This window comes from Serratia sp. CY40230, assembly GCF_052168835.1.
GTDB lineage: Bacteria > Pseudomonadota > Gammaproteobacteria > Enterobacterales > Enterobacteriaceae > Serratia > Serratia nematodiphila.
The window spans coordinates 1-57,671 of sequence record NZ_JBJNLX010000004.1; the positions used below are offsets into that span (position 1 = coordinate 1).

44 protein-coding genes, 1 tRNA gene and 1 rRNA gene (1 of these 46 running past the window's edge) are annotated in these 57,671 nt (G+C 59.7%); 32 read left to right on the plus strand and 14 right to left on the minus strand.

The features are described 5' to 3' along the window. Positions 1-109 (plus strand): 5S ribosomal RNA (rrf, locus tag ACJ8IJ_RS14655); the annotation flags it as partial. Between the two features lie 176 nt (positions 110-285). Here rrf and actP read toward each other — a convergent pair. From actP to acs, 3 genes are all read right to left on the minus strand, one after another. Beyond that, complete coding sequence (gene actP, locus ACJ8IJ_RS14660) at positions 286-1,938, minus strand: cation/acetate symporter ActP (protein WP_025304954.1); 1,653 nt, start codon at positions 1,936-1,938, stop codon at positions 286-288. Next, a complete protein-coding gene (locus ACJ8IJ_RS14665; protein ID WP_004930047.1) occupies positions 1,935-2,246 on the minus strand; it encodes a DUF485 domain-containing protein in 312 nt (103 codons plus the stop codon). Before ACJ8IJ_RS14665 ends, actP begins: the two co-directional genes overlap by 4 nt. A 91-nt stretch (positions 2,247-2,337) precedes the next feature. Beyond that, entirely contained in the window at positions 2,338-4,296 is a 1,959-nt protein-coding gene (acs, locus tag ACJ8IJ_RS14670; RefSeq protein ID WP_004930044.1) for an acetate--CoA ligase, read from the minus strand. A 901-nt stretch (positions 4,297-5,197) separates the two neighbouring features. Here acs and gltP point away from each other — a divergent pair. Together gltP and ACJ8IJ_RS14680 are read left to right on the plus strand one after the other, a co-directional pair. Then, the gene (gene gltP / locus ACJ8IJ_RS14675; protein WP_004930041.1) at positions 5,198-6,514 is read left to right on the plus strand and encodes a glutamate/aspartate:proton symporter GltP; all 1,317 of its coding nucleotides are present in this window, start codon (positions 5,198-5,200) and stop codon (positions 6,512-6,514) included. Between the two features lie 275 nt (positions 6,515-6,789). Beyond that, positions 6,790-8,133 carry a condensation domain-containing protein gene (locus ACJ8IJ_RS14680; RefSeq protein WP_440484735.1) on the plus strand — a complete coding sequence of 448 codons (1,344 nt, stop codon included), beginning with the start codon at positions 6,790-6,792 and terminating at the stop codon, positions 8,131-8,133. A 43-nt stretch (positions 8,134-8,176) separates the two neighbouring features. Here the strand turns inward: ACJ8IJ_RS14680 and ACJ8IJ_RS14685 are convergent, their stop codons facing one another. Together ACJ8IJ_RS14685 and ACJ8IJ_RS14690 are read right to left on the minus strand one after the other, a co-directional pair. Beyond that, entirely contained in the window at positions 8,177-11,272 is a 3,096-nt protein-coding gene (locus ACJ8IJ_RS14685) for an amino acid adenylation domain-containing protein (protein WP_442518747.1), read from the minus strand. A gap of 64 nt (positions 11,273-11,336) precedes the next feature. After that, positions 11,337-12,947 (minus strand): condensation domain-containing protein, encoded by a 1,611-nt coding sequence (locus ACJ8IJ_RS14690; RefSeq protein ID WP_442518748.1) that lies wholly within the window; start codon positions 12,945-12,947, stop codon positions 11,337-11,339. A gap of 534 nt (positions 12,948-13,481) precedes the next feature. Between ACJ8IJ_RS14690 and ACJ8IJ_RS14695 the strand changes: the two genes are divergently transcribed. From ACJ8IJ_RS14695 to ACJ8IJ_RS14705, 3 genes are all read left to right on the plus strand, one after another. Then, positions 13,482-15,575, plus strand: a complete 2,094-nt coding sequence (locus ACJ8IJ_RS14695; protein WP_004930032.1) for a TonB-dependent receptor — start codon at positions 13,482-13,484, stop codon at positions 15,573-15,575. 78 nt (positions 15,576-15,653) lie between these two features. Continuing rightward, entirely contained in the window at positions 15,654-18,563 is a 2,910-nt protein-coding gene (locus tag ACJ8IJ_RS14700) for a condensation domain-containing protein (protein ID WP_442518749.1), read from the plus strand. A 47-nt stretch (positions 18,564-18,610) separates the two neighbouring features. Continuing rightward, positions 18,611-19,843: a YncE family protein gene (locus ACJ8IJ_RS14705; RefSeq protein ID WP_004930028.1), complete on the plus strand. Its 1,233-nt coding sequence runs from the start codon at positions 18,611-18,613 to the stop codon at positions 19,841-19,843. A 59-nt stretch (positions 19,844-19,902) separates the two neighbouring features. Here the strand turns inward: ACJ8IJ_RS14705 and ACJ8IJ_RS14710 are convergent, their stop codons facing one another. Then, positions 19,903-22,185 carry a TonB-dependent siderophore receptor gene (locus ACJ8IJ_RS14710; protein WP_440484730.1) on the minus strand — a complete coding sequence of 761 codons (2,283 nt, stop codon included), beginning with the start codon at positions 22,183-22,185 and terminating at the stop codon, positions 19,903-19,905. A gap of 284 nt (positions 22,186-22,469) precedes the next feature. On the opposite strand from ACJ8IJ_RS14710, the gene fes reads away from it, so the two are divergent. From fes to ACJ8IJ_RS14765, 11 genes are all read left to right on the plus strand, one after another. Then, positions 22,470-23,843 (plus strand): enterochelin esterase, encoded by a 1,374-nt coding sequence (gene fes, locus ACJ8IJ_RS14715; RefSeq protein WP_074469401.1) that lies wholly within the window; start codon positions 22,470-22,472, stop codon positions 23,841-23,843. Beyond that, on the plus strand, positions 23,818-24,024 hold the full coding sequence (locus ACJ8IJ_RS14720) for an MbtH family protein (RefSeq protein ID WP_004930023.1): 207 nt from the start codon (positions 23,818-23,820) through the stop codon (positions 24,022-24,024). Before fes ends, ACJ8IJ_RS14720 begins: the two co-directional genes overlap by 26 nt. Before the next feature lie 32 nt (positions 24,025-24,056). Beyond that, positions 24,057-28,001 carry an enterobactin synthase subunit F gene (locus ACJ8IJ_RS14725; protein ID WP_442518750.1) on the plus strand — a complete coding sequence of 1,315 codons (3,945 nt, stop codon included), beginning with the start codon at positions 24,057-24,059 and terminating at the stop codon, positions 27,999-28,001. A gap of 175 nt (positions 28,002-28,176) precedes the next feature. Beyond that, positions 28,177-29,433 carry an enterobactin transporter EntS gene (gene entS, locus ACJ8IJ_RS14730; RefSeq protein ID WP_049186372.1) on the plus strand — a complete coding sequence of 419 codons (1,257 nt, stop codon included), beginning with the start codon at positions 28,177-28,179 and terminating at the stop codon, positions 29,431-29,433. A gap of 212 nt (positions 29,434-29,645) precedes the next feature. Beyond that, the gene (locus tag ACJ8IJ_RS14735) at positions 29,646-30,851 is read left to right on the plus strand and encodes an isochorismate synthase (RefSeq protein WP_442518751.1); all 1,206 of its coding nucleotides are present in this window, start codon (positions 29,646-29,648) and stop codon (positions 30,849-30,851) included. A gap of 7 nt (positions 30,852-30,858) precedes the next feature. Then, complete coding sequence (locus tag ACJ8IJ_RS14740) at positions 30,859-32,487, plus strand: (2,3-dihydroxybenzoyl)adenylate synthase (RefSeq protein ID WP_442518752.1); 1,629 nt, start codon at positions 30,859-30,861, stop codon at positions 32,485-32,487. A 3-nt stretch (positions 32,488-32,490) separates the two neighbouring features. After that, positions 32,491-33,351, plus strand: coding sequence for an isochorismatase (locus tag ACJ8IJ_RS14745; RefSeq protein WP_004930014.1), 861 nt, complete (start codon positions 32,491-32,493; stop codon positions 33,349-33,351). 106 nt (positions 33,352-33,457) lie between these two features. Next, positions 33,458-34,477 carry a 7-bladed beta-propeller protein YncE gene (yncE, locus tag ACJ8IJ_RS14750; protein ID WP_370456249.1) on the plus strand — a complete coding sequence of 340 codons (1,020 nt, stop codon included), beginning with the start codon at positions 33,458-33,460 and terminating at the stop codon, positions 34,475-34,477. A 121-nt stretch (positions 34,478-34,598) separates the two neighbouring features. Continuing rightward, the gene (locus ACJ8IJ_RS14755; RefSeq protein WP_049186365.1) at positions 34,599-35,216 is read left to right on the plus strand and encodes a DUF2238 domain-containing protein; all 618 of its coding nucleotides are present in this window, start codon (positions 34,599-34,601) and stop codon (positions 35,214-35,216) included. A gap of 265 nt (positions 35,217-35,481) precedes the next feature. Then, complete coding sequence (locus tag ACJ8IJ_RS14760; RefSeq protein ID WP_004929616.1) at positions 35,482-36,294, plus strand: winged helix-turn-helix domain-containing protein; 813 nt, start codon at positions 35,482-35,484, stop codon at positions 36,292-36,294. Between the two features lie 31 nt (positions 36,295-36,325). Further along, the gene (locus ACJ8IJ_RS14765; protein WP_049186362.1) at positions 36,326-36,766 is read left to right on the plus strand and encodes a hypothetical protein; all 441 of its coding nucleotides are present in this window, start codon (positions 36,326-36,328) and stop codon (positions 36,764-36,766) included. A 76-nt stretch (positions 36,767-36,842) separates the two neighbouring features. Here ACJ8IJ_RS14765 and ACJ8IJ_RS14770 read toward each other — a convergent pair whose 3' ends face one another. Further along, a complete protein-coding gene (locus ACJ8IJ_RS14770; RefSeq protein ID WP_442518753.1) occupies positions 36,843-37,592 on the minus strand; it encodes a winged helix-turn-helix domain-containing protein in 750 nt (249 codons plus the stop codon). Positions 37,593-38,062: 470 nt separating this feature from the next. Here ACJ8IJ_RS14770 and ACJ8IJ_RS14775 point away from each other — a divergent pair, with 470 nt between their 5' ends. The 10 genes from ACJ8IJ_RS14775 (at position 38,063) to ACJ8IJ_RS14820 (ending at position 46,845) form a co-directional block, all read left to right on the plus strand. After that, a complete protein-coding gene (locus ACJ8IJ_RS14775; RefSeq protein ID WP_442518754.1) occupies positions 38,063-38,620 on the plus strand; it encodes a fimbrial protein in 558 nt (185 codons plus the stop codon). Positions 38,621-38,706: 86 nt separating this feature from the next. Then, on the plus strand, positions 38,707-39,252 hold the full coding sequence (locus tag ACJ8IJ_RS14780; protein ID WP_442518755.1) for a fimbrial protein: 546 nt from the start codon (positions 38,707-38,709) through the stop codon (positions 39,250-39,252). Positions 39,253-39,281: 29 nt separating this feature from the next. Continuing rightward, complete coding sequence (locus tag ACJ8IJ_RS14785) at positions 39,282-41,813, plus strand: outer membrane usher protein (protein WP_442518756.1); 2,532 nt, start codon at positions 39,282-39,284, stop codon at positions 41,811-41,813. A 53-nt stretch (positions 41,814-41,866) separates the two neighbouring features. Continuing rightward, positions 41,867-42,616, plus strand: a complete 750-nt coding sequence (locus ACJ8IJ_RS14790) for a fimbria/pilus periplasmic chaperone (protein ID WP_049186355.1) — start codon at positions 41,867-41,869, stop codon at positions 42,614-42,616. A 49-nt stretch (positions 42,617-42,665) separates the two neighbouring features. Then, a complete protein-coding gene (locus ACJ8IJ_RS14795) occupies positions 42,666-43,280 on the plus strand; it encodes a fimbrial protein (RefSeq protein WP_131164183.1) in 615 nt (204 codons plus the stop codon). Further along, on the plus strand, positions 43,273-43,860 hold the full coding sequence (locus tag ACJ8IJ_RS14800) for a fimbrial protein (RefSeq protein WP_442518757.1): 588 nt from the start codon (positions 43,273-43,275) through the stop codon (positions 43,858-43,860). Before ACJ8IJ_RS14795 ends, ACJ8IJ_RS14800 begins: the two co-directional genes overlap by 8 nt. A 10-nt stretch (positions 43,861-43,870) precedes the next feature. Then, positions 43,871-44,368, plus strand: coding sequence for a fimbrial protein (locus tag ACJ8IJ_RS14805; protein WP_049186348.1), 498 nt, complete (start codon positions 43,871-43,873; stop codon positions 44,366-44,368). A 693-nt stretch (positions 44,369-45,061) separates the two neighbouring features. Continuing rightward, positions 45,062-45,415: an MrpH family fimbial adhesin gene (locus tag ACJ8IJ_RS14810; RefSeq protein WP_152733925.1), complete on the plus strand. Its 354-nt coding sequence runs from the start codon at positions 45,062-45,064 to the stop codon at positions 45,413-45,415. 94 nt (positions 45,416-45,509) lie between these two features. Further along, positions 45,510-46,055: a helix-turn-helix transcriptional regulator gene (locus tag ACJ8IJ_RS14815; protein WP_049186387.1), complete on the plus strand. Its 546-nt coding sequence runs from the start codon at positions 45,510-45,512 to the stop codon at positions 46,053-46,055. A 502-nt stretch (positions 46,056-46,557) separates the two neighbouring features. Then, positions 46,558-46,845 carry a hypothetical protein gene (locus ACJ8IJ_RS14820; RefSeq protein ID WP_004929587.1) on the plus strand — a complete coding sequence of 96 codons (288 nt, stop codon included), beginning with the start codon at positions 46,558-46,560 and terminating at the stop codon, positions 46,843-46,845. Between the two features lie 84 nt (positions 46,846-46,929). Here the strand turns inward: ACJ8IJ_RS14820 and ACJ8IJ_RS14825 are convergent, their stop codons facing one another. Further along, positions 46,930-47,556: a helix-turn-helix transcriptional regulator gene (locus ACJ8IJ_RS14825; RefSeq protein ID WP_004929586.1), complete on the minus strand. Its 627-nt coding sequence runs from the start codon at positions 47,554-47,556 to the stop codon at positions 46,930-46,932. A gap of 310 nt (positions 47,557-47,866) precedes the next feature. On the opposite strand from ACJ8IJ_RS14825, the gene ACJ8IJ_RS14830 reads away from it, so the two are divergent. From ACJ8IJ_RS14830 to ACJ8IJ_RS14850, 5 genes are all read left to right on the plus strand, one after another. Then, positions 47,867-49,141, plus strand: a complete 1,275-nt coding sequence (locus ACJ8IJ_RS14830) for a cation:dicarboxylate symporter family transporter (RefSeq protein WP_033645584.1) — start codon at positions 47,867-47,869, stop codon at positions 49,139-49,141. Positions 49,142-49,195: 54 nt separating this feature from the next. Further along, entirely contained in the window at positions 49,196-49,585 is a 390-nt protein-coding gene (locus tag ACJ8IJ_RS14835; RefSeq protein ID WP_004929579.1) for a RidA family protein, read from the plus strand. Between the two features lie 21 nt (positions 49,586-49,606). Next, a complete protein-coding gene (locus tag ACJ8IJ_RS14840; protein WP_442518758.1) occupies positions 49,607-50,575 on the plus strand; it encodes a threo-3-hydroxy-L-aspartate ammonia-lyase in 969 nt (322 codons plus the stop codon). Positions 50,576-50,601: 26 nt separating this feature from the next. Further along, positions 50,602-51,108: a YbaK/prolyl-tRNA synthetase associated domain-containing protein gene (locus tag ACJ8IJ_RS14845; RefSeq protein WP_004929574.1), complete on the plus strand. Its 507-nt coding sequence runs from the start codon at positions 50,602-50,604 to the stop codon at positions 51,106-51,108. 119 nt (positions 51,109-51,227) lie between these two features. Further along, a complete protein-coding gene (locus tag ACJ8IJ_RS14850) occupies positions 51,228-51,650 on the plus strand; it encodes a hypothetical protein (protein ID WP_325962613.1) in 423 nt (140 codons plus the stop codon). Positions 51,651-51,882: 232 nt separating this feature from the next. Here ACJ8IJ_RS14850 and ACJ8IJ_RS14855 read toward each other — a convergent pair. The 6 genes from ACJ8IJ_RS14855 to aspA all read right to left on the minus strand — a co-directional run. Next, positions 51,883-51,958, minus strand: a tRNA-Phe gene (locus ACJ8IJ_RS14855). A 160-nt stretch (positions 51,959-52,118) separates the two neighbouring features. After that, complete coding sequence (dicD, locus tag ACJ8IJ_RS14860) at positions 52,119-52,694, minus strand: division control transcriptional repressor DicD (protein ID WP_015376374.1); 576 nt, start codon at positions 52,692-52,694, stop codon at positions 52,119-52,121. 39 nt (positions 52,695-52,733) lie between these two features. Continuing rightward, complete coding sequence (locus tag ACJ8IJ_RS14865) at positions 52,734-54,452, minus strand: protein-disulfide reductase DsbD (protein WP_442518759.1); 1,719 nt, start codon at positions 54,450-54,452, stop codon at positions 52,734-52,736. Beyond that, entirely contained in the window at positions 54,428-54,751 is a 324-nt protein-coding gene (cutA, locus tag ACJ8IJ_RS14870; protein ID WP_131164174.1) for a divalent cation tolerance protein CutA, read from the minus strand. Before cutA ends, ACJ8IJ_RS14865 begins: the two co-directional genes overlap by 25 nt. A gap of 109 nt (positions 54,752-54,860) precedes the next feature. Further along, positions 54,861-56,162 carry an anaerobic C4-dicarboxylate transporter gene (locus ACJ8IJ_RS14875; RefSeq protein WP_004929658.1) on the minus strand — a complete coding sequence of 434 codons (1,302 nt, stop codon included), beginning with the start codon at positions 56,160-56,162 and terminating at the stop codon, positions 54,861-54,863. A 125-nt stretch (positions 56,163-56,287) separates the two neighbouring features. Then, a protein-coding gene (gene aspA / locus ACJ8IJ_RS14880; RefSeq protein WP_004929659.1) for an aspartate ammonia-lyase crosses the window boundary here: on the minus strand, positions 56,288-57,671 show its 3' portion. It continues 53 nt past the right edge of the window; 1,384 of the gene's 1,437 nt are visible here — the last part of the coding sequence; its start codon lies beyond the right edge, outside the window; the stop codon is at positions 56,288-56,290.

Below are 57,671 nucleotides of genomic sequence, written 5' to 3' on the forward strand. Positions count from 1 at the left end.
GCAATAGCGCGGTGGTCCCACCTGACCCCATGCCGAACTCAGAAGTGAAACGCCGTAGCGCCGATGGTAGTGTGGGGTCTCCCCATGCGAGAGTAGGACACTGCCAGGCATCAAATAAAGCCGAAAGCCCTGAACTGACGTTCAGGGCTTTTTGCTATGCGTAAAACACAAAAAGCGCAGCTAGGCTGCGCTGCTTTCCCCAGCTTCTCTCCGATAAACAGCCAGAGAAAAGGCCCCGAAGGGCCTTTGATTAGGGTGTGTTTGCTTTTTTCACTTATTATTCGATCAATGCGAGCTGCCCTGGGAGATGCCCAGCCCGGTTTGCGAACGGACAAACTGGGCCCGGAAGCGTTCCCGCTCCTGCTGCCCGGCCAGCGAGCTGTCGGTGATCGAGAACAGCCAGGTGCCGACAAAGGCCACGATCATCGAGAACAGCGCCGGGTATTCGTACGGATAAATCGGTTTCTCATGGCCGAGGATCTGCACCCAGATCGTCGGGCCGAGGATCATCAGAATCACCGCCGTTAACAGACCCAGCCAGCCGCCAATCATCGCGCCGCGGGTCGTCAAACGCGACCAGTACATCGACAGGATGATGATAGGGAAGTTACAGCTGGCGGCGATGGAGAACGCCAGCCCGACCATAAAGGCGATATTCTGCTTCTCGAACAAAATCCCCAGGGCAATGGCGACCAGACCTAATACCACGACAGTGATCTTGGAGACCTTCAGCTCATCGCGCTCGGTCGCCTTGCCGTTTTTCATCACGCTGGCGTACAGGTCATGGGACACGGCCGAGGCGCCGGCCAGCGTCAGGCCCGCAACCACCGCCAGAATGGTGGCGAACGCCACCGCCGAGATAAAGCCGAGGAAGAAGTTGCCGCCAACGGCATTGGCCAGGTGCACCGCCGCCATGTTGGTCCCGCCCAGCAGCGCGCCGGTGGCGTCTTTGAACGCCGGATTGGCGCTGACCAGCAAGATGGCGCCGAAGCCGATGATAAAGGTCAGGATATAGAAGTAACCGATAAAGCCGGTGGCGTAGAACACGCTCTTGCGCGCTTCCTTGGCGTCACTCACGGTGAAGAAACGCATCAGGATGTGCGGCAGGCCGGCGGTGCCGAACATCAGCGCCAGGCCAAGCGACAGCGCGGAAATCGGATCGGACACCAGCCCGCCGGGGCTCATGATGGCGATGCCTTTCGGGTGCACCTTCACCGCTTCGGCGAACAGGGTATTGAAGTCGAAGTTGACCGACTTCATCACCATCAGCGCCATAAAGCTGGCGCCGGCCAGCAGCAGCACCGCTTTGATGATCTGCACCCAGGTGGTGGCCAGCATGCCGCCGAACAGCACGTACAGCACCATCAGAATGCCGACCAGGATCACCGCTACGTGGTAGTTGAGCCCGAACAGCAGCTGGATCAGTTTGCCAGCGCCGACCATCTGCGCGATCAGATATAGCGCCACCACCACCAACGAGCCGCAGGCCGAGAGGGTGCGGATCGGTTTCTGCTGCAGACGGTAAGAGGCGACATCGGCGAAGGTATAGCGGCCGAGATTGCGCAGGCGTTCCGCGATCAGGAACAGAATGATCGGCCAGCCGATGAGGAAGCCGATGGAGTAGATCAGCCCGTCATAGCCCGAGGTGTAGACCAATGCGGAGATGCCGAGGAACGAGGCGGCGGACATGAAGTCACCGGCGATCGCCAGGCCGTTTTGCAGGCCGGTAATGCGCCCGCCCGCGGTGTAGTAGTCCTGACGGGAACGGGTGCGTTTGGACGCCCAATAGGTGATGTAGAGCGTGGCACCGACAAACAGGATAAACATCACGATCGCCTGGATGTTCAGCGGCTGGCGATGCACCTCGCCGCCAATGGCGTCGGCGCAGGCCAGACCCGGCAGCAACAGCAGTGCAGCGGCGGACAATAAGCGCTTCATTGTTTCACCTCGCGCAGGATCTCTGCGGTGAGGCGATCGAACTCGCCGTTGGCGCGAAACACGTAGATCCCGGTCAAGACGAAAGAGATCACGATCAACCCGACGCCGACCGGGATCCCGCGGGTGATGGTCGATCCGGCGGCGATCGGCGTGCCGAGCCATTGTGGATCGAAGGCGATCAACAAAATAAAGCCGACGTACAGCGCCAGCGTAATCAGCGAAAGCAGCCAGGCGAACCGGCCGCGTTTTCTCACCAGCTCTTTAAAGCGCGGGTTTTCTTCAATCCCTTGATAAATGGTGTCATTCATCAGAGTGTCTCCAGTCGGTATTGAGAGAGTACGCCGCGCCAGGGCCGCTCAACGGCGCGTTATCCGAATGAGCGGCCTGAAGCGGCGTAAATTATGACGGCACTTTCATTGATTGTTTTTCTTCCAACAGCTTGTCGACTACGGCCGGATCCGCCAGCGTGGAGGTATCCCCCAGGTTGCTGGTGTCGCCGGCGGCAATTTTGCGCAGGATGCGCCGCATGATCTTGCCGGAGCGCGTTTTGGGCAGCGAGTCTGTCCAGTGCAGCACATCCGGCGTAGCGATCGGCCCTATCTCTTTGCGCACCCAGTTGCGCACTTCGGTATAGAGCTCCGGCGTCGGTTCTTCGCCGTGGTTCAGCGTGATGTAGGCGTAGATCGCCTGGCCTTTGATGTTGTGAGGAATGCCGACCACCGCCGCTTCGGCGATTTTCGGGTGCGATACCAGCGCGGACTCGATCTCGGCGGTGCCCAGACGGTGGCCGGAGACGTTCAGCACGTCGTCGACGCGGCCGGTGATCCAGTAGTAACCATCCTCGTCGCGGCGGGCGCCGTCACCGCTGAAGTACATGCCTTTGAAGGTCGAGAAGTAAGTTTGCTCGAAGCGATCATGATCGCCGAACAGGGTGCGCGCCTGGCCCGGCCAGGAATCGACGATCACCAGGTTGCCTTCGCAGGCGCCTTCCTGCGGCGTGCCGACGTTATCGACCAGCGCCGGCTGTACGCCAAAGAACGGCCGCGTGGCGGAACCGGCTTTCAGCTCAGTGGCGCCCGGCAGCGGGGTAATCATGAAGCCGCCGGTTTCGGTTTGCCACCATGTGTCGACGATCGGGCATCTCGCGTTGCCGATCTTGTTGTAATACCACTCCCAGGCTTCCGGGTTGATCGGTTCGCCGACCGAGCCCATGATGCGCAGCGAATCGCGTCGGGTGCCTTCGATCGCCTTGTCGCCTTCGGCCATCAACGCGCGAATGGCGGTCGGCGCGGTATACAGAATGTTGACCTGGTGTTTGTCGATCACCTGCGACAGGCGATTGACGCCCGGATAGTTAGGCACGCCTTCGAACATCAGCGTGGTGGCACCGCAGGCCAGCGGGCCGTACAGCAGATAGCTGTGGCCGGTGACCCAGCCCACGTCGGCGGTGCACCAGTAAATGTCGCCGTCGTGGTAGTCGAACACATACTTAAAGGTCATCGCAGCGTAGACCAGGTAGCCGCCAGTGGTGTGCAGCACGCCTTTCGGCTTGCCGGTCGAACCGGAGGTGTACAGGATGAACAGCGGATCTTCGGCGTTCACTTCTTCCGGCGGGCAGTCTGCGGAGACGCCCTGGGTCAGCTCATGCCACCACAGATCGCGCCCTTCCTGCCAGTAGCCCGGTTTACCGGTGCGTTTGAATACCACCACGTTGGCCACGCTGACCACGCCGGGATTTTTCAGCGCATCGTCGACGTTCTTTTTCAGCGGCACGGCGCGGCCGGCGCGCAGGCCTTCATCGGCGGTGATCACCAGTTTGGCGTTGGAGTCGATAATGCGCCCGGCGACGGCTTCCGGCGAGAAGCCGCCGAAGATCACCGAATGTACGGCGCCGATGCGCGCGCAGGCCAGCATGGCGACCGCCGCTTCCGGCACCATCGGCATATAGATGGCCACCACGTCGCCTTTTTTAACGCCGAGCTGTTTCAGCACGTTGGCGAATTGGCAGACATCGTGGTGCAGCTGTTTGTAAGTCACCTTTTTGGATTGGGTCGGGTCATCGCCTTCCCAGATAATGGCGGTTTGGTCACCGCGCTCGGCCAGATGGCGGTCCAGGCAGTTGGCCGCCAGGTTCAAGGTGCCGTCTTCAAACCAGCGAATGCTGACGTGGCCCGGATCGAACGAGGTATTTTTAACTTTGGTATAGGGTTTGATCCAATCCAGGATTTTGCCATGCTCACCCCAGAAAGCCTCTGGGTCTTGAACCGACTGTTGATAATACTGTTGGTATTGTGCCGGATTAATCAGGGCGCGTTCTGCAATTGCAGAAGGAATAGCGTGTTTATGCAGTTGGCTCATAGCTTTTCTCCTTGAAGTTGTTAATGATATGTCAACTGAAGGTTAAGTATAGTTTGCTACGATTCTTTGTTTCTTTTTTGCGCGGCAGATCACGCAACAAAGATATTGATTTGTAATCGTTCTGTCGCATTTGCAGGGCGTATCTATCTCTTTGGCGCTTAAATCCTCATAAACCCACGTTTTTAACCAAAAACACTTATATAAAGAACAAAAAAGAATAAACCAAAACGGACTCAACTGCCGTGAAATTAATAGATACGATCAGGGTCGCCATTATTTCTCGCTATAAATCTTTTTGGGTTGTTTTTCGCTATTAATATTCTAAGTTGGCATTAGCACGATATAACGATGGACTGCACCGCGTGAAATAACGTTTTATTAACGCTTAATTCCTGATGAAAACTCGGGAAATACCCTGTGGCATTCATTCTGCGGTGTCGTTCGATTTTTAATCGAAATATAAAGTGGCGCTGCATTTATGGACGAAAGTGTCACTCGGCAAATTCTCATTTATTTGACTTTTGAGTAACAAAATATAAACATACGATGCGGATTAAATATGCAGAATGAGCGAAAAATAACGCATTTTAATCGCGTTCAAAAAATCGTCGTCGGCGCGGTTATGTACTTCATTATATGAAAAATTATGTTTTTAATAACAAGCAATTATGCCATTTGAAATAGTTACGCGAAATTTTTGTGATTCGATTCAGCGCTCAAGCCTGACAAATCAAGGCTTGCAGAGCATGCCGCCCGGATGATACAGATTTATACTGCGTCGCACCCAGGGCAGGTGAACGCTTCCACTGAATTAACATAAGCCTGTAATAAATGATTAAGTATTCTTTTCGCCGTGTTGCGACTTTGTACGGCGCAAAGAGTCTTTGAGGACTTTTTGGGTATGAAAAGTGTAAAAATTAGCCTGGCTTGGCAAATCCTGATCGCGTTGGTACTGGGTATTATTGTTGGCGCGGTATTGCACAACCAGACCGAATCTCGTGAGTGGCTGGTGAGCAATATTCTCAGCCCGGCGGGTGATATCTTTATTCGTCTGATCAAGATGATTGTGGTGCCGATCGTTATTTCCACGCTGATCGTCGGTATTGCCGGCGTGGGGGATGCGAAAAAGCTGGGCCGCATCGGATTGAAAACCATTATCTACTTCGAAGTGATCACCACCGTCGCCATCGTGGTGGGGCTCACCTTGGCCAACGTCTTCCAACCCGGCCACGGCATCGATATGTCGACGCTGACCACGGTGGACATTTCGCAGTACGAGAAAACCACCGAACAGGTGCAAAGCGGTTCGCACAGTCTGGTGGCGACCATTCTGTCGTTGATCCCGTCGAACGTTTTCTCGTCGATGGCCAAGGGCGACATGCTGCCGATTATCTTCTTCTCGGTGCTGTTCGGTCTGGGGCTGTCGTCGTTGCCGAAAGAGACCAAAGAGCCGTTGCTGAAGGTGTTCAAAGCGGTGTCCGAGAGCATGTTCAAAGTCACCCACATGATCATGCGCTATGCGCCGATCGGGGTGTTTGGCCTGATTGCGGTCACGGTAGCCAACTTCGGTTTCGCCTCGCTGCTGCCGCTGGCCAAGCTGGTGGTGCTGGTGTACTTCGCCATTGCGTTCTTCGCCCTGGTGGTGCTGGGGGCGGTCGCCCGGCTGTGCAACCTGCGCATCTGGACGTTGATCCGCATCCTGAAAGACGAACTGATCCTGGCTTATTCCACCGCCAGCTCGGAAACGGTGCTGCCGCGCATCATCGAAAAGATGGAGGCCTACGGCGCGCCCAAGTCGATCACCAGCTTCGTGGTGCCGACCGGCTACTCCTTTAACCTGGATGGCTCGACGCTGTACCAGAGCATCGCCGCCATCTTTATCGCCCAGCTGTACGGCATCGAGCTGTCGTTGGGGCAGGAGATCGTGCTGGTGCTGACGCTGATGGTCACCTCGAAAGGGATCGCCGGCGTGCCGGGCGTCTCGTTTGTGGTGCTGCTGGCCACGCTGGGCAGCGTCGGCATTCCGTTGGAAGGCCTGGCGTTCATCGCCGGCGTGGACCGTATCCTGGATATGGCGCGCACCGCGCTGAACGTCGTGGGTAACGCGCTGGCGGTGCTGGTGATCGCCAAGTGGGAACACCAGTTCGATCGCAAGAAGGCGCTGGCCTACGAAACGGAGTTCCTGGCGCAGAAGGTGAAGCCAGCCAATCAAGGCTAATCACCGGCTAGCGGGATATGAAAATCGCCCCGGGCATCCATGCCCGGGGCGTTTTGTTTTTATGCCCTTTCAGCCTGCCACTTTCTTTTCTCTGCCCCCGCTGCGTCGCTTGCATCCCCGCTTAACAGAATCTAAAGTGTTACCAAATTATTGGAAATGATAATAGATGTTATTATCATTTTCATTTGATGATGTATGGAGACACGCAAAAGCCGTTGAACGGCGGGGCATCGCCCGTTCGGCGCTTTTATTCAGGCTTATCAAAGGTAGGTAACATGTCGGACACCGCTTTGGCCTCTGAATGGTTGCCGCTGGCGCCAGCGCAGCTTGATTTCTGGGAAGAACACACCTTGCATCCCGGGCAGACCCTGTCCACCGTCGCACACTGCACCGAACTGTGCGGCGCGGTAGAGGAAGAGACGCTCTGCCGGGCGATCGCCACCACTCTCGCCGAGACGCAGGCGTTTGCCTTGCGCTTTGGTGAGCGGCATGGCGACGCTCCCCCGTCGTTACGTTACGATCCACAGTGCACACCGCCATTGCAACGCATCGATCTGCAAACGCACGGCGATCCCTGGCAGGCGGCGCAAAACCTGATGCGCGAAGATATCGCGCAGCGCCGGGCGTTGCATAGCGAGCCGCTAGCCGCAGCCTGGCTGCTCAAACTGGGGCCGGAGCGCTACCTCTGGTACGTGCGTGCGCACCATATTCTGATTGATGGCTTCGGTATGGCCCTGATCGAACACCGCTGCGCCGCGTTATATGCGCACTACCTCGGCCAGGGCAACGCGGGTATCCCTCTGGGCGCATTTGGACCCTTTCAACAGGCCGAGCTGGCCTACGCTGATTCTGAGCGATGCGAGCGCGATCGGCGCTTTTGGCAGACCTATTTGCCGCCGTCACAGGCGCTGCCGACGGTGCGTAAGGGCGGCGGGGAGTATGGCGTGCGACGCCTGAGCGTCAACCGTCGGTTGCCGACAGAAGTCGCGCAACGTCTGGCACAGCAGTCGGAACGCAGCGGCATCAATTGGCCCGACTTGCTGGTGGCGCTGTCGGCGGCCTGGCTGTTTCAGGTGATGCCCCGCGACACCCGGCAGGGCGATACGCTGCCGATGTGGATGCCGGCGATGAATCGCCGCGGGCAGGCCGCCACCAACGTGCCTTCGTTGGCGGTCAACACTCTGCCGCTGCTGGTGTCACCGCCGCAAGCGGAGACGCTGGGGAGCTTTCTCACCACGCTGACGCAGCAGCTGCGGGAGCTGCGCAGCCACGCCGGCTACCGCCTGCGCCAACTGGCCGCCGATCGCGGCGTGGATCCGGACTCGCGCTTCTTTATTTCCCCTTTCATCAACGTGCAACCCTTCGATACGCCCCGTTTTACCGGCTGCAGCGGTACGCGCAGCGTATTGGCCGGCGGCTCGGGCGACGGTTTCAACCTGACTTATCGCGGCCGCACCGACGCCCGCGATCTGCAGGTGGATATCGATATCTATCTGGAGCAGTTTCCGCCGGAGGATGCGCTGGACTATGGCGAGGCGCTGCAAGAATTTCTGTTGCGTGCGCTGCAGCGGGAAGCCTGGGAGCAACCGCTGGCGGCCCTGACGGCGTTGCCCGCCTGAGAAAGTGCGGGCGGGAGGATGCTCCCGCCCGAGTGGCAGGGCTTCAGCTGGCCAGCAACGCCGCCACTTCGCGCGCGTTCTTGCACGGCAAGAGCGAACTGCTTACCAGACGGGTGCCGAAAGCGTCATTGAGGCGTGACGCCACCTGTTTGATATGCGGCAGCTTCAGCCCCATGGCGATAAACGCCGTCTCTTCCCCCCATTCCGGGCGCGGAGTCACGCCGATCGCCTGCCAGTAAATGGTCAGGATCTCGGCGCTGCGCGCCAGCGGCGCGTTCGGCGGCGGGGCCGCGCAGGCGTTCAACGCCGGCGCGGTTTGCTGGTGGCTCAGGTCGGCGCGGATGCGATGGCGGTCGGTTTTACCGTTGGCGGACAACGGCAGCGCCTCGGCATGGATAAAGCGCGTGGGAATATGGGTACAGGGCAGATAGCCGGTGGCGAAGGCGCGGATCTCGGACAGCGGCAGCGGTTTGCCGTCGCGGGTCAGATACAGGGCGCCGAGCGCCGCCTCGTTGTTCTCTCCGCTGGGATAATCCACCACCACCATATCCAGGATCGCCGGATGGCGGCGCAGCACGTCTTCGATTTCCGGCAGCGAGACGCGTACGCCGCGGATCTTCACATAGCCGTTCACTCGGGTGGCGAACATGATGTTGCCGTCCGCACGGTAGTAGCCCTGATCGCCAGTGCGGAAAGCGCGCAGCGGTTGTCCGTCCGGCCCTTCGAGGGTGATGAAATCGTGCTGCCTCAGCTCACCCTGCTCCAGGTAGCCCAACGCCAGGTTGACCCCGGCGGTATGGATGCGGCCGACCACGCCGGCCGGGCAATGGCTGCCGTCGTCATGGCAGATGAAATAACGGTTGGCGGGCAGCGGGCGGCCGTAAGGCACAGTGCCGCTCTCCTGCGGGGTGATAGGATGCCAGATGCTCCAGATGGTGGTTTCGGTCGGCCCGCCAAGCGAGAACAGCGCAAGATCCGGGCGCAGGGTTCGCAGGGTTTGCACCGTCGCCGGCTTGATGTAGTCGCCGCCTTGCGCCACCAGGCGCAGCGAACGCAGGCTGTCGGCCGTTTTGCAGGTGAGTAGCATCTCCAGAATGGCCGGCACCGAACACCACAGGCTGACCCGATGTTTTTCCACCAGCTGGTTCCAGCTGATGGCGTCTTTTTCCTGATGCGGCGCCGGCAGCACCAGCGTAGCGCCGGCGCACAGCGAACCGAACAGATCGAACATCGACATGTCATGGTGCGGCGGCGTGACGGAAATGAACACGTCGTCGGCGGTGACCGTCCAGCGCTGCTGGGTCTGGTGGATAACGTTGGCGGTGGCGCGGTTGTTGAGCACCACGCATTTGGGCTTGCCGGTGGTGCCGGAGGTATACAGGTAGTAGCTTGCGGCCAGGCTGGCGCTGCGTTCCACCAACGTCTGTTCATCCGGCAGCGCAGGCGCGCGATCCGTCGGCGCCAGCAGGATCGCCGGCGTCACGCCGATCGGCGTCTCCAGATCGCCGCCGTGCACCACCAACGTCGGCCGGCAGTTCTCCAGCAGGTAGGCGGTGCGTTCCGGCGGTGAGTTGATATCGATAGGCACCCAGATCACGCCCTGCAGGGCGCAGGCGAGGCTGAAGATGATCTGTTCTGGGCTGCGCGGCAGATACAACGCCACCACGTTGCCCGGCTGCACGCCGCGGCTTTGCAGGTTGGCGATCGCCGTGGCGATCCGCTGGCCCAGTTCGCGGTAGGTCAGCGACTGTTCGCCGCAGATCAGCGCGTTACCGCCGTTTTGTGCGCCAAACAGCCGCTCGGCCAGCTGCGCCAGATAAGGATAAGGCGCGTAATTCGCTTCGCTGTCGTTGTGGCGATAATGCGCCAGATCGATGAAATCTCGCGGCGCGATCGCCAGGTCGGCGCGTTGGCAACTGCGCAGGATGCGTCGCTGCAACGCCGCCAGCATGGCTTCTACCTGTTCGCCGTGCAGCGCCTGTTCGGCGTAGTCCACGCACAGCTGCAGGTTCTTTTCACTGTCCAGCGTCAGGCGAATATCGATGGCGACCTGCGGCGTTTGGGTCAGGCCGTCGTGAAAGCGCACCGGCGCCTCGGCCGGCAGCGTTTCCCAACCCAGACAGTTGGTCAGGATCACCGGCAGCGCCGGGCCGCCCTGGCTTTGGCCGAGCAATTGCCGCGCCAGATCGACGCCGGAAAACGTCAGGTGGTCGAGCGCGCCGAGCACGTCGTCCTGCAGGGCTTGCGCGCGCTGGATAAAATCTTCGCCGTGACGGGAATAGCGTACCGCCACGAAGCTGGAGGCGTTGCCCAGGGCACCATCGGCGGCGGGGAACGCTACCGGCACCCCGACGCACAGCTCACCGTCGGTGGTCCAGTGGGCCAGCGTATCGAGGATCAGCGCCGACAGCAGGCTGTTGCGCAGCAGCGCATGCGGCGATCCCAGGCGGCCAAGCTGTTTGACCGTATCGCGCGGTAGCGTCAAGGTGGCGCGGCGATAGCGTGATGAGGTGAGATTGGCGAGCGGGGCGCGCCACGGCAGTGCCGACGGGGTGGTGACGTCCTGCAGCTTTTCACGCCAGTAGGCGGCATCGGCCTGGCGCTGCGCCGCCGATGCGGCGGGGGGCGGCAGTGCGGCGGCGGTCGACGTCAGAGGGCGATCGTCGAACAGGCGCGCGATCACGGTGGAGATCCCCTGGCCGTCGAGGATCAAGGCATCAAAGCTGGTAAAGATCAGCGTATCGTACGGCGATCCCGTCGGATCCTGCTGTTCGGCAAGTTGGATCACGGCGATGCGCCACAGCGGTTGGCTCGGATCGTGGCGCTGGTGGGAGTAACGCTCGCGCAGTTGTTCGACCTGGCGCTGCGACGCTTCGCCACCCAGGGAGCGAAGATCGTGGCGATCCAGATGCAGCGTGGTTTCCGGGCGTACGTGCTGCGTGCCGCGCTGCACATCGATGCAGGTGCGAAGCGCCGGGTAGTGCTGTACCAGCTCGGTCAGACGCGCTTCAAGGCGCGGTACATCCTTCTGCCGGGCGCGGTATTCGCGAAAGTCGTGCATCGCTACGCCGCCGAGCGGCCATCGATCGCTGCGGCCCAGAAGATAGGCCTGCTGCAGTGCGGTTAATGGTGTCTCCATGGTACTTCCCTATAGTCGCTAACCGATTAAAACGAGCCGGGCGCTGTGCGCCCGGAAACCGATCTCAGTGCTGCGGCGCCAGCGCGGCGAGCAGCGTTTTCGCATGCCTTCCTGCCTCGGGCGACCGTTGGCAGATCAACGCCGCCAGCGCTGCCGGGGAGGGATGCGCCGTCAGATCCTGCGCCGTCAGCGCCGCCGCCAGATACTTGTTGAGCACCGTCAGCAGCGCGTTCACCCCGGCATCCGGCAAGGCCAACCGGCGGATATCGTCGTGGTCGCGCACACTGGCCTCGGGAGCCACCCGCGCCAGCAGCCGGTGCAGCACCTGGCGCACCGGCGCCTGCTGCGCCAGCACATCGGGCGTGCATTGCGCCAGCAGCTGCGACAGCGGGCGATCGAACGCCCCCGCTTGCCGCGCGGCCAGGTGCAGCAGCGCCCGGTAACAGGCCAGCAGGCGCGGTAGCACGTGCTCGGGGAACGCGTCCAGCCGCACGTCCCAGTTGATCAGAATGCCGTCGTCGACGTGGGCGACCTGCGCATCCAGCGCCACCTGCGGCCCCTGAGAGATCACCCAGCCGAGGCGGCCAAAGGTGTTGGTGACCCGTTCGGAAAACAGCGTTTTGCCGCGGATGCCGAAACCGGCGGTAAACACCACCGGCGAAGGCTGCAGGCTGCCGTGCAGGCGCGACAGATCGCGCATCACGCTGACGCCGGGGTAATCCGCATGCTCGATCAGCTCCGCCAACTGCGTCATCAAGCGCCGGCAGAAGGCGTTCAGGTTTTCCGCCGGGTTCAGTTCCACGCCGAGCAGCACCAGGTTAGAGAAATCGCCGATGAGGCGATGTGCATCCTCCCGTTCGCTCTCGCGGTGGAACAGCGGCACGTTGAGCCGGAAGCGCGTCATGTTCCAACCCTGACCGACGGCCAGCGCGAACAGCGCCAGAAACAGCGTCGAGAGGGAGGTGTGATGCCGTTTGGCGACGTTTTCCAGCGCGCGGCTTTCTTCTGCATTCAGCTGTATGGCCAAACGATCGCTGCGGCAGCGGTCCGGCGTGCGCAGCAGGCGCGGCGCCGGCGGCATCTGCGCCAGGTGTTCACGCCACCAACGCTGACCGCGTTCGCGCCGTTGGCGCAGCGCCACGTCGGCATCGCGTCGTTCTAGGTGATCGAAGTAGGCCGGCGGCGCGTCATGGGCTGGGGCCGCCGGGCACTGGTGATAAAACGCCGTCAGATCTTCCATCAACAGGCGAAAGCTCATGGCATCGCCGGCGATCATGTCGAGATCGACGTGCAAGCGGCTGCGTCCTTCCGGCAACAGGCTCAGGCTGATATCGCAGGGAACGCCCTGTTCCAGCGGCAGCAACTGGGTGCTTTTCGTCTGGCGTTTGGCGGCGAGCGCGGCCGCCAGCGTTGCTTCATCGGCATGTCGCCAGTCGTCGAGATGCAAAGTATGCCGGGAGCCGGGAGGTGCGATCGTCTGCCTGCCATCGTCGGTAATGCGCAGGCGTAACAGCGGATGGCGCAGATACAGCGCCTCGACGGCCTGGCGTAGCCGGGCGATGTTCAGCTCGCCGCCGTCGAATTCCGCATACAGGTGGGCGGCCATGCCGCCGAGAGGAGGAGCGGACTGTCGGCCTACCCAATAGGCGGCCTGCATCGTGGTCAAAGCTTTCATCGGGTATCCATTTTGATTCAGCCAACGAGACTGCAAGAATATATCCAAATGTTAATAGGAATGAAAATTATTATTATTTGATCCATTTGGCGCGGAGGTGCTATCTATAAGGGGTTTGCGCGATGCCGGGCAGGCAGGGCGTTAGGTGTGAATAATTTATCTATATTATTCTTAGCATTGAAATGATTGCTTGTTATTGCAGCGCTGGTTTTTCCTGCGAAAATATAAGGGTTTCTGGCGGTGATCACGCCCGGCCTCACACCTTTATTGATAATGATTTGCATTAAAAAATGCAAAATATTATCATTCTTAACACTATTTTACGTTTTTATACAAGCTGCCGGCCGCTTCGCCGGCGGCTTGGTCGTGGACGGGGCCGCGCCCGTTCGGCCGCGAAAGACATGGGTTTGCCGCAGGGATAAGCAACAGCAAGGCCGGGAAGGCCGCAGCGTCATGGTCTGTGTGAGTGTCGATGTAGGTTGTGTAAAAAAAATCAAATTTTGTGCACCTCTGGGATGAAAGGAGAAGACATCTATGGGCAAGCATTTTGCGGCTCAACGGCATGAAAGCGTAGGAAACGGGGAAAAGGCGGGGATGAAAGCCATTGGGGCGTTTTCCTCCGTATTTTTAGGGGTTTGTTCACTGGCGATCGGTAACGTCAACGCGGCGGAAACGAAGAGCAACGAAACCTACCAGGATGCGGAAACGCTGCTGGTTACCGGTGAGAAGATCAAACGTTCCATTTTCGACACCGGCTCCAGCGTCGAAGTGTTCGACAGCAACCGCATCGCCTCGATGCCTAATGCGACACAGGTTCCCGATTTGCTGCGCATGACACCCAACGTGGTGGATGTCGGTATCGGCAACGATCTGCCAACCGTGCGTGGCGTTGACGGTTCCGGCCCGACCACCGGTGCCGGCGCTTTTCTCAGCGGCACCAGGCCGCGCCTCAACCTGTCGTTGGACGGCCGTTCGCTGACCTATAACGAACAAGCCTACGGACCGCAATCGCTGTGGGATCTGGATCGCGTCGAAGTGTTCCGCGGCCCGCAAAGTTATATTCAGGGGCGCAATGCCATCGCCGGCGCCATCGTCATGGCCAGTAAAGACCCGACCTTCGAATGGGAAAGCGCCTTCAAGGGCGGGGCCGGCAACCAGCACTCCTCGCAGTTGGCCGCCATGGCGTCCGGCCCGCTGGTGGAAGACCAGTTGGCGTTCCGCGTCAGTGTCGATCGCCAGCGCCGCCGCAGCGACGCTGACCTGCCGGCCTATGAACCTGTGGGCGATCCGCGTGAGGTGGAGGCCACCACCGCTCGCGCCAAGCTGTTGTTCAACCCGGCCGGTTTGCGCGATCTGACTACCAAGCTGACCTTTAACCACTTTGGCAGCACTGCGCCGCAGAACGAAAGCCTCAACCCGCAGCCGCATCCTGCCAGTGCGCGTCACGACATCCGTCGGCCGGTGTTCAAAAGCAATGTGAACAGCGGGATCTGGGATCTGGCCTGGGAGGCCTCCGATGGCCTGGCGTTGGAAAACCGCGTTATCTATACCGATTTCAACATTAACCGCGCCACGGCTTATAAGCTGCCGTACGCCGACATCGGCGGCAAAGAGGTGCACGTAGAACCGGTGGTGCGCTTCGGCGGCGCGGACAGCCGCCTGCACGGGTTGGCGGGGCTGCGTTATTTCCACGCCAAGCAGGATGAGTTCGTCAATATCTTCGGCGGCGCGACGTTTAAAGATAAAACCGACACTAACTCGGCCTTCGCCGAGCTGACCTATGCGCTGACGCCACAGGTGGACGTGACTGCCGCCAGCCGTCTGGAACGTGAACATCGCCAACGCAACGGCGGCAGCCAGGCGGTGCGCATCGACTTCGACGAAACCTATACCGTGTTCCTGCCGAAGCTGGACGTGGCCTGGAAACCGACGGACACCCAAACCTACGGCGCCAAGATCGCTCGCGGTTATAACGCCGGCGGTGCGGGCATTACTCTCAGCAGCCCGATCGTCAGTTACACCTACGGTTCCGAGTATGTCTGGAACTATGAGTTGTACACCCGCCATCACCTGAAAGACGCCAACGTAGTGCTGACCAGCAACGTGTTTTACAACGATTACAAAGACATGCAGCTGCCTTATTACCTGGGTGAGAATTCCAGCGTGATCCGCAACGCCGACAAGGTGGAAACCTACGGCGCGGAAATCGGCGCCACCTGGCAGCCGCGTTGGGACTTCGAACTGTTTGGCAACGTTGGCCTGCTGAAAACCAAGATCAAAAAGTTCGCGGGCAGCGGCGTGGAAGGGCATGAATTGGGACGCGCGCCGGCTTACACCGCCAACATGGGCGCCAAATATCAGTTCCTGAAAGGGTGGGAAGTGAGCACCAACGTGGCGTTCTCGGACTCCTATTACTCGGCGTATGACAACGATTCGCGCGGGCGCATCGGCTCCTACTGGTCGGCTAACGCCCAACTGGCCTACACCTTCGCCTATGGGCGCGCCACGCTGTTTGCGCAAAACCTGTTCGACTCCGAGCGCCGCATCATGGTTGGCGGCAACGACATCTACACCGCGACGCAGCAGCGCCCGCGCATGGTCGGCGCGGCGGTTGAGCTGAATTTCTAACGCTATCGCAATGACGGGGGACGAAGGTCCCCCGTTTTGTGCGCTATCCCGGCATGGCCGGGCAAAGGAGATAACGCAGTGATCGGTGATTTTGACAGCATTCTGAGCGATGAAGAGGCCCAGCGGCTGGAGAGCGCGTTTCAGGCGCTGGGCGCGGCGTCGGCGGACGGCGAACGGCCGGTAAGCGAAGCCGAAGAGCGGGCATGGTTCGCCCATCTGCAGCAGGGTGACGCACGCGGGCAGCGGGCGCTGGCCTGGCGCCTGACGGGGGACGTGGATATCGCCCGGCTGGCGGCGGCGCTGCAGGCGCTGGTGCGGGAGACGCCGGGCGTGAACGTGCGTTACGTTTTTGATGACGAAAACGGTCTGGTGAAACGCCCCGCCGGCTCGGCGCCGTTGCCGGTGAGCCTGCGTCAGGTGGCGGACGAACAGCACTCCATGGGTTGCCTGCTGCAGGCGCAGGCAACGCCGTTTGAACTGGAAAACGAAGCGCCGCTGCGCTGCCTGCTGTTGCTCACGCCGGGCGATGCCGTGATTTTGGGCGTGGTCTTGCATGACATCCTGGCGGAAGCGCTGCCTTGGCGCCACCTGCCGGCGATGCTGTCCGCCCGTTACAACGGGGATGTGATGCCTCTGCCTTTCGCGGCGGAGCCGGTCGAGCTGGCGGAAACCCCGGAGCCACAGCTGCCGTGGGTGCGCCAGGCGGTCTCGCTGCAGGATTACCGCAGCCCGGCGCAGCGTGCTGAAGCGTTGCCGCCGGTGGGCGCGCGCGTGGTCACGCGCATTGCGCGCTCGCTGTTGCCCGCCAACGACACGCCGCGGGCCTTGCTGGCGGCGGTAGCGGCGCGGTTTGCCGAGTTCGTCGCCGCACAGGCCGGCGGGCAAGCGGTGCAGCTGTGCGTGCCGGCGGCGGAGACGGCGGAGTGCATCGGTCTGGAACTGGGGCTGACGGCGGCGCCGCTGATGCGCCTGACCGTGCTGCATGGCGAGGGCGACGTCGGGCAGCGGCTGCTGGCGCAGACCGTGGCCGAACAGCCGGATCCGCAGCGGGCGCAGCTGCTGGTGGCCTGGCGTGACGATCTGGCTGCGGACTGGTGCATGGAAGGCGTTCACGCCGAACGCCTGTTGTTGCCGCCGCTGCATACGCCGTTTGAACTGGCGCTGCTGTTGGGCTTGCCCGAGGCGGAAGCGCTGACGCTGGAGCTGGTCACCGACCCGCGTCTGTCTCCGCACGCGGCGCCGTTCCTGCTGGAGCAGTTCAGCGCCTTCCTGGCCGGGCAGCGAATTGCCGTCGCCTTGCCGGCGGCTGAGGCCGCTTCCCCGGCGATTACCGCGCCGGCGGCGAAGGGTGACGCAGACGAAAGCGTTGCACCGCTGATTTTGCAGGAGTTCCGTGAGGCGCTGGTGGCGCCGGAAATGACTCTGGATGAAGACTTCTTCGATCGCGGCGGCCATTCGCTGGTCGCTACCCGGGTGATCGGCCGTTTGCTGAGCCTGCATCAGATCGAAATCAACATTAACGATCTGTTCAGCCATCCGACGGCGCGTGGGCTGGCGGGGTACGCCAAACGCCTGAACGTCGCGCAGCCGAATGCCCCAGTGGCCGCCGCCGACGATCATGATCGGGCGCAGGCGCCGCTGTCGCTGGCGCAGGAATCGCTGTGGAAGGTGTATGAAGCCTTCGGCCATGACGAGATCTTCAACCTGCCGTTCTCTCTGCGCTTCTTCGATGTGGTGGATGAAACGGCGCTGCATCAGGCGTTTATCGACGTCATGACTCGCCATACCGTGCTGCGTTCACGCTTTGTCGAGCAGCAGGGCGAGGTGGTTCAGGTGGTGGTGCCGGCCGCAGAATTGCCGGATTATCAGTGGTTCCGCTTCTCTCACGAGACGCCGGCGGGCAACGCCGCCGCCCTGTTGGCCGACGCCGGCCAGCACCGGTTCGATCTGGCCGCCGAGCTGCCGCTGCGCGTCACGCTGCTGCGCGATGCGGACAACGGCCAGCAGTTGCTGTCGCTGCTGTTCCACCATGTGGTGCTGGATGAATGGTCGCTCAACCTGATGATGGATGAGCTGGGCGTCGCCTACCGCCATCGCGTCGTCGGCCAGGCGCCGCAGTGGAGCGGGCAACCGCCGCAGTTCCACACCTTCGCCCGGCAGCAGCGGGCCTCCGGGGTGCAGCAGCAGCATCTGGACTACTGGCTCGATGCGCTGCGCGGCGCGCCGGTCGGCCAGCCGATCTTCCGGCAAGAACCCTCTACCCACCCGGCGGTGCCGGCGCCGGCGGACGTCAACGGCGGCTGGCTGGAGTTCGAGGTCGATCCCGCCGTGGCGGAGGGCCTGTATCAGCTCGCTCGCCGCAATAACGCTTCGCTGTTCAACGTGGTGTATGCCGGGATCACCTCGGCGCTGCGCCTGCTTGGCGGCCCGGCGGATCTGCTGGTGGGCACTTCGACCTCCGGTCGTAACGACGCCGAGTTCTTCGATACCGTCGGCTACTTCACCACCGTGGTGGTGCACCGTGTGCGCTTCGACGAAGGATTGACGGTAGCCGGCTTGGTCAGCCAGGTGAAAAACACCATCAACGGCTCGCTGCCATACACCGACATTCCGATCGATCTGGTGGAGGAAGGGCTGTTCGGCGTGGACGCCGACCGCAAGAACCACATGTTTGAAGTGTTCATCCAGATCCACAGCCGCATCAAACTGAACGGCGAGTTCCGGCTGCAGGACGGCAGCGCGATCGCCTACCGTCAGGTGGAGCCGGAGAAAGCCGAATCGCTGCTCGGCCTGCAGTTTGAGGTGATGGAAGACGATCTGGCGGGGGCGAAATCCCTGCGGGTGATGATGACCTATCGCCAGGATCACTACAGCCGGGAGCAGGCCAATCTGATCGCCGACGGCGTTCAGCACGTCTTTACCCAGTTTGCGCAGCACATCGCTGGCGATATCGCTCTGGCGGCGCTGCCGCCCGGGCCGCAGGCATGACGTTGTTTCACTCTAACCGAAAGCATGATTTTCAAGGAGATAAAAGGATGTCTGGAACCCTAGCAACCCCGCGCGCGTTACTGTCGCTGCTGGTGGCGGCCTCTCTGGTGGTCGCCGGCGCCGCGCAGGCCGACGATGCCGGCATCAAACCGCAGGACATCAAGCGCCAGGCGCTGTCGTCGACGGTGGTGGAGATGGCCTACAGCACTTCGCAACAGGCGCTGTTCGTCAGCGCGCCGGACTGGAAGGAAGAGGCGCGCTCCCGCGTGCTGCGGCTGGATCCCAACACCCTGGCGATCAAGGCGGAGATCCCGCTGCAGGTGAAAGGCTTCGGCGTGGCGCTGAACGACGCGGGCAATCGCCTGTACCTGACGCAGGCCTTCAACGGCGAAGTCGGGGTGGTAGACACCACCACCAACCACGCGCTGGGCAGCATCAAGTTGCTGGACAAAGCGGTGCTGGAGCAGGCTTACAAGCAGGCGGGCATCAGCGGCAAGCGTCTGGATTTCCTGTTGACGGAGCTGAAGAAGTTTAAAATCACCGAGGACTACCTGTACCGCCTCCGCGAGCTCAAGTATGACGCGCAAAGCGGCCGTCTGTTCCTGCCGGGTCTGGGCTTCGGCGTCGACAGCGTGCTGTATGTGGTCGATACCAAGGCCGGCAAGCTGGAGAAAGTGATCCCGGGCTTCGGCTACAACGCGGTGGGCATCACGCTGGATGAGAAGGGCCGCCGGGTGTTCGTCTCCAACATGCAGGGGCAGGTGATCACCCTGAACGCCGACACGCTGGCGATCACCGCCACGCACGAAGTGCAGGCCGATCAGCTGCTGAATCTGGTGTATGACCCGGCGAGCAATCGTCTGCTGGGCGTCGATCAGGGCATCGATCGCGACGACTACCGCAATCATCATCTGGGGCACGACTATGTGAAGCGCAGTAGCGGCCACCGGGTATTCGCGCTGGATGCGGACAGCGGCAAAGTGCTGGCCAGTGAGCTGACGGATGAGGTGCCGATCGGCCTGCTGCTCGATGAGCGTAGCCAGCGGCTGTATGTCGCCAACCGCAAAGGCGTGCGCGTGGATCACGGCGCCGGAACGCTGACGGTGTTTGACGCCAAGACCCTCAAGCGCCTGCAAACCGTAGACCTGCCGCCGCACCCTAACAGCCTGGCGTTGGATCCGAAAGGCGACGCGCTGTTCGTGACGGTGAAAAACGATGGCGCTTCTACCAAGGCCGGCAAGCCGGAAAGCGTGGTGCGCATTCAGCTGCACACCAAGTAACGCAATGGAAAGGTAAAAAAAGGGGCGCCGCGGCGCCCCTTTTTCGTTGGGTCATGTCATCAGAAGTGGGTGTTGATGCTCATGTAGTAGGTGCGGCCCGGTTCGTTGTAGGTGGCCGCGCCCGCGCCGGCGATGTTGATCGCGCCGGTGTTCGGATCGCCCACGTTCTGCGCGTTGCCGGCGCGGAACTGGCGTTTGTCGAACAGGTTGTCGATGCCGGCGGTGAGGCTGACGTTTTTGGTCAGATCATAGGTTGCGCTGGCGCCGACGACGGCGTAAGGGCTAACCTCGCGGGTTTCGCCGCCGGTGGCCGGTTTACCCTGATAGTTGTACTTCTTCGGCTTCTGCCGGCCGTACCAGGTCAGGGTGGACTGCATCGACAGATCCTGCGTGGCCTGCCAGCTGAGGGTCGAGTTGACGGTGAACTTCGGGATCACCGACAGGTAATCGCCGGTGGTCTTGTTCTTGTTCTCGATCATGTAGGTGGCGTTGTTGCTCCAGGTGACGGTCTCGCTGACCGGCACGTTCAGCGAGCCTTCCAGCCCCTGCACCACCGCCTTCGGCACGTTTTCCCACTGATAGACCGCCGTGCCGGTGCTGCTGGTGGCGATGCGCGAGTTACCCGCCTCAATCTTGTTGTGGTAATCGTTGCGGAAGTAGGTCACGCCGGCCAGCCAGCCTTCGTTATGGAATTCCAGCCCGATCTCTTTGTTGACGCTGGTTTCCGCTTTCAGATCGTCGTTGCCGAGCAGGTAGCAGCCGTTTTTGGTATCGCTGCCGGCACATCCCTGGCCTTTGCTGTACAGCAGGTAGTTGCCGTTGGTTTGGAACAGCGTCGGGGCTTTATAGGAACGCGCGATGCCCATCTTCAGCGTGAAGTAATCACCCAGTTCCTGCGACAGGTTCAGCGCCGGGCTCCAGTTGTTGCCGGATTCCGAATGCAGATCGTAGCGCAGACCCGGCGTCAGCATGGTGGTGTCGGTCAGCTCAATGTTGTCTTCGGCGAACAGCGAGAAGATATGTGCGGAAGCGTAAGGGCTGCGCGTGCCGGTAGTCATGCCGGGAATGGTACCGCCCATCAGCGTTTGGCTGGTGGAGGTGCCGTCTTTCATCCGCTGCTGGGTCCACTCGGTGCCCAGCGTGGCGGTTTGCGCGACGCCCAGCTCAAACGGCACGCTGACTTCGCTGTGCGCCAGGAAGTCGTCCAGCTTGGTGGTGCCGAAACCGGTGTTCTTGGTGTCGAAGATGCCTTCGGTGCCGCCGGCCAAGCCCTCGTTCAGGCGGGTGTTGCGGGTGCGCTCGAACTGCACGTAGTTGTTGGTGCTCACGCCGTTGTCCCAGGCGCCGCGGTGGGTCAGGCCGAAGGTCTCACGGTAGATGCGGTTGGTCTCTTTGCCGTAGTTGCTCTGCACCAGGGGGTTGGTGTTGGTGTTCTGGGTATCGCCGGCGTAAAGGTTGCCCTGGCGGCCGTAAGCGTACTCGAACTCCAGCGACTGCAGATGGGCGAAATCCCAGTGCAGCAGGGCGTCGATGTTTTTATCGACTACCCCTTCGCGCCCGGCCGGGACGCTGTTGGCGTAGGCGCCGACGCGTTCGGATTTATGCGATTCGTTAATGTCCCAGGCGTCGGCCTGCGTTTTGCTGTAGCCGCCGAACAGGCGGAAGCTCAGGGAATCGCTCAGCGGGCCGGACAGGCTGAAATCGGTGCGCTTGGTGGCGCCTTCCTGCTTGTGCTGCGGCACGTTGAAGTAGCCGTTCAGCGAGCCGTGCAGCGCATCGCCGGCTTTCTTGGTGATGATGTTGACCACGCCGCCCGCGGCGCCGTTGCCGTAGCGTGCAGCAGCGGGGCCGCGCAGCACTTCGATGCGTTCGATCATTTCCGGCGGCACCCAGGCAGTATCGCCGCGGGAGTCGCGTTCGCCGCGCCAGCCCTGACGCACCGAGTTGCGGCTGGAGGCCGGTTTGCCGTCGATCAGAATCAGGGTGTTTTCCGGGCCCATGCCGCGGATATCGATCTGGCGATTGTTGCCGCGCTGGCCGCTGGTGGAGTTGCCGGTCAGGTTAACCCCGGGCATGGTGCGGATCAGTTCGCTGATGTCGCGCGCCGGCGGGCGTTTTTTGATCTCGTCGGCGGTGATGGTGGACACCCCTGGCGCCTGCAGGTTCTGCCGGGCGGCGGTCACGACGATGGTGTCTTCGCCGCGCGGCTTTTTATCCGTGGCGCCGCTGTTCTCTTCCGTGGTGGTGGTGTCGGTTTGCTGCGCGGCGTTGGCGAACGCGGACGCGCCCAATCCCAAGCCGATAAGAGTGGCTAAAGAATAACGTGATAGCTTGCTTTTCATCTGAGTGTCCTACCTTGCTGCCATCCCTCGCCGAACGGGGGGAAGGGCGGTTGTAGTTTTTGTGTAGTCGGAAATAGAAAATCGGCTGCGGCAAGGGATGCCATTGATGTATCCCCGATCCCTGTCCGTTGCGCGCAATACCAGCACGATCTCCAAGCCTTACACACTATTGCAAATGCAAATTATTATCAATAGTATTTGGCGTACAGTGCGTTCGGGCGGTGGCCGGCGATAGGGAAAAGTCGACGTTCCCGGTGCCGCCAACTACAAAATGGGTAGGCGTTGTGAATACAGAACTACAGTCAGAAAGCAGCAGATTATTGGCCAGCAGCAATGCGGGCAGTCCAGGGTGGTGGTTGACGGTGGCACGACGCGGTACGCCATGGGTAGAACCGGCGGGTAACGGCCGCTGGCGCACCACCTTTTTCTGGCGCGATCCCCAGGGATGCGAATTGACCTCCGCCTACCGTCGCGTGTGGATCAACATTAACTGCCTGACCGACCACCATCAGCCGAATCCGCCGCAAAGCCTGCAGCGTTTGGCCGGCACCGACGTGTGGTATTGGCAGACCGAACTGAGCGGCGCCTGGCGCGGCAGCTACTGCTTTATCCCCTGCTTTGACGAGCGGCCGCCGGCGTTCAGCGGCGACGATGCGCACGCCAACATGCACAACCTGCGTCACTGGTGGCACCAGGTGTTCGCCAGCGCTACCCCCGATCTGCTCAACCCGTATCGCTCCTGGCAAAGCGCCAGCGGTCACAGCGTCTCCGGGCTGCACATGCCGGATGCGCCGCCGCAGCCGGTATGGCGTTCGTTCGACGAATATGAGATCGCCAGCGGGCGCTGCACGCCGCCGCTGCCGGCGCGTTTGCAGCGGCATACCTGGCAGAGCGAGCGCCTGGGCAACAGCCGCGATGTCTGGATCTACACCACCGGCGACAGCAAACCGGCCGAGCGCCCGCTCGCGATCTTGCTCGACGGCCAGTTCTGGGCGAAGCAGATGCCGGTTTGGGCGCCGCTGATGCAGCTGACCCGTGAGGGGGCGTTGCCGGAAGCGGTGTATGTGCTGATCGACATCATCGATCTGCCGCACCGGGCGCGAGAATTAACCTGCAAGGACGATTTCTGGCTGGCGGTGCAGGAAGAACTGATGCCGCAACTGGCCGACTGGGCGCCGCACAGCGACAAGCCGGCCGATACGGTGGTGGCGGGGCAAAGCTTTGGCGGCCTGGCCTCCCTGTATGCCGGGCTGCGCTGGCCGCAGCGCTTCGGCGCGGTGATCACCCAGTCCGGTTCCTACTGGTGGCCGCGGCGCGACATGCTGCAGCTGCCGAGCATTCCCGACGACGCCTGCTGGCTGATGCAACAGGTCGAACGCCACGGCCTGGGCAACCACGGCGCGCTGAAGGTCTTTATGGAAGCCGGTTCGCAGGAAAAACTGGTGCATCGGGTCAGTGGCGAAATGGCGGCGCGCCTGAGCGACGCCGGCCATCGGGTGCACTACCGGGTGGTGGAAGGCGGGCACGATGCGCTGTGCTGGCGCAGCGGCCTGACCGATGGGCTGCAGGCGGTATGGGCTTCCGCTTTCGCCACCGCTTACCCGGCATCGGCGACGGCACGAGGAACACATGATGGAAAGCCTGAATCCGTTCGATGATCAACAGCAGCGCAGCCTGGTGCTGCGCAACGTACAACAACAATACAGTTTGTGGCCGGATTTCCGCGCCATTCCGTCCGAGTGGACGATCGTCTTTGGCCCGGCGGCGCGCCTCGAGTGCGCCGAATGGCTGGAACAGCATTGGCAAGATATTCTGCCGGTCGCAGCACGCGAAGCGTGACCGGCGCCAGGTAATCACGGGAGCAATAAGCAGTGTCACACACCCCTAACTCTCTCAGCGGCCCGGCGCTTGCGGGCGAATGGCCGCTGGTCGCGGCACAACCCGGCATCTGGGTCGCCGATCAAATCTCCCCGCATCGCAATGCCTACGCGGTGGCTCACGCCATCGAACTCAACGGCCCTGTCGCCGTGGAGCCTCTGCTGCAGGCCATCATTCAGGGCCTGGGCGAGGTGGACATGCTGCGCCTGCGTTTTGCGGAACGCGACGGCGTGCCGGTGCAATGGCTGGACGACGCGCTGGCGGTGCACGAGCCGGAACTTGTCGATCTGACGACGTCGCCGGACCCTGAAGCCGCCGCGCGCGCGCTGATGGACATCGATCTGGCGGGCGATCTGCGCGCCGGCAGCGGCGCGCCGCTGTATCGTCATGTGGTGATGCGTCTGGCGGATGACCGCTGGTTCTGGTATCAGCGCTATCACCATCTGCTGGTGGACGGTTTCAGCTTCACCGCCATCGCGCGCCGCGTGGCGGCGATTTACACCCATCTTTGCCGCGGCGACGCGCTGGAACCGACGCCTTTCACGGCGTTCAGCGACGTGGTGGCGGAATACCAGGCTTACCGGGAGGCGCCGGCCTGGCAACGCGACGCCGATTTCTGGCGCGAAAAAGCACGGCAGCTGCCGCCGCCGGCCACGCTCTGCCCGCAGCCGCTGGCCGGGCAAACGCCCACGCCGCGCATCCACCGGCTGGAACAGCGCTGCGATCCGCAGGCCTTCGCCGAACTGGTGCAGTGCGGCGCGCAGCAGAAGCTGAACGCCGCCGATATGGCGGTGGCGCTGGTGGCGCTGTGGGTGTCGCGTCTGAGCGGCCAACCGAGCTTCAGCGCCGGTTTTATCTTTATGCGCCGTACCGGATCGGCCGCCCTGTGCGCCGCCGGCCCGGTGATCAACGTGTTGCCGATGGAGATGCACCTCGAGCCGCAGGCCACGCTGTATGAGGCCGCCGCCCGCATCAGCCGCGAGCTGAAAACGGTGCGCCGCCATCAGCGCTACGACGCCGAACAGGTGCAGCGCGATCTGGGGCGCATCGGCGACGGCGAACCGCTGTACGGTACGGTCTTCAACTTCAAAATGTTCGATTACCAGCTGGACTTCGCCGGTATCGAAGGCATTACCCACGATCTGGCCTCCGGGCCGGTGCGCGATCTGGAGATTGCGCTGTTTATCGACGAACACCATCAGCTGAAGGTGGAGCTGCTGGCCAACGCCGAGCGTTACAGCCGTCAGGAACTGCTGGCGCATCTGCAGCGGTTGCCGCTGCTGCTGGCGCAGTTCGCCGCGCAGGCAACGTTGCCGATCGGCGAAGCCGACATGCTGACCGCCGACGATCGCGCTCTGCTGGCGCGGGTCAACGACACGGCGCATCCGGTGCCGGCGACCACGCTGAGCCAACTGCTGGCGCAGCAGGCGCAAAGCACGCCGAACGCGCCGGCGCTGGCGGATGCGCATTTCAGCTTCACCTACCGCGAAACGCGCGAACAGGTCACGGCGCTGGCGCGCCAGCTGGTTGTGCAGGGCGTACGGCCGGGCGACATCGTGGCGGTGGCGCTGCCGCGCTCGGTGTTCCTGTCGCTGGCGTTGATGGCGATCGTGGAAGCGGGCGCCGCCTACCTGCCGCTGGATACCGGTTATCCGGACGAGCGGCTGGCGATGATGCTGGAAGACGCCGCGCCCCGGCTGGTCATCACCAGCCCGGCGCAGCAGGCGCGTTTCGCCGACAAGGGCGAAATCTTGCTGTATGACGCGCCGCTGGCGGCCGATCACGCCGGCGGGGTGGCGATCGCGGGCCCGACGCCGGATCATGCGGCCTATATCATCTTTACCTCCGGTTCCACCGGGCGCCCGAAAGGCGTGCTGGTCGGCCATCAGGCGATCGTCAACCGCTTGCTGTGGATGCAGCATCAGTATCCGCTGGGGGCGGACGATGCGGTGCTGCAGAAAACGCCATGCAGTTTCGACGTCTCGGTGTGGGAATTCTTCTGGCCGCTGATGGTCGGCGCCCGGCTGGTGATGGCGCCGCCGGAGGCGCACCGCGATCCGCAGCAGATGCAACAGCTGATCGCCCAACATCGCATTACCACGCTGCACTTCGTGCCGTCGATGCTGGCGGCTTTCGTGGCCGCCCTGGACGACGACGCGGCGGTGGCGAGCTGCGCCGCGTTGCGTCAGGTGTTCTGCAGCGGTGAAGCGCTGCCGGCGGAGCTGTGCCGCCTGTGGCAAAGCCGCACGGCGGTGCCGTTGCACAACCTCTACGGCCCGACCGAGGCGGCGGTGGACGTGACCTGGCATCCGGCCTACGGCGACGCGCTGGCGAAGGTGACCGGCGCCAACGTGCCGATCGGCCTGCCGGTATGGAACACCGGGCTGCGTATTCTTGACGCGCGCCTGCGGGCGGTGCCGCCGGGCGTGGCGGGCGATCTGTATCTGACTGGCGTGCAGCTGGCGCACGGCTACCTTGGCCGGCCGGATCTGACCGCCAGCCGCTTTGTCGCCGACCCGTTCGGCGAGGGCGGACGGATGTACCGCACCGGCGACGTGGCGCGCTGGCTGCCGGACGGCGCGGTGGAATATTTGGGCCGCAGCGACGATCAGCTGAAGATCCGCGGGCAGCGTATCGAGCTGAGTGAAATCGACCACGCCTTGCTGTCGCTGCCGGGCGTGCGCCAGGCGGTGACGCATGCGCTGGTGTTGCAGGGCACGCCGGTGGACGCCGGCGGCGATGCGCGCCAGCTGGTGGGCTATCTGGTGATGCAACCCGGCGCGAGCTGGGATGCGGAAGTTTTACGTGCGGCGCTGGCCGACCGCCTGCCGCCGCACATGGTGCCGGTGGCGTTGGTGGAAATGCACGATTTGCCGCTGAGCGCCAACGGCAAGCTGGATCGCAAGGCGTTGCCGCAGCCGCAGGGCGGTGAACGCAAGGCAGGACGGCCGCCGCAGGCCGGGTTGGAAAGCGAGATCGCGGCGGTATTCGCCCGCTTGCTGCAGCGCGAGCAGGTGTTCGCCGACGACGATTTCTTCGCGCTTGGCGGCCACTCGCTGCTGGCGATGCGCCTGGCGGCGGAGCTGCGCCGCGATCTGGGCAAGGCGGTGTCCGTCGGCCAGGTGATGGTGGCGTCGCGCGTTGAGCAACTGGCCGCCTTGCTGGCGGAAGATCGCACGCAGGAAGAGGCCGATCGCAGTGGCTTCGACAGCGTATTGCCGCTGCGCGTTACCGAGGGGCCGACGCTGTTTTGCCTGCACCCGGCATCCGGCTTCTCCTGGCAGTTCAGCGTATTGCCGCGCTATCTCGATCAGCACTGGTCGCTGGTCGGCATCCAGTCGCCGCGGCCGGACGGCCCGCTGGCGCTGAGCGAAGATATGGATCAGGTGGTGGATGCCCACCTGCAGACGGTGTTGCAGGTGCAGCCGCACGGGCCGTACCACTTCATCGGCTACTCGCTGGGTGGCACGCTGGCGCAGGGCATTGCCGCCCGGCTGCAGGCGCGCGGCGAGCAGGTGGCGTTCCTCGGCCTGCTGGATACCTATCCGCCGGAGACCCAAAACTGGGACGTGATGCTGGACGACAACGTGTTGAAGGAAGTGCAGCGTGAGCGCGAGCAGTTCCTGGCGGTGTCGCAGGACACGCTCGATCCGGCGCTGGGTGAGACGCGCACGGCGATGTTCGACAACATCGAAGCCAACTACGCCGATTCGGTGCGGTTGTTGTCGCACACGCGGACCGCCCGTTTCCACGGCCAGGCGACGCTGTTCGTCGCCAAACGCACGCTGCAGGAAGGGATGGACGTGCAGCAAACCTGGTCGCAGTACGTCGATGCGCTGCAGGCGCACGAGCTGGACTGCGCGCATGTCGATATCGTTTCGCCGGCGTCGTTCAAAGTGCTGGGGCCGCTGCTGAACCGGATCTTGCGCACGCTGTAATGACGCCCTCATCCCGCCGCCAGGCACGGGGATTGCCCCGCGTTTGGCGGCGTTTCTTGCGGTCGCTCACAATTGAATATCAATGATTTTTATTATCATTATTGATTTCGTCATCTGTGCTAGCATAGCGCCCAGCAACTGCAGAATCCCCGTTTAAAGATGTGGTGAACAACCGATGAGTAGCAAACCCTCCATCCTGCTTGATTTCAGCCTGCTGAAAACCAATCGGGCTTTCCGCGCGGTGTTCTGCGCGCGCTTTATCTCCATTGTGGCGCTGGGGTTGATGGCGATCGCCATCCCGGTACAGATCCAGGCGCTGACCGGTTCCACCCTGCAGGTCGGGCTGGCGGTGACGCTGGCCGGCGGCGGCATGTTCGCCGGGCTGCTGATGGGGGGCGTATTGGCCGATCGCTATGAGCGACGCCGGCTGATTCTGTTTGCGCGTTCCACCTGCGGCGTCGGATTTGTCGGCCTGTGTCTCAACGCCCTGTTGCCGTCGCCTTCGCTGGCGGCCATTTATCTGTTGGCGGTGTGGGACGGCTTCTTTGGCGCGGTGGGGGTGACGGCGCTGCTGGCGGCCACGCCGGCGCTGGTGGGCCGCGAAAACATCGTGCAGGCGGGCGCCATCAGCATGCTGACGGTGCGCTTCGGCTCGATTCTTTCTCCGGCGATCGGCGGCCTGGTGATCGCCCATATGGGCATCGCCTGGAACTACGGTCTGGCGGCGTTCGGCACCCTGCTGACGCTGCTGCCGCTGCTGAGCCTGCCGCAGCTGATGCCGCCGCCGCAGCCGCGTGAACACCCGCTGCGCGCGCTGGCGGGCGGTTTCGCCTTCCTGTTCCAGAACAAGGTGATCGGCATGGTGGCGCTGATCGGCGCGCTGCTGACCATGGCCAGCGCGGTGCGCGTGCTGTACCCAGCGATGGCGGAAGGTTGGCACATCGACGCCGCCCACCTCGGTTATATGTACGCCGCCGTGCCGCTCGGCGCCGCCATCGGCGCGTTCACCAGCGGGCGCGTGGCGCATGTGGCGCGCCCCGGCTGGGTGATGCTGCTGACGGCGATCGCGGCGTTCGCCGCCATCGGCCTGTTCGGCCTGATGCCGTGGTACAGTCTGGCGTTGCTGTGCCTGGTGGCGTTCGGCTACCTGAGCGCGCTGAACTCGCTGCTGCAATACGGTCTGATCCAGAGCCTGACGCCGGACAACTTCCTCGGCCGCATCAATGGCCTGTGGACGGCGCAGAACGTGGTTGGCGATGCGCTGGGCGCGTTGCTGCTGGGGGCGATGGGCGCCTTTATGCTGCCGGCGATGAGCGCCAGCGGTTTCGGCTTCGGCGCGGCGCTGCTCGGCATCCTGTTGCTGTTCGCCATGACCGGTTTGCGCCAGGTTACGCTGCACAAACCGGAGCCGCAGCCCGCCACAGAAAAGTAGTCGAACGCGTTAAAACAACGCTGTGGGATCAAATAGCAATGCTTATCATCGGCATGCGTAAAACCCACAGCGTTTATGTCATGATTTCGAAATGAAAGAAGTGCTTACGTTTATTGACATAGCAAATATCGGCGAGTAATTTAGCGCGGAATTAACTCAAATGATAATCATTATTATATTGGTTATCACTTCAAATTCTTGAGGGCGAAGCGATGGATACTGCCGTGAACGACATCAATCGAAAGGAAGTGCAGGAGTGCGAAGAGCAGCGGTTTGCCGCTGATTTTTCTCCCGCGTCGGGCTTCTTCTTTACTTCTCCTTTCCGCAGCTTGACCACCACCGGTTGTTTCAGCCGCATTCGCCTGCCGGCCGCAGACGGCGCCGATCTGAACGGCGAGTTCCAGCGCAGCGTACGGCAGGCGTTTGCCGAGGCCCGCCAGGCCGGCATCAAAAAGCCGCTGCTGTGCGGCGCCATCCCGTTCGATACCCGGCAGCCTTCGGCGCTGTTTATTCCCCAGCAGAGCCGCTGGTTCGATCGCGCCGCCTTTATGGCCGGCGTTAGGCCGGCGGCGGACGGGCCGGAGCTGGCCGGGGTAACGGAGCTGCCGCCACAGCAGCCGTTCATGAACATGGTCAGCGACGCCGTCGACGCGATGAAGGCCGGTGAGTTGGAGAAAGTGGTCTTGTCGCGCCTGCTGGAGATCGAAACGCGTCAGCCGGTGGATCGCCATGCGCTGATGGCGCGCGTGATTGCCCAAAACCCGCACGGTTTCCATTTTCATGTGCCGCTGGAGCAGGGCGCGCTGTTGGGCGCCAGCCCGGAGCTGCTGCTGCGCCAGGACGGCGGCCGTTTCTATTCCAACCCGCTGGCCGGTTCCGCCCGGCGCGAGGCCGACCCAGAGCGCGATCGCGAAGTGGGAGAGCGGCTGATGGCCTCGGCGAAAGATCGCCACGAGCATCGCATCGTCACCGAAAGCATGCGTGATGTGCTGGCCGGCCGCTGCCGCTACCTGAACGTGCCGCACACCCCTGAATTGTTGACCACCACCACGCTGTGGCATCTCTCCACGCCGATCGACGGCGAGGCGGCGTCTCCCGACGAAAACGCCCTGTCGCTGGCCTGCCTGCTGCACCCGACGCCGGCGCTGTGCGGCATGCCGACGGCCGAGGCGCACGCCCTGATCGGCAAGCTGGAGCCGTTCGATCGCGGCCTGTTCGGCGGCATCGTCGGCTGGTGCGACGACGAAGGCAACGGCGAGTGGGTGGTCACCATCCGCTGTGGCACCGTTGACGGCAACCGGGTGCGGCTGTTCGCCGGCGCCGGCATCGTGGAAGACTCTTCACCCGAATCTGAATGGCATGAAACAGGCACCAAACTCAGCACCATTCTGCGTGCCTTTGGTATGAATCAAGGATAACGACAAGATGAGCATTGCCTTTACCCCCTGGCCGGCGGAGTTCGCCAGCCGCTATCGCGAGCGCGGCTACTGGATTGACAAGCCGCTGACCGAGATCCTCGACCGCCAGGCCAACAACGACGCCCCGGCGATCATCGACGCCCAGGGCAGCCTGTCCTATCGCGAACTGCAGCAGCGCTCCGATCGCCTGGCGGCTGCTTTGCTGCGCCGCGGCGTGAAATCCGGCGACACCGCACTGGTGCAGCTGGGCAACGTGGCGGAGTTCTATATCGTGTTCTTCGCGCTGCTGAAAATTGGCGTGGCGCCGGTCAACGCACTGTTCAGCCATCAGCGCAGCGAGCTGAACGCCTATGCCGAGCAGATCAAACCGGCGCTGCTGATCGCCGATCGCCAGCACGCGCTGTTTGCCGACGATCAATTCCTGAGCGCCTTCCGCGATGCCCATCCTTCACTGCGCGTCGTGGCGCTGCGCAGCCAGCCCGAGGGCGAGCTGGCGCTGGCCGCCTGGCTGGACGAAGCGAGCGACGGTTTCGTCGCGCAGCCTTCCGCGGCCGATCAGGTGGCGTTCTTCCAGCTTTCCGGCGGCAGCACCGGCACGCCGAAGCTGATCCCGCGCACCCACAATGACTACTACTACAGCATTCGCCGCAGCGTGGAGATCTGCCGTTTCGACGCGCAGACCCGCTATCTGTGCGCACTGCCGGTGGCGCACAACTACCCGATGAGTTCGCCGGGCGTGCTGGGCGTGTTTTATGGCGCCGGGCTGGTGGTGTTCGCCGTCGATCCGGACGCCGGGCAATGCTTCCGCCTGATCGAACAGCACCAAATCAACGTGACGGCGCTGGTGCCGCCGGCGGTCACGCTGTGGCTGCAGGCGATCGAAGAGTGGGGCGGCAATGCCCAGCTCGCCAGCCTGAAACTGCTGCAGGTGGGCGGTGCCAAGCTGGGCGAAACGCTGGCGGCACGCATTCAGAATGAAATCGGCTGCCAACTGCAGCAGGTGTTCGGCATGGCGGAAGGGCTGGTGAACTACACCCGGCTGGACGACGATGAACGCCACATCCTGGCGACGCAAGGGCGGCCGATGTCGCCGGACGACGAGGTATGGGTGGCGGATGACGACGGCAATCCGTTGCCGGCGGGCGAGGTTGGGCGGCTGATGACGCGCGGGCCTTACACCTTCCGCGGTTACTACCAGAGCCCGGCGCACAACGCCGACGCCTTCGACGCCGACGGTTTCTATTGCTCCGGCGATCTGATCAGCATCAGCGAAGACGGCTACATCACCGTGCAGGGGCGGCAGAAAGACCAGATCAACCGCGGCGGGGAGAAGATCGCCGCCGAGGAGATCGAAAACCTGCTGCTGCGTCATCCTGACGTGATCAACGCCGCGCTGGTGTCGATGCCGGATGCGCTGATGGGGGAGAAGAGCTGCGCCTATATCATCGCCAACGCGCCGCTGAAACCGGTGGTGCTGCGCCGCCACCTGCGTGAGCAGGGCGTGGCGGACTTCAAACTGCCGGATCGCTTTATTCAGGTGGACAGCCTGCCGCTGACTCCGGTCGGCAAAGTGGACAAAAAACGGCTGCGCCAGCAGCTCGACGCGCAACTACAGACTCAGGCTCAGGGAGATTAATCGATGGCCATTCCAAAACTTAATGACTACGCGCTGCCGACGGCGGACGAACTGCCGCAAAATAAAGTCACCTGGCAGGTGGAGCCACAGCGCGCCGCGCTGTTGATCCACGATATGCAGCAGTATTTCCTCAACTTCTGGGGCGAGGACAGCGCGCTGATTAAACAGGTGGTGGAGAACATCGCCAACCTGCGCCGCTACTGCAAGCAGCAGGGCATCCCGGTGTTTTATACCGCACAGCCGAACCAGCAGAGCGATGAAGATCGCGCGCTGTTGAACGACATGTGGGGGCCGGGTCTGAACAAACACCCCGAGCAGCAGGCGGTGACCGCCGCGCTGGCGCCGGACGAAGACGACACGGTGCTGGTGAAATGGCGCTACAGCGCCTTCCATCGCTCGCCGCTGCAGGAAATCCTGCAGGAGTCCGGCCGCGATCAGCTGATCATCTGCGGCGTGTATGCGCACATCGGCTGCCTGACCACCGCCATCGACGCCTTCATGCGCAACATCCAGCCGTTCATGGTGGCCGACGGCCTGGCGGACTTCTCGCGCGACGAACACCTGATGGCGTTGCGCTACACCGCTGGCCGCTGCGGCCGGGTGGTGACCACCGCGTCTCTGCTGCCGGCGGCCGGTATCGCCAGCATCGATGCGCTGCGTCAGCAGATCCTGCCGCTGCTGGACGAAGACAGCGAAGACATGGGCAACGATGAAAACCTGATCGATTACGGCCTGGATTCGGTGCGCATCATGGAGTTGGCGACCCGCTGGCGCAAGATCCGCGGCGACATCGACTTTATCGCGCTGGCGCGCAACCCGACCATCGACAGCTGGTGGGCGCTGCTTTCCGAAGAGAAAGCCTGATTTTAATCACGAGCAGAGGGCGGCCGTTCGGCCACCCTGTTGGCTTTATAAGGAGATTTTGATGAATACTTTGATCACCAAGGGAAAACGCGCGGCATTTCCGCTGATGCTGCTGTCTACGCTGCTGTTCTCCAACACCTTGCAGGCGCAAACCGCGCCGGAAGTGCTGCGCAAGCCGGTCGGCAAGGGCGCCTATGAAATGGCCTACAGCCCGAGCGAGAACGCGCTCTACCTGGCCACCTCGCAGAGCCGCAAGCTGGACAAGGGCGGCATCGTTTACCGTCTGGATCCGACCACGCTGGACGTGACCCAAATTATCCATAACGACATCAAGCCGTTTGGCGCCGCCGTCAACGCCAAGACCGGCACGCTGTTCTTCGGCAACACCGTCAATAACTCGGTAACCGCCATCGACGCCAAAACCGGCGACGTGAAAGGCCGCCTGGTGCTGGACGCGCGCCAGCGCTCCGAAACCGTCAAGCCGCTGGCGCCGCGTGAACTGGTGGCGGATGCCGACAGCGACACGCTGTACATCACCGGGCTGGGGGATTCCAGCGTGGTGTGGGTGGTGGACGGCAAGGATCTGACCCTGCGCGCCACCGTGACCGACACCGGCAAATACGGCACCGGCCTGGCGCTGGACGCCGCCGCCAAACGCCTGTACGTCACCAACGCCGACGGCGAGCTGGTGACCATCGATACCCAGAGCAACAAGGTGCTGTCGCGCAAGAAGCTGGATGAGTCTAAAGAGCACTTCTTCCTGAACATCAGCCTGGATACCGCCACTCACCGCGCCTTCATCACCGATTCCAAGCAGCCGCAGGTACTGGTGGTGGATACCCGCAACGGCAACATCCTGAGCAAGATCGACGTGCCGGAATCGCTGGCGGTGCTGTTCAACCCGGCGCGCAATGAAGTCTACGTCACCCACCGCCAGGCGGGCGAAGTGAGCGTGATCGACGCCAAGAGCTACAAGGTGCTGAACACCATCAAGACGCCGACCCACCCGAATAGCCTGGCGCTGTCGCCGGATGGCCAAACGCTGTATGTCAGCGTCAAGCAGGCTTCCAGCCGCGAGAAAGAAGCGACTGCGCCGGACGACGTGATCCGCGTCGCGCTGAAATAATCCTACGCTGGGTAAGCGCACACCGAACAGGCGAAGCGGCGACGCTCCGCCTGTTTTTTTTCGCCGTGCGATCTGCGGTATAAAGTGTGGATTGCCTTATTGACCCGAAGGAACGTTGGTTATGCCCGTCTCACGCGCACCGCTGTTGTTATCCGTTATCACTCTGCTGCTGCTGGCCGCGCTGATCCACAGCGGCATCAGCCCTTACGATCGCACCACCTGGCTGATGGAGGTGGCGCCGGTCTTGATCGTTTTGCCGCTGCTGTGGCTGACCCATCGCCGTTACCCGCTGACGCCGCTGCTCTACACGCTGATTTTCTTCCATGCGCTGATCCTGATTTTCGGCGGCATGTACAGCTATGCCCGCGTGCCACTGGGGTTTGAGGTGCAGCAGTGGCTGGGTCTTGGCCGTAACCCGTACGACAAACTGGGGCACTTCTTCCAGGGGCTGGTGCCGGCGCTGGCGGCGCGCGAGATCCTGCTGCGCGGTGGTTATGTACAGGGGCGCAAGATGCTGGGCTTCGTGGTGTGCTGCATCGCGCTCGCCATCAGTGCCCTGTATGAGCTGATCGAATGGTGGGCGGCGCTGGCGCTGGGCCAGGGCGCCGACGAGTTTCTCGGCACCCAGGGCGACCCGTGGGACACCCAGTCCGACATGTTCTGCGCGCTGCTCGGGGCGATATGCGGCTTGTTGCTGTTCGGGCGTTGGCAGGAGCGGCAAATCGCTCGCTTGGGCTGAAAAACTCAAATGATCACATCGCGTAATAGCCCGCCGTATGGCGGGTTTTTTGTTTATATTCATGTGGGTAGCTGCATCAGAAGACGATATGGAGCATAAAACCAGCCTTGAGTGCAGCCGCTTGTTATCATTGCTGTGTTGTTATCTTGTTGTTTTATATTAATTTATATTTATTTGGTAAGAATTTTCTTATCAATGGTGCTGTGCTAATATCATTACGCTTGGTAGGGGGTCATTAGCGTTATTAGTTATAGCGCAGGGGATTATGAGATATATAATTAATAATAATATTAAGTATCATGAAGATAGATCGGAATTGGTCTCGCTGCATGATGACATCCCACCTATCACATTGACGGCCACGCTGAATCGCCTGCTTTCCGCGCTGGTCAGAAATAATAACCTGGTGCTTTCCCGCGATGCGTTGCTGGCGCAGGTGTGGGAAGCGCACGGCCAGGTGGCCTCCGGCAATAATCTCAATAACACCATTTCGATTCTGCGCAAGATGTTCGCCACGTTGGGTGAGAATGACATTATCGTCACGCTGCCTCGACAGGGATTTATGTTTCGCGCATCCCAGCTAAAAACCGCAGACAGCCAAGTGAAAGGCCCGGTTGAACCGATTGAACCGCCTGAACTGGCTGAACCGGTTGAACCTTCTGAGAGTGATACATCACCCGCATTGATACCCCACATGCCACGGTTGAAAAGGTATGCATTGATGGTGCTGATCGCACTGGCGATAGGGAGCGGTATCTGGGCGTGGTTGGCGACAGGGTATCCGCCGCTCCGCGTGGCAAACGTTGGCAAGATAGACAACTGCGAAGTGCAATTTGTGACTTCCTATCATAAAACGGGCCCCAGTGAGATAGACAGGCAGCATTTTCAGGAAATGCTGAAGAAAAATAATCATGTTCAGTGTCATGAACCGGCGACGTTGTTGTATTTCGACTCTCAGGCCATTTTGCCGAATACCACCGGTAAGGTGAGAATTGCTTATCTTTATTATTGCCCACAGGCAAAAATGGCGGCTGGAAAGGTCCAATGCGAGAACTTCTATGAAAGCTGGGGTTTATAAATTGTTATGGCGGTATCGCTATGGCGCACTAATGGCTATAGCGCTGTTTATCAGCGCTTGCGCCATTTACCGATTGTTTTTTACCCCCCGGCTGCCTGAATGCAGCGCGGTAATGCGCGTGGCTAATCATAACGGTGAAAGCCGCCATGAACGCGTGTTGCTGCTTAAATTGATTCCACATGGGACACGAGAAGCGACGCTGTTGCTTAACGGAAGCTTTCTCGACGGCAATAATAAATATGTGATCTCCAGGGTGGCGCGTCTGGAATATCATCGCCGTGGGGACAACTATACCTTCTGGGTCAAAAGCAATATCAGGAATCCACAGGATACCTTGGTGTCAGAGGCACTTAACCGCCGTTTGCCGATGAAAGGCCAGCAATACCACGTACGCATTGAACAGGTTGATGCAAACCATTTCTTGTTTGTCGACAATCTCTCTCCCTATTTTGTCTGTTCGGTGGCATTGTAACTGTGCCCCCTGCGGATTGACGTATCGGCAGAGGGGGGGCAAGTTAGTGAATGATAAATAAAATTGCAAACATGGATTAATTATTGTCAATGGGTTTGCTGAAACAGGGGGTATTAGCCGTTCTGGGGCAGAATGTGAGCAGCCCGGCACCGTCTTTTATCCCTTCTTGCTGCACCCGGTCATAGTAGTAAACATCTGCTTTACTGGCACAATTCAAACTTTCTCGCTGAATGAATTCGATAACCTTTACCTTGTCCCCGCCCCCCGCTTTCATGCTGTAGAGCTGACAAGACGCATAGTTGCCCAGTGGATAAACATTGATATGCATGCTGTGTTTATAAACCATGAACGCGGTAAAAGGCAGTAGGCAAATAAGCATGGCTACGACCGAACGACGCAACAATAACCAGGCGATTTTGCGCCTGAAGAACCCACCTCTTCGAGCCTCCTTGGTATCGTCCGCTTCATATTCGGTTTTTATACTCCTTTTGTTTTCATTTTCTACATGAATGCTTTCTGCGGTGAATTTAAAACCTTGTCGGGGGAAGGTGACTATGATTTTCTCTTCGCCGAATTGTGCAAGGGATTTGCGTAGGCCTGAAATATAATTATTCAGATTGTTATTTGAGGCCTTGAGCCCATGCTCCACCCAAACTTCATTAAGTAACTTCTCCCGCATAAGAAGAACATTATTGTTACGGATGAACAGTGATAACAGCCTGGCGCTGGGTCTAAGTAACACTATTTTAGTCGCCGCATTATCGATATGCGCTAGCGTGTTCTCTTCTTCATCGTAGAGAACATTGTTGTTTATATGGAAAATCATTTTTTCAACCTGTCAACTTACCTGTCGAGAGATGATTCTGAGACCTGCGACCTGTTTTTTCAATCCTCCAGGGGGGGAGTCAATAGGATTTTTCCATGTATTTATATAATTATCGTAATGATTGGCTTGGTTTATAAGTATTAAAAAATAATCGTTATTACTTAATTTCTATTTTACAGAATTAAAATCTATTTAATTTGTATTTATTTTATATAAATCCTGTGTTTTTGTATTTTCGCGACATAACATTTTATTTTCGTGCGATGGAGGGTAAATTTGTTGCCACTGATACGGAGCGTGAAAATGCCGCGTGTCAGCAAGAAAAGCGATGTTCCGACAATTAGATGGCTAACTCTAACTGAGTAAGATAATGACCAGGTGCAAACACAAGGAGTTGCCTGCGACTTAATCGGACTAATTAATTGTCATTATTACAACCTCATGCTTACTAAGGAATGTAAGGGATTATTATGAAACTGAATAAAATCATGATGGCAGCGGTATTGGCTTTTGGCGTTTCTTCCATGATAGCACAGGCGGCAAATGGTAGCGGTACTGTCACTTTCACGGGTGAAATCATTGATGCGCCATGCTCTATTGCACCGGGCAGCATCGATCAAACCGTACCACTGGGTCAGATTTCCAACCTGAGCCTGAAAGACGGCCGCGAGTCTGAAGTAAAAGAGCCGTTCAGCATTAAGTTGGAAGACTGCTCTAATACTACGGCAAAAACCGTCAAGACAACCTTTACCGGTGAAGCCGGTGGTTCCACCGGCACCGATAAGAAGATGATTGCACTGGGCAGCGGCAGCACCGCCAAAGGTGCGAGCATTGTGATCACCGATACCCTTAATTCTAACGCCGTTGTAGAGCTGGGCGCAGCGACCACCGGGCAGAAGATCGAAATTGGTGATACTGGTGCCGAACTGGCATTCAAAGCCTTCCTGAAAGGGAACGGCGGTGCTCTGGATACCATCACTCCAGGTGCATTCACCAGCGTGGTTAACTTCGCGCTGAGCTACCAGTAATAGTTTTAATTCAGTGATGCCAGCATGCGGGCGGGCCCGCATGCTTTTTTCTCCTGATGGATTCATATTCGCAAGGAATAACGTATATGGCCCCCATTGGCAAAAATAGAATGGCGCCTTCCCTATTGGCCGTGCTTTTTATTACTCAGACGATGCCGGCAGCGGCTGCGGTTATTGGCTGGGGAAGAGTTAATATGGAAGGCGCTATTGTTAACGCAGCCTGCGCAATTGAATCGGCAAGCCGCGATCAAACTATCGACATGAAAAGTTTGCCGATAGAGCAAATATCTCGCGATGGGCACGGATTAACTCGCCCTTTTACTGTGCAATTGGTGAATTGCGGGCTGTCTGGCGATGATACTGGTATTTCTGGTCGCCAGCATTTCCGCATGATATTTGATGGGCACGCAGAAGGTAAAAACTTCGGTGTGATAGGGGATGCCCGCGGCGTTGCATTGCGAATTGCCGATAGTATTGGTAAAGAGGTTAATCCCGGGGTGCCAATGTCGATAGAAAATACTCTAACAAAAGATTATAGATTGAATTATTCAATGCAGCTGGTGGCTAACCGCCAGGTATTACGTGCAGGGGATTACCGCTCCGCCATTCGTTTTAAATTGGATTATTACTGATTATAAATAAGTCAAAGGTTGGCGGAATCATGGATGCGAAAAAATTTAAATCGGGAGCGCTCCCGTTAAGCTTGTTAGGGATATGCATTTCGTTGGCCCTGTGCAGTCTGGCGTTTCCGTTACGTGCAGATGATGCGATTCAATTCAACACCGACATTCTGGATATAAACGATAGGAAAAATATCGATCTCAACCGCTTTTCCACCGGTGCTTACATTATGCCGGGTACGTACAACATGACGGTATTGATGAACAAGCAGGCATTGGATGAACAGCCTGTCACCTTCTATCAGCCGGAAAACGATCCTAAAGACAGCGTGGCCTGCATTTCACCGCAGTTGGTCGAGCAATTGGGCTTTAAAGCAGAATTTCTCAAGCAGCTGCGCTGGTGGCACAACGAGCAGTGTCTGGATCTTGCCAGCCTCAACGGCATCGAAGCCCGGGGCGATCTGGCGGCTTCGGCGCTGTACCTGAACATCCCGCAGGCCTATCTGGAATATTCCTCGCCGGACTGGGATCCGCCGGCGCGCTGGGATAACGGCATTCCCGGCCTGTTGTTGGACTACAACCTGAATGGCCAGGCACAGAGCAACAGAAATGGCGGCGGGCAGACGCAGCGGCTGGGCGGCAATGGTGCGGTGGGCGCCAACCTCGGCGCCTGGCGGCTACGTGCCGACTGGCAGACTAGCCTGAGCCATCAGACCGGCTCGGGCCAGTCGAGCCAGAAGTCGTTTGACTGGAGCCGTTACTACGCCTTCCGCGCTCTGCCTAAGCTGGGTGCGCGCCTGGCGCTGGGTGAAGACTATCTGCAGACCAACCTGTTCGATAGCTTCCGCTTTACCGGCCTCAGCCTGATATCAGACGACAACATGCTGCCACCCAACCTGCGCGGTTATGCACCGGAGGTGACGGGTATCGCCAAAACCAACGCCAAGGTCACGATCAGCCAGCAGGGGCGGGTGCTGTACGAGGCGCAGGTCGCCGCCGGGCCATTCCGTATCCAGGATCTGAGCGATTCGGTAATGGGCAAGCTGGATGTGAAAGTAGAAGAACAGGATGGCAGCGTGCAGCAGTTTCAGGTGGATACCGCCAACATCCCTTACCTGACCCGCCCTGGCATGGTGCGTTACAAACTCGCCGGTGGCCGGCCGTCGAACTGGGAACATAACCTGCAAGGGCCAGCCTTTGCGGCCGGTGAGTTCTCTTGGGGGGTGAGCAACGGTTGGTCCTTGTATGGCGGGGCCATCGCCGCGGGCGATTACAACGCACTGTCTCTGGGGCTGGGGCGCGATCTGCTGGCGTTTGGCGCGTTGTCGTTCGACAGCACGCAGTCACGGGCCAGGTTGCCGAGCGAAGACGGCACCAAAAGCGGCGGCTCATACCGCCTGAGCTATTCGAAAAGCTTTGATGAATACGACAGTCAGGTCACCTTCGCCGGTTACCGTTTCTCGGTGCAGGACTTTATGACCATGAGCGAATACCTGGATGCGCGCTATCACGGCATGCAGAACGGCAAAAGCCGGGAGATGTACACCATCACCTTTAACAAGCAGTTCCGCGATCAGGGGGTCAGCGCCTATCTCAACTATGACCACCAGACCTATTGGGATAAACCAACCAGTGAACGCTACAGCCTGGCGCTGTCACGCTATTTTGACCTGGGCTCGTTCAGGAATATGAGCGCGTCGTTAACCGCTTATCGCAATAAAGCCCAGAGGGCCAATGACGACGGCATGTATCTGAGCCTGTCGGTGCCGTGGGGGGTGAATGCCAACCTCAGCTACAGCAGCGCGTGGAACCGCAACAACAACAGCCAGCGGGTGGGGTATTACAACCGGCTGGATGAGCACAATAACTATCAGTTGAGCGCCGGCAGCTCGCGCAGCGGCGAATCCGCCAGCGGCTTCTACAGCCACGATAGCGACATTGCCAAGATTGACGCCAACGTGAGCTATCAGGGCGGCCAGTACAGCTCAATCGGCATGGGCCTGCAGGGCGGCGCCACGCTCACTGCCAAGGGCGCGGCATTGCACCGCAACGGCGCCTTTGGCGGTACGCGCCTGATGCTGGACACCGACGGCGTAGCCGGGGTGCCGGTGCGCGGCTTTGGCGCTACTACCCACACCAATATGTTCGGCAAAGCGGTGGTGGCGGACGTCAGCAGTTATTACCGCAGCCGGGCTAGCATCGATCTGACCAACCTGGCGGACGATGCAGAGGCGACCCAGTCGATGGTGCAGGCGACGCTCACCGAGGGTGCGATTGGCTACCGGCGCTTCAATGTGATTTCCGGGCAAAAAGCCATGGCGGTGATTCGCCTGGCGGACGGCAGCACGCCTCCGTTTGGCGCCGAGGTATTCAACCGCCGCAAGCAGCAGACCGGGATAGTGAACGATGGCGGCAGCGTGTACCTGAGCGGTATTCGCGCCGAGGAACAAATGACGGTGCATTGGGAAGGGAAAGCGCAATGTGAGATTGACCTGCCGGCGGTGCGCGCGGATGTCGCTTTGAGCGACCTGCTGCTGCCGTGCCGGCCGGTGACCGCGGCGCAGGAAGGCTAAGCCGTACCCTTGAAAACCAGTAAGTGCAACTTTGACCAAATGGGACCTTTTTTATGCGAAACAACACTGTAAAAACGCTTTCGGTAGCCGGCCTGCTGACAGCCACCTTACTGAGCAGCCAGGCGCAGGCCGCCATTGCGCTGGATCGCACCCGCGTGATTTTAAACGGCGGCGATAGCGCGGCCAGCATGACCATCAGTAATAAAAATACTCAGCTGCCGTATTTAGCGCAGGGCTGGCTGGAGAATGAGCAGGGTGAGAAGATCACCAGCCCATTGATCGTGCTGCCGCCGGTGCAGCGCGTGGAGCCGGGCGCGCAAAGCCAGGTCAAGGTACAGGCGTTGCCGAGTATTAAGGTGCTGCCGCAGGATCGCGAGAGCCTGTTCTATTTTAACCTGCGCGAGATCCCGCCAAAGAGTAGCAAGGCCAACACGCTGCAGATCGCTCTGCAGACGCGCATCAAGCTGTTCTATCGCCCGGCGGCGATAGTGCCGAACAAAAACAGTGCGTTCGCTCCGTGGCAGGAACAGCTGACCCTGACGCGCCAGGGGGATGGCTTTAAGGTCAACAACCCGACCCCGTATTACATCACGCTGGTTGATGCACGCAGCAGCAAGAACGGCAAGACCGCCGCCGGCTTTGAGCCGCTGATGGTACCGCCGAAGGGCAACATCGCGTTGGGGGCTTCGGGCCTGGGCAATGCACCGGTGCTGACCTACATCAATGACTACGGCGGCCGCCCGGAGTTGACCTTCAAGTGTGGCGCTGGCGATTGCCAGGTGGTGCCTGAGAAGCAAGGATAATCGGAGCCGGCAGCGGTGCTCCGCGAGTTGAAGCGGCAGGGGAAAAGCAATGGAAAGGAATGGCGTGGGCTACGGCAGCCAAAGAAAAGGCATTTTAACGCGACGGGCAGGCCGGGCGGCAGCGCTGGCGCTGGCGCTGATGGCCAACGCCAACGTTCAGGCTGCGCCAGGCAATAGCGGCGTGCTGCTTGTGCATGGCGCCCTCACCGAAGGCGCTTGTCGGCTGGAAATGTCATCGGCCTATCAGGATATCTGGTTGGGCGATATCACCACCGGCAGCCTGAGCATGCCCGGCAGCCGCGCAGAACCGGTGGCATTCCAGCTGCGGTTGCGTGACTGCATGCGCATGGGGGCGGCGATCAGAGACCCGCGCTTGGGTTATCGGCTATGGGATGCCTACCAGCCGGCGGTGACGGTAAGCTTCAGCGCCCCGGCCGATGCGGATAACCCGCAGTTGGTGCAGGTACAGGGCGCCAACGGCCTGGGGCTGCGCGTGTTGGATGCCGGTAAACAGGACGTTCGGTTGGGTAGCCGCAGCCGGCCGCAGCTGCTGGCGCTGGGCGATAACGGTCTGCAGTTCTATGTGATGGCGGAACGCACCCGCGCGCCTTTGCTGGCGGGGGCCTACCGCGCCGCGATTGATTTTCGGATGAACTATGACTGAGGTGGACGCAATGGAAACTCTATGGCGAGCCAGGCTGCAAACCGGCGCAGAATATCTGCGCCTGGGGTGTGGGCTGGCGGCTACCGCCACCGCTGCCTCGGCGTTAACCCTGCTGGCGGTGCTGCTCATTGGCCAACCCGCTCAAGCCACCACGGTGGACGTAACGGTCAAAGGCGTAGTGATCGCCAAACCGAAGTGTGAAATTAACGGCGGCAACGACATTGACGTGCCCTTCGGCGAGCTGAAGATTGCAGATATTGACGGCGTTAACTATGGCAAAAAAAAGATCCCCTATCGGGTCGTCTGCCATGGCGATACTTCCGGTATGAATGGGTTTATGAAGATTAAATTGCAGGGCACTAGCCCGAACTTTGGCGACGGCTTGCTACGCACTGACAAGGATAACTTGGCGATCAAGCTGCTGTTTCAAAATACCCAGCCGCTAAAGTTGAATGAATGGCTGAATTTTTATTATCCCAATCAGCCGGAGCTGCACGCCGTACCGATAAAACGCAGCGGCGCCACTTTGCGCGGCGGGGACTTTTCCGGTTCCGCCACATTATTAGTAGAGGTTCAATAAGGAGATGAACATGAAACGTTTTCCAACCATGGCCGCCTTGGCCTGCATGGGGTTACTCACCGGTGGCGTTGCGCAGGCGGTAAACGTGAACTTTACCGGCAAGCTGGTCGAGCAGCCAGACTGTGTGCTCAACGCGGGTAAAGATATTGCCGTTAACTTTGATAACGTCGTGGTCAAGAAAATTGACGGCGTCAGCTACAAGAAGATGGAGATCCCCTATAGCGTTTCCTGCACCGGGGGCGACCCGAACAGCGGCCAGCTCAAGGTGATGCTGGACTTCGTGCCGGTTTCCTGGGGGGATTACAATCCGCTGCAAAGCAGCATTCCCAATCTCGGGCTGCGCATCACCCAGGGCTCGGGGGATACCACCTACGTCAGCAAGACCAAGCTGTCGATCGATGCGGCCAACCCGACCAAACTCTACGCGGTGCCGATCGGCCGCCCAAGCGCCATGCTGACCGGTGGAGATTTCACGGGCTCGGCGACTATGACCGTCATGTATGAATAATAGCATCGGCTTGCACCGGGGTAAGAATGCTCCGGTGCTAAATCATGTGAAATGAAAAATGCCGCCTGATAAATACGGCATTACAAATGATGCGACCGTCGGTGCTTATCCGTCGGGAAATATTTTCTATTGACTATGTCGGATAATATATTTCGACGGATGGCTAATCAGATGAATAAAATATTATTATTCTTAATAACCTTTTTTTTCCTTGCGGCAGGGGTAAAGGCTGCTGCATTTCATGAGGCCATTGTAATCAATAATGGTAGGGTTGGTACGAACGCGTATAGTATATCTCTTACGGCGGTCAGCCTTTCTCCTACTCTTTCTGCTCACAATGGGTGTCAGAGGAGCCTTAATCCATCATATGATTGTCATATAAGTATACGGTTAGAGAGGGTGTATTCTAATGGTCAATGGGATCCAGTTTGGCTGCATGAGGTTATTCTGGTTGACCGTAATCCGCCGAATTGGTGCAATAGCGGTGACTGTAACGTAAGTGTAGCCACTGCTGCGACGATCGGTGAGTTGGTCCCCTTAATGAAGCTTCGCGGTAGTTTCGGGAAAACTGTCACAAGAAATGTATCTATTTCCGCACAGGTTATCGGACTTAGGACTTGCGTTTGGTTGTACCGCATAGAAACAACCACAACGTCGGGATATCGGTACGATTGTGGGGATACCTTACCTCTGATGTCCTCTTGCGACATTATTGATACTGATGCAATCATTGATTTTGGCTCTTTTAGCAATGATGTCACAAATCGGCAGGCCAGCGGATCATTTAAAGTTAACTGTACAGGCGATGCTAACCTGCGGGTTAAATTTTCCCAGAGCGTCACCAATATGTCCCTAAGCCAGGATGGCAAGCTCAATGCCAGTTTGAAGGTTCGCAATTCTACGCCGGGAAATACAGAAACGGAAAGTTTTATTAAGGTCTCTTCGGGTAACCAAGAGATATTTATCGATGGTGATCTGAAAAATAATAATACCTCGCATACTGGGCCATTTTCCACATCGGTGGTGGCGATTGTTGAAATAGCGTAAGGCGATTATAGGTTTCAAGAGATGATAAATTCGCTCCATATTAATTATGGAAGGAATATGTCAGAGGTTGCGTTTTCTTGTTGAGAGATTGAAGATGAAAACCGTTAATTTTATTATTGATGATGGCAACAGTTATTTTGCCGCAGGCTTGCGGCTTTGCATTGCGGAATATGCACGAGACAATAATAAGACAATTCGTTTTTTAGCGCCCGACAGCAAGGAAGTGCCCGATGTGCTTTTCGCTTCTTCTTCCCGCTGTATTCGGCATTGGGGGACACCATGGCATGCCGCTACTGTGGCGCAGAGTGTGATCATTGAAGAAGAGAAGGGGGTATTTCGCAAAAATGGCCGGCGAGTACTATGTAGAATGGATCGGCGAAGCGATTTATCTGTGCTGTTGGATCGTGTGTTTGCCGATGCTCATTTTGCACAGGCGAAATCTGCTCAGCTGACCCAACGCGAACGACAGGTGGTGAACTATCTGCGCAGAGGGGTCGATCAATCGCAAACCGCCAGGCTGTTAGGGGTCAGCGTAAAAACCGTGCACAGTCATAAACGATCGGTTATGCGCAAGTTGATGTTAAGCCGGAATCATGAGTTTATTTATTGGCTGTTGTCCCAGGAGGGAGAATATTCTTAACCTTGATGAGGGATACTCTAATTCTTCTTTTTTGTTATTCTGACACCCCCTGTTATTTTCAATTCTAATGAAATGGCTATGTGTTTTTTTAATATATTAATGGCGTGAATGTTAAATTTAAAAAGAGAGTTCACAAGCACGTCACACAGGTTGTGAAAAAATACTATAGGTTTATTAATGGCTATTTATCGATGAGCGGGGGTTAGCCCTGTTTTTTTTGGCTCGTAACGCGCTATGGCTTATGAGTTATGAAAAACTATTTATCAAGTGAATGTTATATTTTGTGTGGTGCCGAGATGTACCCAGGGAAGGTAAAGTGAGTCTTTTTTTTCTGGCGATACTGCTGTTTTTTCTGAGCCTGTATGCATTTTTCAAACATGAACAGCGTATGAGGAAAAGACGGCTGATGATAGGTGAAAGAGAGGGATTAACTGCAGCAGGGAATGGATAAATGGTCTGAAGTACGAGAAATCAAGTCAGGTAATTCAATAAGGAAAAGGCAATGATAAGTAAGAAAATTGCATTACTGAGCTGCGCACTGCTGATGTGTTCGCCGCTGGCCCAGGCAGGTTTGGTGATTGAAGGCGGCATTAATGGCAATACCGGCAGCGGCGGCAACACGTCCGTTGACGTGAGTATTAACGGCAGCACCAGCGGCAGCAACGGTACCGGCGTCAACATCGGCGATGCGCAAAAACCGGCGTCCACTGCCAGCCAGCGGCAAAACGATATCTATGCGTCAATTTGCGCCAGCCCGTTTATGAAGAAATATGCTTCGATTTGCCAGTGAGGCATGAGTCTAAACTCGCCGTACTGGCGGGTTTTGTATTAATAATGCCTGAGTAACGCAAGCGGGGCTGAAGGTGCCGCCTTTTCACTCTTCTTTCGCATAGAGATACACCGAAGCGCGGGAAACGCCGAGGTGCTGCGCCACAATCTCCATCGCCTTTTTCACCTCGAGCAGGCCTTGCTCCCTCAGTTCCTGAATCAACCGCTTTCTCTCCGGCGTTTTCAGCGCGCGCGGCGTGGTGGCGTGGCGTGCGGCGAAGCGATCGATACGGTTGCGGATGGCCTCCGCGCCGCTGGGCTCCAGGTGTTCCGTCACCGCGCCGGCCGCCGTTTGCGTGAACTGCGCCAGCGCGCTTTGCATGCCGCGGAACAGCGTCATATCAACGTTCAAACAGAGTGCGGCGACGTAGTCGCCCTGCGCATTCTTGATACCGATCGAGGTGCTTTTCGCCGGGCGGCCATCGGCGAACTGGTTGCCGTAGTTGGCGATCACGCTGGGAAACTCCGCCGAAGCGATGCGAGCCAGGCCAAGTTCCGTCGCCGCTTGGCCGACTTCTCGTCCGGACAGGTTGTTGTGGATTGCCAAAATGGCGTGTTCGGGATTTTGCAGATCGTGAACCACCACTTCGCAAAATGGCGCGAAGGTGGCGCTCAGCCCCTCGGCAATCACATTCAACTGGGATAACAGCAAATTTTCCGGCACTTCAGGCATAGGGCACTCCGATCACTTTCTTGGCGGCGTTGGCTCATTTCGAGCCAGATGAAGAACATACCACAAGTGCGGCGCACGGCGGTTTTCATCTGGCGCCTGGCGGCACTAAAAATGATCCTGCTCCCAATTCTGCACTTCCCGATTGGCATTTGGCCGTCGCGCAGGTATATAACATCATTATTGGACTTATTTTCTAATTTTAGATTATTTGTTTTAAGTATGACAATGTTCGTGCGTTAAAAGCCGTATCGCACACACCGGGGTTTTTCAGCGCTAGCTTCAACGGCCCGCAAGGGCATGGAGAACAATAATGTCTGCAACTTCAGTCGTCGGTTCTGCACGAAAACCTTTTTATTACACGTTGACCTTTCAACTGGTATTGGGGCTGGTGGCCGGTGGCGCGCTGGGCCTGTTGTGGCCGCAAATCGGCGCTCAGCTCAATCCGCTGGCGGCGGCCTTCGTCAAACTGATCAAAATGGTGGCCGGCCTGATTGTGTTTCTCACCGTGGTAGCCGGTTTTGCGCAGGTTAAACGCGGTGCCGGCGTTGGCCGCCTGGGCATGATCTCGGTCTGTTATTTCGAAGTGGTCAGCACGTTGGCGCTGCTGATCGGCCTGGCGATGGGCAATCTGTTTGAGCCGGGCAAAGGGCTGGCCCTGCATGCTGATGCCGCCACGGCGCTTAAACCGGCGGAGCCCCTGCAAGGCGTGGACTTCGTGATGAGCATCATCCCGAAAACGGTGGTTGATGCGTTGGCCGGCGGTGTCATGCTGCAAATCTTGTTGGTGGCTCTGCTGTTTGGCTATGCGCTGTACGCAATGGGCGATAAAGGCAAGCCGGTGGTTGATTTGGTGAATCTGCTGACCGAAGCCACCTTCAAAGTGGTCAATATCATCCTCAAGCTGGCACCCGTTGGCGTATTTGGCGCGGCGGCGTTCATGCTGGGCAAATACGGCATCGGCGCGCTGATGCCGGTGATGAAATTGGTGGGGCTGGTCTATCTGGGGTGTCTGTTCCTCATTGTGGTGGTGTTTTCCGTGGTGGCCTGGTTGACCCGTTTTAGCCTGTTCGGTTTCTTAAAACTCATCAGGGAAGAGCTGATCATCGCCTTTACCACCACTTCATCGGAAGCCGCCCTGCCTGGCCTGATGAAAAAACTTGAATCGGCCGGCTGCAGTAAAGCCACCGTCGGTTTTGTCGTGCCGACCGGTTACTCCTTGAATCTGGACGGCTCTTCAATCTACATGACGTTAGCGGCGCTGTTTATCGCTCAGGCCGCCGGTTTGGAGCTGAGCCTGGTGCAACAGACCGGTCTATTGATGGTGTTTCTGTTGACCTCGAAAGGCGTAGCCGGCGTGACGGGGGGCGCTTTCGTCACGCTGTCCGCTTCGCTGTTGATGTTTCCAGAGATACCGATGGAGGGGCTGGCGCTGATTCTCGGCGTGGATCGCTTGATGGATACCATGCGTACGTTGACCAACGTGGCCGGCAACGGCGTGGCGACCATGGCGATTTCTTACTGGCAGAAAGAGCGTGTGGGTTTTCAGGCGAGGCTGCCTGAAGCGGCTGCGCGCAAACCCGTCTGAATGCCGCCCTGCGCCGTTTCCGCAGGGCTTTTCGAACCTGTGCAAGGATTAAATATGAAGCATGATGTGGTTTACAACGCCGGCGGCGGCTTTCCTCCCGCCGGTCATTATTCACCCAGTTGCACGGCCAATGGGACGGTCTATATCTCTGGCCAATTGCCGATCGCCTTTTCCGGTGAGAGTCTTGCCGAAGAACCTTTCGCGCGGCAAGCCCGCCAGGTGCTGGCCAATCTGGATGCCTGCCTGGCAGGGGCCGGCGTCGGCCGCGCGCAGCTGGTTCAGGTGCGCGTCTATCTGACGGATATCGATTTGTGGCCGACCTTCAATGCGCTGTATGCCGAATGGATCGGCGAGTTTCGCCCAGCGCGCGCGGTGGCCGGCGTATCGCAACTGCATTATGGCGCCGCCGTGGAAGTGGAAGCCGTCGCGTTGGCCGCCCTTTAACCCTTACTGACAGGTAACGCTATGACCGATTTGATTTTACCCGTTTATGACGACGTGGCCGCCGCCGCGCGCATCAAGGATTATGCTCACCGCACGCCGGTGCAGACTTCACGCACGGTTGACGACGATTTCGGCGCCAGCGTATTTTTCAAATGCGAGAACCTGCAGCGTATGGGCGCCTTTAAATTTCGCGGTGCGATGAATGCCTTGCTGCAGTTTTCTCCGGCGCAGCGCAAGGCCGGGGTCGTGGCCTTTTCTTCCGGTAATCATGCGCAGGCGATCGCGCTGGCCGCCAGGCTGCTCGACATTCCCGCCACGATCGTTATGCCGCACGACGCGCCGGCGGCCAAAGTGGCTGCGACGCGCGGCTATGGCGGCAAAGTGGTGGAGTACAACCGTTATCATGAAGATCGCGAGCAGATCGGCCGGGATCTGGCGCAGCAACAGGGATTAACGCTGATCCCGCCTTACGATCATCCGCAGGTGATCGCCGGGCAGGGCACCGCGGCTAAAGAGCTGTTCGACGAGGTTGGCGAACTGGACGCGCTGTTCGTTTGTCTGGGCGGCGGCGGGTTGCTGGCCGGTTCTGCGCTCGCCGCGCGCCGGCTGTCGCCGGGTTGCCGAGTCTATGGCGTAGAGCCTTTGGCGGGCAATGATGGGCAGCAATCATTCCGTACCGGCCGCATCGTTCACATTGAGACGCCGCAGACCCTCGCCGATGGCGCGCAGACGCAGCACCTGGGCCAATATACTTTCCCGATTATCTGCCGGGACGTTGACGACATTCTGACGGTGACCGACGATGAGCTGATTAGCGCCATGCGCTTTTTCGCCGAACGAATGAAAATGGTGGTGGAGCCAACCGGCTGCCTGGGATTCGCCGCCGCCTGCGCGCAGAAATTGATGCTGCGGGGAAAACGCGTCGGTGTGATCATCAGCGGTGGCAACGTCGACATTCGCCGCTACGGCGAGTTGCTGGCAGGTCAATAGAAACAGGCAGGTGACGAGAGAGAACCATGGTGACAGACAAGACGGTATTTGAGCAGGTCGTGGCGTTGCTGAGCGCCGGAGAGGCCGCATTCCGGGTGATAGAACATCCGGCGGAGGGGCGCTGCGAAGCGGTGGCGGCGCTGCGCGGCACCGAACAGGGGCAGGGCGCCAAGGCTCTGGTGTGCCAAACGCGCATCGACGGCGCCAAGCATTACATTTTGGCGGTGCTGGCGGCGGATCGGCAGGCGGATCTGCAGCGGTTGGCGGCCGAGTTGGGCGGTAAAAAGGCGTCGTTGGTCAGCCCGGCGGAAATCGCGACCCTGACGGCCTGCGTGCCGGGGGCGATCCCGCCGTTCAGCTTCCACCCGCAGCTCAGGCTGGTCGCCGATCCGGAGCTGTTTGACCGTTACGATGACATTGCGTTTAACGCGGGCGATCTGCAACGCTCCGTGGTGCTCAATGCGCAGGATTATCTGCGTATTGCGGCGCCTGAGTTTATTCATTTCGCGCGTACGGAGACGATCGCGGAGTGAGAAAAAGAGCGTCTGTTCAGACGAGTTGAACAACAACGCTGAACCGCCGTTTACCGCCGGTTCAGCGTTGTTATGCTATATCCTTTGTTCGGAACCGCTGGCTGAACGAGAGACTGAGTTTGATCACCAATCCCCTATCCCGCAAAGAGTACGCAGTATGGATGTCGTTAACGATAGGGCTCAGCTTTGCGTGGCTAAATCTTTTAGAGCTCTATAACAACGACGCATTATTCTTTCAGAAATTGACGATTTCCGTCATCAATAACGTATCGTTCGCCGATGTCATCGCCCCTTACCTGAGGCTGATTCTGTATCTTCCTTTCGGCGTGTTGGCGATCGTGCTGACGCTGCTGTTTTGCGCCCAGCGGTTATGCGATACCCGGTTCTTCGTGCTCGCCTGGCCGGTTTCTCTGGCGATCTTCCTGGCCTTTTGGTTTATCAACGTCGCTTTCCCCGGGCATCTCAATCTGGTATTAGCTGCCAAATCTTGCGTACTGGCGCTGATTGGGCTGATCCCGCCGAGTCAACGAAAGCCCGAATAATCGAACGCAGTTCGATGGAGAATCCGTACCCCAGAAAGCGAAAAACCCGCCATAGGCGGGTTCTTCTGAATAGGGTGCCCGGACTCGGACAACCGGCGCTGGCGCCGCGTTGAACAGCGCTTCAGCGCTGGCCCGCAGGGTGAGGCCTCTGGCCGAATAATCGAACGCAGTTCGATGGAGAGTCCAGTCCCTGAAAAGCAAAAACCCAGCCATAGGCTGGGTTCTCTAAATATGGTGCCCGGACTCGGAATCGAACCAAGGACACGGGGATTTTCAATCCCCTGCTCTACCGACTGAGCTATCCGGGCAACGGGCAGCATTAAACCGTATTGGCCGAAAGCCGTCAACGGCTTTATGCGTGAAATACGCGAAAATGCCTCCGGTTGCTGGCTTTTCAGGCAAAGGGCGCAAAAAATGCGCCTGTTGTGGCTATCGCCTCGGGTTGGTGGCGCTGCCAACCCTGCCGATTCAGCTCAGCGCCCCGTTGCGGCGGCACTGCGCCACCTGCAAGATGTCTTCCGCCAGCCGTTTGGCGACCGATACGTCCTGGAGCTGGCGTTTTACCAGCAGTTTGCTCAGGCAACCTTCCTGAATCAGCTCCATTTGCTGCGCCACCATGTCGGCGTCGTCGGCGTCCATGTCGCGCAGCAGTTCGCGGGTCAGCTCCAGCGAGGTCAGCTTTTGTTGCTCCGCCAGCTGGTGGATCGGGTGGTCCGTTTCCGGGAAGAAGCTGCAGGCGGCGATAAACAGGCAGCCGGGATAGCGGTCTTGCTGCACGTATTCTGCCAGCACGTCATAGCGCGCCAGCAGCTTTTGCTGCGGGCTCAGATTTTCGTCCAGCAGCAGCTGGCGGCGCCAGGTGTCGATCTGTTGGCCGTGGTAGCGCAGGCAGTCGTACAGCAGCGCTTCGCGATCCGGCCAGAACCGTTTGAGATCGCCGGGTTGAACGTCGAGTTTTTCCGCCAGCATCTCTAATGTGGCGGTCGCCAGGCCCTGTTGTTCCAACAGGCCCAGCGCGGTATCAAGGACGTGTTCACGTTGCACTTGTGCTTCCTCCCATTCGCTTCCGATCTTCAGTGTCAGTTATCGCATCACTTTCTGCAAATGCGCGTTGAAGGCTTCCGCCTTCATAAAACCGGTGACCCGCTGCGCCGTCAGTTCCTGGCCCGCCGGATCGAAGAACAGGATCGTCGGCAGCCCCAGCACCTGCAGATGCTTCAGCAGCGCCGCCTGTTCTGCGCTGTTGGCGGTCACATCCGCCTGCAGCAGCACCGCGTTGGCCAGGCTCGCCTGCACCGCCGCATCGCTGAAAGTGTATTTCTCGAACTCTTTACAGGCTACGCACCAGTCGGCGTACAGATCGAGCATCACCGGCTTGCCCCGCGCCTGTTGCAGCGCCAGATCGAGCTGTGCGACGTTGTTGATGCGGGTAAAGGCCAGGTGCGGCTGAGCGGCCTGCTGCGCCTGGTCGGCGCCGAAAGCCCAGTCCTGCAGCGGCCGTGCGGCGATCACCGCCGCCGCCAGCAGCAGCAGTTGCAAGGCGCGAGCCCAGCCGCGCGCGCTTCTCAGGCTCAGGGCGAAGGCCCAACCGAAGAACGCCAGGCCGAGCAGGCTCCACAAACGCATGCCCCACAGATCGCCGATCACTCGCTCCAGCAGGAACACCGGCAGCGCAAGAATGACGAAGCCGAAGGCCTCTTTCACGTACTGCATCCACGGGCCGCTGCGCGGCAGCAGGCGGTTGCCGAACAGGGTGACGATCACCAGCGGAATGCCCATCCCCAGCGCGTACAGGTACAGCGTGCCGCCGCCGGCCCACAGATTGCCGCTCTGGGCGATATACAGCAGGATGGCGCTGAGCGGCGCGGTGGTGCAGGGCGAGCAAATCAGCCCGGCCAGGGCGCCCATCAGGAACACGCCGGTCAGCGAGCCGCCGCGCTGGGTGTTGCTCCAGTTAGCCAGCCGGGTTTGCAGTGCGGAAGGCAGCTGCAGGGAATAGAGGCCGAACATCGACAGCGCCAGGGCGATGAACAGCACTGACAGGCCGATCAAGACATAAGGATGTTGCAGCGCCGCCTGGAACTGCAGCCCGGCGGCGGCCACCACCAACCCGAGCAGGGTATAGGTCAGCGCCATGCCCTGCACGTAAACCACCGCCAGTGCCAGAATGCGGCCGCTGCTTTGCGGCCGGTCGCGGCCGAGGATGATGCCGGAGATCAGCGGGTACATCGGCAGCACGCACGGCGTGAAGGCGATGCCGATGCCGATCAGCAATGCCCACAGCGGCGAAAACGGCAGGCTGGCCGGTGCGGCGGGCGCTTCAGCCGGTGCAGCGGCCGGGAGCGGGGCGGCAGCGCTTGCGCTGACGGCATCCAGCGGGATGACCCGGGTTTCCGGCGGATAGCAGAAGCCGGCCTCGGCGCAGCCCTGATAGGTGACGCTGAGGCTGGCGTTGGCCGCTGCCTGTTGCAGCGGCACCTGCAGATTAAGCTGCTGCTTGAAGATGGCGACTTCGCCGAAGAACTCGTCCTTGTGGCTCAATCCTTCCGGCAGGGTAAAGGCGCCGAGCGTCGCCTGCTGTGGCACCAGTTTGATCTGCTGACGATACAGGTAATAGCCGGGGCGGATCTGCCAGTTCAGCGTTACCTGGTTGCCTTGCTGTTTGAAATCGAAAGCGAAGGCCCGATCGACGGGCACGAACTGGCTGCCGCCCGTCAGCGCGAACAGTGAAGCCTGCGCCGCCTGCGGCAGGAAGAACAGGCTGCACAGCAGCAAAATCAGTTTAATGAAGCGTTGATCCATAACAGGTAGTCTTTATCTCCGGCCATCACCGGCAATACCAGCAGCTCGGGCGTCTGGTAGGGGTGATGTTGTTTCAGGGTGTCGAGCAGGGCCTGCTGACGGCGGCGATCGCTTTTGAACAGCATCTGCACCTCGTATTCCTGTTCCAGTTTCCCTTCCCAGTAATACAGCGAGGTGGCGCCGGGCAGCAGCGTGGCGCAGGCCGCCAGCTTATCGCCCAGGATCCGCGCCGCCAGTTCCTGGGCGCTGGCTTCATCGGGTGCGGTACAGAGTATGACGACAGCTTCGCAATCAGACATCTTCAGCCCTCTCATCGGTTCGAATGGGCACTATACCCTGAAGGCGGATTGGCTAGAAGGCGAGTTTATCGCCAGAAGGAAAACCGGGGCCGCAGCCCCGGTCGAAGCGTTACAGCATGACGCTGCCGAGCAGGAAGCCGAATACCACCGCGAAGATCACGCCCATGGTGCCGGGAATGAAGAACGGATGGTTGAACACGAAGCGGCCGATGCGCGTGGTGCCGGTATCGTCCATCTGCACCGCGGCGACCAGCGTCGGGTAGGTCGGCAGGATGAACAGGCCGGAAACGGCGGCGAAGGAGGCGACGGCGGTCAGCGGCGACACGTTCAGCGCCAGCGCCATCGGCATCAGCGCCTTGGCGGTGGCGGCCTGCGAGTACAGCAGCGCCGAGCAGAAGAAGAAGATCACCGCCAGCAGCCACGGGTGCGCCTGAATGACGCTGCCGGCCGTCTCTTTGATCCAGTCGATGTTGGCCTGCACGAAAGTATCGCCCAGCCAGGCGACGCCGAGGATACAGATACAGGCGCTCATGCCGGCCTTGAAGGTGCTGGAGTTCAGCACCATGTCGGTGTCGACGCGGCACAGCAGGGTGGTCAGCGTGGCGACGCTCAGCATGATGATCAGAATGGCGTTGGTGGTGTTCATCAGCGGCTTGGCCACCAGGCCCAGGCCCGGGCTGTTGATGATGGCGTAGGCCACCACGCACAGTACGCCCAGCAGGAACAGCAGCACCGAGGCTTTGGCGCGCGGTTTGATCGCCAGCGCGTTGTTGCCGCGCAGGGTGATCAGGCCCTCTTCCAGGCGTTTCAGGTAGACCGGATCGTTAGACAGCTTGGAGTCGAACAGCCAGGTCACCAGCAGCGACATCACCAGCACGGCGCAGAAGGTGGACGGGATCACCACCATCAGCAGGTGCAGGTAACTGACGCCGTGGCCTTCCATCACCGAAGACATGTACACCACCGCGGCGGAGATCGGCGAGGCGGTGATGGCGATCTGGGCGGAGACGACGGCGGTCGACAGCGGCCGGCAAGGTTTGATGCCCTGTTCTTTCGCCACCTCGGCGATCACCGGCAGCGCCGAGAGCGAGATGTTGCCGGTGCCGGCGAAGATGGTCAGGAAGTAGGTGACGATAGGGGCGAGAATGGTGATATGTTTGGGGTTCTTGCGCAGCAGCTTTTCGGTCTGCTGCACCAGATAGTCCATCCCCCCGGCGACCTGCATGGCGGAGATCGCCGCGATCACCGCCATGATGATGGAAATCACGTCGAAAGGGATGCTGCCTGGCTTGACGCCGATCAGCGCCAGGACCAGAACGCCCAACCCCCCCGCGAACCCGATACCGATACCGCCCAACCTGGCCCCTAAAAAGATGGCCAGCAGAACGATAACCAATTCCAAGGCTAGCATAGTGTTTACTCCTTAAAATGAGAGAAATTGAAAATCAAACGTTAAAATTTTGTGGGCGCCTAAAAGTAAAAAGGCACGCTATCCAGAGGATTTAGCGTGCCTTTCAGGGCTACCGGGTAGGTCTGTTATTGTTCATTTTCATCCGTATAGCGTTTGGCTTTATAGGCCGGGTGCATCAGGTTCTCCACGGAGAAGATGTCATCCAGCTCGGCTTCGGTCAGCAGGCCGCGTTCCAGCACCACTTCACGCACGCTCTTGCCGGTTTCGGCGCAGATCTTCCCGACGATGTCACCGTTGTGGTGGCCGATGAACGGGTTCAGATAGGTGACGATACCGATCGAGTTGAAGACGTAGTGTTCGCAGACTTCTTTATTCGCGGTGATGCCGTTAATGCATTTTTCCAGCAGGTTGTAGCAGGCGTTGGTCAGGATGTGGATCGACTCGAACATCGCCTGGCCGATCACCGGCTCCATCACGTTCAACTGCAGCTGGCCCGCTTCGGCCGCCATGGTAACGCAAGTGTCGTTGCCAATCACCTTGAAACACACCTGATTGACCACTTCCGGCACCACCGGGTTCACTTTGGCCGGCATGATGGACGATCCCGCCTGCAGCTCCGGCAGGTTGATTTCGTTCAGGCCGGCGCGCGGGCCGGAGGAGAGCAGGCGCAGGTCGTTACAGATTTTGGACAGTTTCACCGCCAGGCGTTTGAGCGCGCTGTGCACCATCACGTAGGCGCCGCAGTCGGAGGTGGCTTCGATCAGGTCTTCTGCCGGTACCACCGGCAGGCCGCTGACTTCCGCCAGTTTTTGCACCGCCAGCGGCTGGTAGCCTTCCGGGGTGTTGAGCGCGGTGCCGATGGCGGTGGCGCCCAGGTTCACTTCCAGCAGCAGCTCCGCGGTGCGGTGCAGGTTGCGGGTCTCTTCGTTCAGCAGCACGCTGAAGGCGTGGAATTCCTGGCCGAGGGTCATCGGCACCGCGTCCTGCAGCTGGGTGCGGCCCATTTTCAGGATGGTTTCGAACTCTTTCGCCTTGCGATCGAAGCCTTCGCGCAGCTGGTTGATGGCGTCGATCAGTTTCTGGTTGGAGGCGTACACCGCGATGCGGAACCCGGTCGGGTAGGCGTCGTTGGTGGACTGGCATTTATTGAGGTGATCGTTCGGATTCAGGTACTGGTATTCGCCTTTTTGGTGGCCCATCAGCTCCAGGCCAATGTTCGCCAGCACTTCGTTGGTGTTCATGTTCAGCGAGGTGCCCGCGCCGCCCTGGAATACGTCCACCGGGAACTGATCCATGCACTTGCCTTTATCCAGCACCTCGTCGCAGGCCTGGATGATCACGTCGGCGATTTTGCGCGGAATGGTTTTGAGTTCTTTGTTGGCCATCGCCGCGGCCTTTTTCACCATCACCATGCCGCGAACGAACTCGGGGACATCGCTGATTTTGCTGTTGCTGATGTAGAAGTTTTCAATCGCACGCAGAGTGTGAACTCCGTAGTAAGCGTCTGCG

Bases quoted from the DNA above. Each gene is read 5' to 3' on its own strand.
- actP (WP_025304954.1), bottom strand. From the start codon at position 1,938: ATGAAGCGCTTATTGTCCGCCGCTGCACTGCTGTTGCTGCCGGGTCTG.
- ACJ8IJ_RS14665 (WP_004930047.1), bottom strand. From the start codon at position 2,246: ATGAATGACACCATTTATCAAGGGATTGAAGAAAACCCGCGCTTTAAA.
- acs (WP_004930044.1), bottom strand. From the start codon at position 4,296: ATGAGCCAACTGCATAAACACGCTATTCCTTCTGCAATTGCAGAACGC.
- gltP (WP_004930041.1), top strand. From the start codon at position 5,198: ATGAAAAGTGTAAAAATTAGCCTGGCTTGGCAAATCCTGATCGCGTTG.
- ACJ8IJ_RS14680 (WP_440484735.1), top strand. From the start codon at position 6,790: ATGTCGGACACCGCTTTGGCCTCTGAATGGTTGCCGCTGGCGCCAGCG.
- ACJ8IJ_RS14685 (WP_442518747.1), bottom strand. From the start codon at position 11,272: ATGGAGACACCATTAACCGCACTGCAGCAGGCCTATCTTCTGGGCCGC.
- ACJ8IJ_RS14690 (WP_442518748.1), bottom strand. From the start codon at position 12,947: ATGAAAGCTTTGACCACGATGCAGGCCGCCTATTGGGTAGGCCGACAG.
- ACJ8IJ_RS14695 (WP_004930032.1), top strand. From the start codon at position 13,482: ATGGGCAAGCATTTTGCGGCTCAACGGCATGAAAGCGTAGGAAACGGG.
- ACJ8IJ_RS14705 (WP_004930028.1), top strand. From the start codon at position 18,611: ATGTCTGGAACCCTAGCAACCCCGCGCGCGTTACTGTCGCTGCTGGTG.
- ACJ8IJ_RS14710 (WP_440484730.1), bottom strand. From the start codon at position 22,185: ATGAAAAGCAAGCTATCACGTTATTCTTTAGCCACTCTTATCGGCTTG.
- ACJ8IJ_RS14720 (WP_004930023.1), top strand. From the start codon at position 23,818: ATGGAAAGCCTGAATCCGTTCGATGATCAACAGCAGCGCAGCCTGGTG.
- entS (WP_049186372.1), top strand. From the start codon at position 28,177: ATGAGTAGCAAACCCTCCATCCTGCTTGATTTCAGCCTGCTGAAAACC.
- ACJ8IJ_RS14735 (WP_442518751.1), top strand. From the start codon at position 29,646: ATGGATACTGCCGTGAACGACATCAATCGAAAGGAAGTGCAGGAGTGC.
- ACJ8IJ_RS14740 (WP_442518752.1), top strand. From the start codon at position 30,859: ATGAGCATTGCCTTTACCCCCTGGCCGGCGGAGTTCGCCAGCCGCTAT.
- ACJ8IJ_RS14745 (WP_004930014.1), top strand. From the start codon at position 32,491: ATGGCCATTCCAAAACTTAATGACTACGCGCTGCCGACGGCGGACGAA.
- yncE (WP_370456249.1), top strand. From the start codon at position 33,458: ATGCTGCTGTCTACGCTGCTGTTCTCCAACACCTTGCAGGCGCAAACC.
- ACJ8IJ_RS14755 (WP_049186365.1), top strand. From the start codon at position 34,599: ATGCCCGTCTCACGCGCACCGCTGTTGTTATCCGTTATCACTCTGCTG.
- ACJ8IJ_RS14760 (WP_004929616.1), top strand. From the start codon at position 35,482: ATGAGATATATAATTAATAATAATATTAAGTATCATGAAGATAGATCG.
- ACJ8IJ_RS14765 (WP_049186362.1), top strand. From the start codon at position 36,326: ATGGCTATAGCGCTGTTTATCAGCGCTTGCGCCATTTACCGATTGTTT.
- ACJ8IJ_RS14770 (WP_442518753.1), bottom strand. From the start codon at position 37,592: ATGATTTTCCATATAAACAACAATGTTCTCTACGATGAAGAAGAGAAC.
- ACJ8IJ_RS14775 (WP_442518754.1), top strand. From the start codon at position 38,063: ATGAAACTGAATAAAATCATGATGGCAGCGGTATTGGCTTTTGGCGTT.
- ACJ8IJ_RS14780 (WP_442518755.1), top strand. From the start codon at position 38,707: ATGGCCCCCATTGGCAAAAATAGAATGGCGCCTTCCCTATTGGCCGTG.
- ACJ8IJ_RS14785 (WP_442518756.1), top strand. From the start codon at position 39,282: ATGGATGCGAAAAAATTTAAATCGGGAGCGCTCCCGTTAAGCTTGTTA.
- ACJ8IJ_RS14790 (WP_049186355.1), top strand. From the start codon at position 41,867: ATGCGAAACAACACTGTAAAAACGCTTTCGGTAGCCGGCCTGCTGACA.
- ACJ8IJ_RS14795 (WP_131164183.1), top strand. From the start codon at position 42,666: ATGGAAAGGAATGGCGTGGGCTACGGCAGCCAAAGAAAAGGCATTTTA.
- ACJ8IJ_RS14800 (WP_442518757.1), top strand. From the start codon at position 43,273: ATGACTGAGGTGGACGCAATGGAAACTCTATGGCGAGCCAGGCTGCAA.
- ACJ8IJ_RS14805 (WP_049186348.1), top strand. From the start codon at position 43,871: ATGAAACGTTTTCCAACCATGGCCGCCTTGGCCTGCATGGGGTTACTC.
- ACJ8IJ_RS14810 (WP_152733925.1), top strand. From the start codon at position 45,062: ATGTCCTCTTGCGACATTATTGATACTGATGCAATCATTGATTTTGGC.
- ACJ8IJ_RS14815 (WP_049186387.1), top strand. From the start codon at position 45,510: ATGAAAACCGTTAATTTTATTATTGATGATGGCAACAGTTATTTTGCC.
- ACJ8IJ_RS14820 (WP_004929587.1), top strand. From the start codon at position 46,558: ATGATAAGTAAGAAAATTGCATTACTGAGCTGCGCACTGCTGATGTGT.
- ACJ8IJ_RS14825 (WP_004929586.1), bottom strand. From the start codon at position 47,556: ATGCCTGAAGTGCCGGAAAATTTGCTGTTATCCCAGTTGAATGTGATT.
- ACJ8IJ_RS14830 (WP_033645584.1), top strand. From the start codon at position 47,867: ATGTCTGCAACTTCAGTCGTCGGTTCTGCACGAAAACCTTTTTATTAC.
- ACJ8IJ_RS14835 (WP_004929579.1), top strand. From the start codon at position 49,196: ATGAAGCATGATGTGGTTTACAACGCCGGCGGCGGCTTTCCTCCCGCC.
- ACJ8IJ_RS14840 (WP_442518758.1), top strand. From the start codon at position 49,607: ATGACCGATTTGATTTTACCCGTTTATGACGACGTGGCCGCCGCCGCG.
- ACJ8IJ_RS14845 (WP_004929574.1), top strand. From the start codon at position 50,602: ATGGTGACAGACAAGACGGTATTTGAGCAGGTCGTGGCGTTGCTGAGC.
- ACJ8IJ_RS14865 (WP_442518759.1), bottom strand. From the start codon at position 54,452: ATGGATCAACGCTTCATTAAACTGATTTTGCTGCTGTGCAGCCTGTTC.
- cutA (WP_131164174.1), bottom strand. From the start codon at position 54,751: ATGTCTGATTGCGAAGCTGTCGTCATACTCTGTACCGCACCCGATGAA.
- ACJ8IJ_RS14875 (WP_004929658.1), bottom strand. From the start codon at position 56,162: ATGCTAGCCTTGGAATTGGTTATCGTTCTGCTGGCCATCTTTTTAGGG.